Here is a 56,819-nt window from a genome sequence, read left to right on the forward strand (position 1 = left end):
CACGGACCCGGAGATCGTGGGCGCCAAGTCCGGCGACGAGGGCATGGTCGACCTGAAGGCCGCGCCCGAGGCAGGACCCGTGCTCGGCGTCTTCTCGACCGGTCCGGAGATCCGGAACGTCGCCCAGAACCTCGTCACCGAGATCATCGCCACGACCGTGCTCGTCCTGGCGATCCTCACGCAGGGCCTCAACGACGGCGGCAACGGCCTCGGCGTCCTCGGCGCCCTGATCACCGCGCTCGTCGTGGTCGGCATCGGCCTCTCGCTCGGCGGGCCCACGGGCTACGCCATCAACCCGGTCCGTGACCTCGGCCCGCGCGTCGTGCACGCGCTGCTCCCGCTCCCCAACAAGGGTGGCTCCGACTGGTCGTACGCGTGGATTCCCGTCGTCGGACCGCTGATCGGCGGCGCTCTCGCCGCATACATCTTCAAGCTGTTCTGAGCGACCACGCCGACCACGACCACCCGACGGACTTTCAGGAGCACACCGTGACCGACGCACACACCGCCGGCCCCTTCATCGCGGCCATCGACCAGGGCACCACGTCCAGCCGCTGCATCGTCTTCGACCGCGACGGGCGCATCGTCTCCGTCGACCAGAAGGAGCACGAGCAGATCTTCCCGAAGCCGGGCTGGGTGGAGCACAACGCCACCGAGATCTGGACCAACGTCGAGGAAGTCGTCGCCGGGGCCATCTCCAAGGCCGGTATCACCAGCGCCGACATCAAAGCCATCGGCATCACCAACCAGCGCGAGACCACGCTGCTGTGGGACAAGAACACCGGCGAGCCGGTGTACAACGCCATCGTCTGGCAGGACACCCGCACCGACGCCCTCTGCAAGGAGCTCGGCCGCAACGTCGGCCAGGACCGCTTCCGCCGCGAGACGGGCCTGCCGCTGGCCTCCTACTTCGCCGGGCCCAAGGCCCGCTGGCTGCTCGACAACGTCGACGGCCTGCGCGAGCGCGCCGAGGCGGGCGACATCCTCTTCGGCACCATGGACTCCTGGGTCATCTGGAACCTGACGGGCGGGGTGAACGGCGGCAAGCACGTCACCGACGTCACCAACGCCTCGCGCACCATGCTGATGAACCTGCACACCATGGAGTGGGACGAGCGCATCGCCGAGTCCATCGGCGTGCCGACCCAGATCCTCCCCGAGATCCGCTCCTCCGCCGAGGTCTACGGCGAGGTCACCGGCGGCAAGCTCGGCGACATCCTGGGCGGCGTCCCGGTCGCCTCCGCGCTCGGCGACCAGCAGGCGGCCCTGTTCGGCCAGACCTGTTTCGAGGAGGGCGAGGCCAAGTCCACGTACGGCACCGGCACGTTCATGCTGATGAACACCGGTGAGAAGGCCATCAACTCGTACTCCGGACTGCTCACCACCGTGGGCTACCAGATCGGCGAGCAGAAGCCGGTCTACGCCCTCGAGGGCTCCATCGCCGTCACCGGCTCGCTCGTGCAGTGGATGCGCGACCAGATGGGCCTGATCAACTCCGCCGCCGAGATCGAGACCCTCGCGTCCTCGGTCGACGACAACGGCGGCGCGTACTTCGTACCGGCCTTCTCGGGCCTGTTCGCCCCGTACTGGCGTTCCGACGCCCGCGGTGTGATCGCCGGTCTGACCCGGTACGTCACCAAGGCGCACATCGCGCGCGCCGTTCTGGAGGCCACCGCCTGGCAGACCCGCGAGATCACCGACGCCATGACGAAGGACTCCGGCGTCGAACTCGCGGCCCTCAAGGTCGACGGCGGCATGACCTCCAACAACCTGCTGATGCAGACCCTCTCGGACTTCCTGGACGCGCCGGTGGTGCGCCCCATGGTCGCCGAGACGACCTGCCTCGGCGCCGCCTATGCCGCCGGTCTCGCCGTCGGCTTCTGGTCCTCCACCGACGACCTGCGCGCCAACTGGCGCCGGGCCGCGGAGTGGACCCCCCGCATGGACGCGGACATCCGCGACCGTGAGTACAAGAACTGGCTCAAGGCCGTCGAGCGGACCATGGGCTGGCTCGAAGACGAGAGCTGACGAGAGCTGAGCTGAACCGCACTCAGCTCGGCTGATGAGGAGTTAAGCAACCATGACCACCCTGCAGAGCGGCCCCGCCTTTCCGGCTCTCGGCACGCCTCCGGCCGCGGGCAGCGCGCCGAGCCGCGCCGAGACCCGGGAACGTCTGTCCAAGGCGTCCTACGACCTCCTGGTGATCGGCGGCGGAATCCTGGGCATCTCCACCGCCTGGCATGCCGCGCAGTCGGGTCTCAGGGTGGCCCTGGTGGACGCCGGCGACTTCGCCGGCGCCACCTCCTCCGCCTCCTCCAAGCTTCTCCACGGCGGTCTGCGCTACCTGCAGACCGGCGCGGTGAAGCTGGTCGCGGAGAACCACTTCGAGCGGCGTGCGGTGTCACGCCAGGTGGCACCGCACCTCGCCAACCCGCTCACCTTCTACCTGCCGGTCTACAAGGGCGGCCCGCACGGCGCCGCCAAGCTCGGCGCGGGCGTCTTCGCCTACTCGGCGCTGTCCGCGTTCGGTGACGGCGTCGGCCACCTGCTCTCCCCCGCCAAGGCGGCGCAGGACGTGCCGGAGCTGCGCACGGACAACCTGAAGGCCGTGGCCGTGTACGGCGACGACCAGATGAACGACGCGCGCATGGCCCTGATGACGGTCCGCGCCGCCGCCGAGGCCGGCGCCGCCGTCCTCAACCACGCCGAGGTCACCGGCCTGCGCTTCACCGGCGGCCGGGTCACCGGCGCCGACCTCAAGGACCGGATGGACGGCACCGAGTTCGGTGTGAACGCCCGCCTGGTCCTGAACGCGACCGGCCCCTGGGTCGACCACCTGCGCAAGATGGAGAACCCGGACGCGGCCCCCTCCATCCGCCTGTCCAAGGGCGCGCACCTGGTCCTCAAGCGCACCGCCCCCTGGAAGGCCGCGCTCGCCACGCCGATCGACAAGTACCGCATCACGTTCGCCCTGCCCTGGGAGGACATGCTGCTGCTCGGCACCACCGACGAGGAGTTCGAGGGCGACCCGGCGGACGTGCGCGTCACCGAGTCCGACACCGCGCAGATCCTGGACGAGGCCGCGTTCTCCATCCGCGACCAGCAGCTGTCCCGGGACCTGATCACGTACTCCTTCGCGGGTCTGCGGGTGCTTCCGGGCGGTCCCGGCGACACCTCGAAGGCCAAGCGCGAGACGGTCGTCACCGAGGGCCGCGGCGGCATGCTGTCGGTCGCGGGCGGCAAGTGGACGACGTTCCGCCACATCGGCCGTACGGTCATGAAGAAGCTGGAGGCGCTGCCGGGCCACCCGCTCGGTGACGACTACGAGCCGATCTCCGAGCTGCCGAAGAAGCTGCCGCTGCCCGGTATCGCCAACCCGCGCGCGGTCGCCCACCGCCTCCTGGTCGACGGCCCGGCACCCGGCCCGCGCATGGCGCCCGACACCGCGCGGCACCTGGCGACGCACTACGGCTCCCTGTCCTTCGACATCGCCCGCCTGGCGAACGAGAACCCGGAGCTGGCCGAGCGCGTGCACCCCGACGCCCCGGAGATCTGGGCGCAGGTCGTGTACGCCCGTGACAACGAGTGGGCCGAGACGGCCGACGACGTGCTGCGTCGCCGTACGACCCTGACGATCCGGGGCCTGGCGACGGACGAGATCCGTGGCAAGGTCGAGGACCTGCTGGGCAAGAAGAGCTGACCCAAGGGCAGTCGGTAAGGGGCGGTCGCCATGGCGACCGCCCCTTACTCATGCCTCGCTCATGCCTCACTCCTGCCTCTACGGGGGGTGCCATGCCGCCGCCACACCGCCGCAACGTTCGACGCGCACATTTGAAGCATGAAGTTTCAGGTCCTTTCCCTCATCTCCCACTCGCCCCACCCCCTGACCGGTGAACTCCCCTCCGCCGCCGAGCGGTTCGAGGACGTCGTCGAGGTCGGTGTCGAGGCGGAACGGCTCGGATACGACGCGTACGCGGTGGGCGAGCGGCACGCGGGCGCGTTCCTGTCGTCGAGCCCGACGGTGGTGCTCGGCGCGCTCGCGGCGCGCACGTCCCGCATCCGGCTCCTGACCGGCGTGACGGTGGTCGCGATCCTCGACCCGGTGCGGGTCGCCGAGGACTACGCGACGCTCGACCAGCTCTCGCACGGGCGCGTGGAGCTGGTGATCGGCAAGGGCGCCGAGGCGGGCCACTTCGACCTGTTCGGGCTCGACGAGGCCCGGCAGTGGGACCTCCAGAAGGAGAAGTACGAACTCCTGCGGCGGCTGTGGCGGGAGGAGAACGTCGACTGGGCGGGCGAGTTCCGGCCCGCCCTGAAGGACGTGACGACCGTGCCGCGCCCGTACGCCGGCCCGCCGCGCGTCTGGCACGGCTCCGCGACCTCCCACAACTCCCCCGAACTCGCCGCCCTGCACGGCGATCCGCTCTTCACCGCCAACGCCATCCAGCCGCGCGCCGCGTACGCCAAGCTCATCGCGCACTACCGGGAGCGGTTCGAGGCGCACGGCCACGATCCGGCGCGGGCCCATGTGGCGGCGGGCTCGGGCGGGTTGCTCATCGCGGACAGCGCGGAGCGGGCGGTGAGCCGCTACCGGGACCTGTACGAGGCGAAGGTGCGCCAGACGTTCAAGCCGCACCTCGAAGGGAAGGCGGGCTACAACACCCCTTTCCGCACCATCGAGGACGCCATCGCCGACGGGCCGCAGCTCATCGGCTCCCCGCAGCAGATCATCGACAAGATCCTCGGCTACCACGAGGTGTACCGGCACGATCTGCAGTCGATCTCCGTGGACGGGTTCGGCCTGTCGCGCGACGAACAGGTCGAAACCCTCCAGCGGTTCGCGGAGGAGATCGCTCCGGTGGTGCGGCGCGAGGCGCCGTCGACGCTCTGGTCCGACGCCTGACCGCCCCCACTCCCTCCCCCCGATTACCTTCTGCCTAACCCCGCAACAGGGTTACCGGCCTTCGGAATTGGCGTGACGACCAGCCTTTCCCCAGGTGGTGAGGCTCTTCGTAATGTCGATGTGGCGATCAGTGCCGTGGCGGGGCCGGGTGAACAGCGCCGAAGGACGCACGACGTGGTCGACATCAGTGACATCGACGTCTTCCTCGGCCTGGACGTCGGCAAAGGCGAACACCACGCCACCGCCGTCGCTGTCGCCGTCAGCGCCCTGTTCCTCGCCCGGCACCCGTGAGGGCTGCGGCTGCGCGGTGTCGGGGAGGCTCCCGAGGCGGCCTCGACGCTGGGGGTGAGCCCGGGGAAGTACCGTTACGCCGCGGTGCTCGCGTCGGGCGTCCCGTGCGGGCTCGCGGGGGCCCGACTGGCTCTCGGCAACGTGACGTTGTTCTCGGAGAGCATGGCGGCGGGGGGCGGCTGGATCGCCGTGGTGGCCGTCATGCTGGGCCGGGCGGCGCCACTCGGCGTGCTGCTCGCCGCGCTGCTCTTCGGGGGCGCGGAGGCCGTGGGCTTCCGGTTTCGGGGGGGGCGGGCTGCTGCAGCAGGCCACGGACGCGGCGCCGTACGTCGTGACCCTCGTCGCCCTCTTCCTGTCCACCGCACGCCGACGCCACCGCGCCGCACCCGCACGTCCGCCCGAACCACCGCGGCGGCCGAAGTCACCCAAGCCGTCCGATCCCCTGGTAGGAGCACCCTGATGACGACATCCGCCGACACCCTGCCCATCTCCGGAGTGCCGCGTTCCGGCCTGCCCCCGTACGCCGTCGTCGTCGGCGACCCCGCGCGCGCCGCGGCCGTCGCCGAGCTGCTCGACGACGCCAAGGAGGTCTCGTACCACCGCGAGTACCGCACCTTCACCGGAAGCTGGCAGGGCCTGCCCGTCGTCGTGTCCTCGCACGGGGTGGGCGCGCCCGGTGCCCTGTGCCTGTTCCAGGAGCTGGCCGAGGCGGGTGTGACGCACTTCATCCGCCTGGGGACGGCGGGTGCGATCCGGCCCGGCATCGGGGACGGGGACCTGGTCGTCGCGGACGCGGCGGTGCGCGACGACGGCGTGACGCAGCAGCTGATCCCGGCCGAGTACCCGGCGTTCGCCGCACCGGAGGCGGTGCTCGCGCTGCAGCGAGCGGCCCGGGCGGCACAAGCCCCGTACCACCGGGGCGTGGTGTGGACCCGGGCCGCCTTCCAGCCGGGCTTCCTGCCGCTGCCCGCCGAGGCCTACGAGCGGGCCGGGATCGCCGCGATCGAGATGGAGCTCTCGGCGCTGTACGTGTTCGCCTCGACGCGCGGCCTGACGGCGGGCGGCGCGCTCGTGGTCGACGGCGCCAACGCCGACGAACTGGTCGACGAGGAGGCCACCGGGGGCTACAACCCGCACCGCTCGGTGGTCGCCGACGGCGTCACCCGCGGCGCCCGGATAACCTTGGACGCACTGCGCCTGCTGGCCGCCGACGATGCCGGGCTGCCCGCGCGGCCGACGCGGGCGGTACCGCCCGCGCGGACAACCTGACCAGACCTGAACAGAGCCGACGGCTCCGCCCGCCGCGCCGGTGCCGTCCCCGCGTCGGGCCCGGGCGGCCTCCCGCACCCCGTCCTCACCGCGGCCGTCCCCCGGCCCCGCCCACCTGCCCCTGCCCCTGCCCCTGCCCCTGCCACAGAACGGAACTCATGATTCCCATCGATCTCCTCGTCCACGGCGGCGACGTCCTCACCGTCGACGCCTCCGGCACGGTCGTGCCCGACGGCGCGGTCGCCGTGCGCGGCGGCGAGATCGTCGAGGTCGGCCCGGCCGCGCGGCTGCGCGCCGCGTACGCGGCGGCCGAGGAGATCGACGCGCGCGACTGTCTGGTGCTGCCGGGGCTCATCAACACCCATACGCACCTGGCGATGACGCTGCTGCGCGGCACCGCCGACGACGTGACCCTCCAGGGCTTCCTGGAGCGCGTCATTCCGCGTGAGGCGGCGCTGCTGTCGCCGGGAACGGTCGCGGCGGGCATCGGGGCTGCCGTCGCGGAGTCGGTACGCGGCGGGGTGACGGCCGCCCTCGACATGTACTGGTTCCACGAGGCGGCCGAGGAGGTGGCGCGCGCGGCCGGGTGGCGGCTGCTCACCGGGCCGACGTTCATGGACGTGCCGGAGCCGCCGGACGGCCGCCCGTACGCCGACCGGCTCGGCTGGGCCGAGGCCCATCTGGCCACCCGCACCCCGACGCCGGGCACCCGGCCCGTGCTGTTCGCGCACTCCGCGTACACGCTGGTGCCCGAGCAGCTCACCGCGATCGCCGAGCTGGCCCGCGCCCACGGCGCGCTCCTGCACCTTCACGCCGCCGAGAACGCCACCGAAGTGGCGACGGTCACCGAACTGCACGGGATGCGGCCCGTGGAACTGCTCGACTCGCTCGGCGTGCTCGGCCCGGACACGCTCCTCGCGCACGCCGTCGACCTGACCGACGCCGAGATCGCGGCCCTCGCCCGCACCGGCACGGCCGTCGCGCACTGCCCGGTGTCCAACCTGAAGCTGGGCTGCGGCATCGCGCGGGTGCCGGACCTGACGGCGGCGGGCGTCACCGTGGGCCTGGGCACGGACGGCGCGGTGAGCTCCAACACCCTCGACATGCTCGGTACGGTGCGGGCGGCGGCGCTCGTGCACAAGGCGGGCGGCGACCCCACGGCGGTGGGCGCCGAGCAGGCCGTGCGGATGGCGACCATCGAGTCCGCGCGGGCCCTCGGCCTCGACGGGCAGCTGGGGTCCCTGGAGCCCGGCAAGCGCGCCGACCTGATCGTCATCGGCCTGGACCGCCCCCACCTCGCGCCCCGGCACGACCCGTACTCGACCCTCGCGTACGCCGCCGGACCCGCCGACGTGCGCGACACCGTCGTCGACGGCCGCGTCCTGATGCGGGACCGGACGCTCCTGACCGTCGACGAGCGCCGGGCCGTCGACGCCCTGCGCGAGGCCGCCGCCTCCGTCCCCCTCCCCCACCCCCGCACGACCACCGAGCACCACACCGCCGGGGTCCCCACATGACCGCCGACACCGACGTGCGCACCGGAGCCGACGTGAGCACCACAGCACCCGAGCACCTGGCCGACCCCGTGCCCGAAGATCCCGTGCCCGGAGGTCCCGAGCCCGAAGATCCCGTGCCCGGAGGTCCCGAGCCCGAAGGTCCCGAGCCCGAAGGTCCCGAGCCCATGGACCCCGCGTCCTTGGATCCTCCGCCCGCCGCGCCGACCCGCGGCTTCACCGGCCGCGCCCGCGCCGCCGACCGCGACCCGCGCCTGCCCCCGGGGCAGTACGACGCCCGCGACGGCTGGCCCGTCCTGTCCGCCGAGGTGACCCCGCGCCTCGCGGCCGCCGACTGGACGTTCCGCGTCGACGGCCTGGTCGCGCGGCCGCGCACCTGGACCTGGGACGAGGCGCACGCGCTGCCCGCGTCCGAGTACCGGGGCGACATCCACTGCGTGACGAGCTGGTCCAAGTTCGGCGTGCGCTTCGGCGGCGTGAGCCTGGACGCGTTCCTCGCCGTCACGGACCCGGCACCGACGGCCACCCACGTCGTCGCGTACTCCCACACCGGCTACACCACCAACCTGCCGCTCGCCGACGTGACCGGCGGGCGGGCGTGGATCGTCTGGGAGTACGACGGGGAGCCGCTGGCCCCGGAGCACGGCGGGCCCGCCCGCCTGATCGTCCCGCACCTGTACTTCTGGAAGAGCGCCAAGTGGATCGCGGGCCTCACGCTCCTCGACCACGACGAGCCTGGCTTCTGGGAGCAGAACGGCTACCACCACCGGGGCGACCCGTGGCGCGAGCAAAGGTACGCCGGTGACTGACGAAGCCCTCCCTCCCGGCCCCCTCGGCCCCCTCGGCACGGCCCCGGGCTTCGTGCCGCCGACCGCGTTCGCCGTGCCCGGCCGCATCGCCGTGAGCAACCGTTCGGCCGCCGTGTGGCAGCAGGCCCTGATCACGGACGTCCGCCGGGAGACGCCCGCAGCGTCGACGTTCCGGCTGAAGGTGCCCGACTGGCAGGGCCATCTGCCGGGCCAGCACCTGATGCTGCGGCTCACCGCGCCGGACGGCTACGTCGCCCAGCGCCACTACTCCCTGGCGTCCGCGCCCGACGACAGCGGCGAGATCGAGCTGACCCTGGACCACGCGCCGGGCGGCGAGGTGTCCGGGCATCTGCACACCGTGGCCCGGGTGGGCGACACCGTGGAGGTGCGCGGCCCGCTGTCCGGCTTCTTCGCCTGGCCCGGCGACCGGCCCGCGCTGCTGCTCGGCGCGGGCTCCGGCGTCGTACCGCTGATGTCGATGATCCGCCATCACCGCCGCGCGGGCCTGACCGTGCCGCTGCGTCTGATCGTCTCCGCGCGCACCCGCGAGGACCTGATCTACGCGGACGAGTACGGCGACGAGACCACGGCCGTCCTCACCCGCACCGAAGGCCGTCTGAACGCCGGGCACTTGGCGCCGCATCTCGGCGCCGGACAGCCCGACGGCGGCTGGGAGGCGTACATCTGCGGTTCCAACGGCTTCGCCGAGCACGCCTCGCGGCTCCTGGTGGACGGCGGCCAGCCGGTGGACCGGATCAGGATCGAACGCTTCGGCTGAACCCCCTGCTCAGCGGGGGCCGCAGGGGACATAATGAGCCGATACATCGGATGTCTATTTGTGGCTGTTCCCCCCTAGTCCCCGCTAGTCCCCACCGGTCCGCACTGGTCCGCACCGGTCCGCACACTGAGGCGAGGTCCCCATGGCTGTCACGGACGAGGCCATCGAAAAGATCAAGGGCATGATCGTCTCCGGCGCGCTGCGCCCCGGCGACCGGCTGCCCAAGGAGAGCGAACTGGCCGCGGAGCTCGGGCTCTCCCGCAACTCGCTGCGCGAGGCGGTGCGGGCGCTCTCCCTGATCCGCATCCTGGACGTGCGCCAGGGCGACGGGACGTACGTCACCAGCCTGGACCCGCAACTGCTCCTCGAGGCCCTGAGCTTCGTCGTGGACTTCCACCGCGACGACACCGTCCTGGAGTTCCTCGCGGTGCGCCGAATCCTGGAGCCCGCCGCCACGGCCATGGCGGCCACCCGCATCAGCGAGGCCGAACTGGACACGCTCACCGCCCAGTTGGACGCGCTCGGCGCCGCGCCGAGCGTGGAGGAGCTGGTGGCCTGCGACCTGGAGTTCCACCGCGGCATCGTGCAGTCGTCCGGGAACTCGGTGCTGTGCTCCCTCCTTGACGGCCTGTCCGGGCCGACCACACGGGCCCGCGTCTGGCGCGGGCTCACCCAGGAGGACGCGGTCAGCCGCACCCTGCACGAGCACCGGGCGATCCTCGCGGCGCTGCGCGACCGGGACGCGGAGGCGGCCCGGTCCTGGGCGACGGTGCACATCGCGAGCGTGGAGCAGTGGCTGCGCTCGACCCTGTGAGTCGCTCGGCTCCACCGCGTGAGTCATGCGTGAGGGGCGATTGACCTGGGCAGTGATCCGGCACTCGGCCCCGTCGGGGGGCTGCGGAGGGCCCCGCGGGACGCCGTAAGGTTGGGGCGTACTTAGAGGAGAACGTCGGAAGGAGGCCTGGGTGATCGAGCTCGAGGGGGTACCCGAGCTGATCGACCCGGTCATGGTGGCCGCGTTCGAGGGCTGGAACGACGCCGGCGACGCCGCCTCCACCGCGGTCGCGCATCTCGACAAGGAGTGGAAGGGCGAGGTGTTCGCGGCGCTGGACGCCGAGGACTACTACGACTTCCAGGTCAACAGGCCCACGGTGTGGCTGGACGGCGGCGTGCGCAAGATCACGTGGCCGACCACGCGGCTCTCGGTGGTCCGCGTCGGCGGCGACAAGCCGCGCGACCTCGTCCTGGTGCGGGGCATCGAGCCGTCCATGCGCTGGCGTTCGTTCTGCAACGAGTTGCTCGGCTTCGCCCATGAGCTGGGCGTGGAGCTGGTCGTGATCATGGGTGCGCTGCTCGGCGACACCCCGCACACCCGCCCGGTCCCGGTCAGCGGCGTGACGTCCGACCCGGACCTCGCGCGCACCATGGACCTGGAGGAGACCAAGTACGAGGGTCCGACGGGCATCGTCGGCATCCTCCAGGAGGCCTGCACCCACGCGGGCGTCCCGGCGGTCAGTCTGTGGGCGGCCGTCCCGCACTACGTCTCGCAGCCGCCGAACCCGAAGGCGACGCTCGCGCTCCTCAACCGCCTGGAGGACCTGATCGACCTCAGGATCCCCCTCGGCGAGCTGACGGAGGACGCGCGCGCCTGGCAGCTGGGCGTCGACCAGCTCGCCGCCGAGGACAGCGAGGTCGCCGAGTACGTCCAGTCCTTGGAAGAGGCACGGGACACGGCGGAACTGCCCGAGGCGTCCGGCGAGGCCATCGCGCGGGAGTTCGAGCGGTATCTGCGGCGGCGTGACGGCGGCGGCCCCGGTCCCGTCGCCGGGACCGGGCAGGTCAGCGGGCCCGGGCAGGTCGGCGGGCCCGGCCAGCCGGGCGGGCACGCCACGGACGGCGGCGACGGGGCGGCGTATCTGCGGGACACGCCGAGCGAGCGCACCCGGCCGCCGAAGCCGCAGCCACGCCCGGGGCCGGAGCCCGCATCCACGGGGTCGGCGTCCAGTGACTCGCCCTCGGACTCGGACTCGGCGGACGACGCCAAGGGCGACCCGGCCGAGTCAAGCCAGGAGTCCGGCACCGCCGAATCCGCGAAATCCCCGGGCTCCGGCGGTGGCGCGGCCCACGGCGACGGAAACGACGGCCGTGACCACAAGCCGGACGGCACGAAGGAAGACGATTCCTCGTCAGAGGATTCCTCCGAGGACTGAGCCGGTCGACGGCACGTTCCAGGGGCGGCACCCGCGAGGGCGCCGCCCCTTCTCGTTGCCCACGACCCAGGAGGCCACAGTCATCACGCCCGTATATGGCCGGTATCAGGCGTGACACGAGTTTGTTGATGAAATGCACACGGTTCCCAACTCAACTTCCATTCAAACGCTGTTGGGCGAAAGTGGTCTGGACGGCCGGGCCCGGCGGTAGCAGGGTGTGCAACGACCGGAAGGCAGGCGGGGCGCGGTAACCGAAGGGAGCGGTGAAGCGATGACCGACCAGGTGCAGCGGGGCAGCGACCCCGGGGGCAGTGGCCCCGGACCCGATGGCGCGGGGTTCACGTATCGGGCCGCCGAGCAGGAACTGATCGTCGTCGCCCGGCCGGAGGCCCGGCTGCGCGCCCAGGAGCAGGGTGTCCGCTCGGCGTCGGGCTCCGACGTGTCGGCCCTGAACATGTTCCTCAGCGATGAACAACTGACCCTGGAGCCGCTGTTCGGCAGCGAGGACCGGCTCCGGGCGGCGGCGCCGGACATCCAGGGCGAGGTGCCCGACCTGGCGCTCTTCTACCGGGTACGCGGGGGCGGGGACCGCGCCCAGGAACTGCGGGCGCGGATGGCGGCGCTGCCCGGCGTCGACACGGCGTACGTGAAGCCGGGCGCCGTACCGGCCGCGCTCGGGCCCGTCGGGCCGCAGGGCGGCGCGGGCGAGCCGGAAGACTCGCGCCGCCGCAAGGAAGGGATGCCGGCGACGGCGGACTTCAGCGGCCGCCAGGGCTATCTGCGGCCGGCGCCCGAGGGCGTCGACGCGTACTGGGCCTGGCAGCGCCTGGGCGGCGGCGGTGACGGGGTGACCGTCATCGACATCGAGGGCGCCTGGCAGCTGAGCCACGAGGACCTGGCGGCGAAGCTCGCGGGCGTGGTGATCGGCACCCCCATCCAGGACCTGGCGTGGCGCAACCACGGCACCGCCGTGATCGGTGTCATCGGCGCCGACCGCAACGCCATGGGCGTCACCGGCATCGTGCCGGACGCCGTGACCGCGGTCGCGTCCTTCACCCCGGCGGGCACGGCGGCGACGATCCACGCCGCGGCGGACCGGCTCGCTCCGGGCGACGTCATCCTCATCGAACTGCACCGCCCGGGGCCGAAGTTCGACTTCGAGACGCGCGACGACCAGAAGGGCTACATCGCCATCGAGTGGTGGCCGGACGACTTCGCCGCGGTCCGGTACGCGACGGCCAAGGGGATCATCGTCGTGGGCGCGGCGGGCAACGGCGCGGAGTCCCTGGACGACGCGGTGTACGAGCGGCGTCCCGACGAGTTCCCGTCCTGGTGGCGCAACCCCTTCAACCCGTCCAACCCCTCCTCCGAAGCCGTCCTGGTCGGCGCGGGCGCGCCGCCGCCCGGCACGCACGGCCGCGACCACGGTCCGGACCGCTCTCGCCTCGCGTTCTCCAACTACGGCGCGCGCCTGGACGCGCAGGGCTGGGGCCGCGAGACCACGACGACCGGCGGCTTCTGGAACCAGCCGGGCGACCTGCAGGGCGGCGTGGACGAGATCGCCTGGTACACGGACACGTTCTCCGGCACCTCGTCGGCGTCCCCGATCGTCGTCGGCGCCGTCGCCGCGCTCCAGGGCGTCCTCAAGGCAGCGGGCCAACAGCCGATGACGTCGTCCCGCGCGCGTGCCGTGCTGCGGGCCACCGGGTCGCCGCAGCAGGACGGCCCCGGCCGCCCGGCGTCCCAGCGGATCGGCAACCGCCCCGACATCAGGGCGGCGGTCACCAAGCTGCTGCCCGCGGCGGTGGGCTCGGGCCTCGCCGAGCGCTACTGGGACGAGCTGATCCCGTATCCCCCCGAACTCCCGCCGCGCCTCAGGCTCTTCGTGGCCGGGCAGTGGCGCAACCTGAACAACCCCTCCCCCGAGACCCGTCAGGCGGTGCACTCCGCCTTCGCCGGGGGATCACCGGACGTGCGTGTCTGGTTCTCGGACGACGAGGTCGTCGGCCTGGTCGTCACGGGCTGAACCGCGGCACGCGACGAGAAGCACCACCGCACCACATCAACGGACCGACCATTGACGGAAGGTGGCACCCGCATGAGCACCACCCCGCAAATGAGTCAACTGGGCCAGCACCAGGGCCAGCAGTACAACCCGCAGCAGCAGTACGGGCAGCAGAGTTACGGCCCCGAACAGTTCGGCCAGCAGCAGCCGTTCGGCCAACAGGGCCAGCAGCAGCCGTTCGGCCAACAGGGCCAGCAGCAGCCGTTCGGTCAGCAGGGCCAGCCCGGCCAGAGCTACGGCCAGCAGTTCGGGCAGCAGCAGGGCCCGAGCACCGCGCCGCCGCAGCCCGGCCAGATCGGTCAGCAGGGCCAGGGCCAGCAGGGCCAGATCGGTCAGATCGGCCAGCAGCGCCAGCAGATGCCCGGCCAGCAGTTCCCCGGCCAGCAGCAGATGCAGCAGCAGATCCCGCAGCACCTGCGCCAGCAGATGCAGCAGCTCGGCCAGCAGCAGCCGTTCCAGCAACTGCTGCAGCAGCTCGGCCAGGAGCAGGTCCCGCAGGCGCAGGCGCCCGCGATCTCGACACAGGCCCTCGCGGGTGCCGTCGCCCAGAGCTTCTGGGACGTCGTCCAACCGCTGCCGGGCCAGGCCTCCCTGCTGTATCTGCACGTGGACGGCGAATGGCGCGTCTACGTGAACCCCAACGACCGCACCCGCGACCAGGTCCAGGAAGCCTTCGCGTACGGGCAGCCGGTGATCGGCTACTACGACACGAACAACCCCGGGCTGCTGCTCGCGATCGTGATCACCAGGTGACCCACACCCGGTGATGGCCCCCTCGGTGGCGCGCGCGACCAGCTGACGCGTCCTGGGAGAGGCCGAGGGAACCACGGCGCCGGACGGATGCTCCCGTCCGGCGCCGCTTCCGTGCGTCCGTGCGTCCCTACAGCGCGACGCCGAGCAGTGCGTCCACGGCGCGGGACACGACGCCGGGGGCGCCCTCGTCCGTGCCGCCCTCGGTGTTCTGGCGGGCGGCCCAGCGGTCGACGGCGGCGAGCGCGGTGGGCGCGTCCAGGTCGTTGGCCAGGGCCTCGCGGACCTCCTCGACCAGGGCCTCGGCGGGCGGTCCGTCGGGGCGGGACACCGCGGCGCGCCAGCGGGCGAGCCGTTCGACGGCGTCCTGGAGGACCTGGTCGGTCCACTCCCAGTCGGCGCGGTAGTGGTGGGCGAGCAGGGCGAGCCGGATGGCGGCGGGGTCGACGCCGTCGCGCCGCAGCTTCGACACGAACACCAGGTTGCCCTTGGACTTGGACATCTTGGCGCCGTCGAGGGCGACCATGCCGGCGTGCACGTACGCCTTGGCGAAGGGGTGCTCGCCGGTCAGCGCCTGCGCGTGCGACGCGCCCATCTCGTGGTGCGGGAAGGTCAGGTCGGAGCCGCCGCCCTGGATGTCGAAGCCCATGCCGAGGTGGTCGAGGGCGATGGCGACGCACTCGATGTGCCAGCCGGGGCGGCCGGGGCCGAGGGAGCCGCCGTCCCAGCTCGGCTCGCCCTCGCGGGCGGCCATCCAGAGCATCGGGTCGAGCGGGTTCTTCTTGCCCGGGCGGTCCGGGTCGCCGCCGCGCTCGGCGGAGAGCAGGCGCATGGCGGCGGCGTCGAGCCCCGACACCTCGCCGAAGTGCGGGTCGGACTCGACGGAGAAGTAGATGTCGCCCTCGAGGTCGTAGGCGGCGCCCAGGTCCCGCAGCCGCTCGACGAGCGGCACGATGCCCGGTATCGACTCGACGGCTCCGATGTAGTGCCGCGGCGGCAGCAGCCGCAGGGCGGTCATGTCCTCGCGGAACAGCGCGGTCTCGCCCTGCGCCAGCTCGACCCAGTCCTTGCCGTCGCGCTTGGCGCGCTCCAGGAGCGGGTCGTCCACGTCGGTCACGTTCTGCACGTAGTGGACCTGCCGCTTGGTGTCGAGCCACACGCGCTGCACGAGGTCGAACGCGTTGTAGGTCGCCGCGTGACCCATGTGGGTCGCGTCGTACGGCGTGATGCCGCAGACGTAGATACGGGCGACGGGACCGGGGGCGAGGCTGACGAGGCCACCGGTCGCGGTGTCGTGGATCCGGAGGTCGCGGCCCTCACCAGGCAGGGCGGGAACCTCAGAAGCGGGCCAGGCATACATGTCTTGAGCCTAACCGGACGCCCCTTCCGCATACGACCCAGGGCAACGAGATCTTCAACAGGTTTCCCCAGCCCCTACCAGGGGAAGCCCCATGGCGCCCCTTACGCCAGGAGCGGGTGACTCACACCGGCGGCCACGGAATGGCCGGCCACTCCCCCGACGGCCCCGGATGCCGCCCCGCGGCAAGCAGCGCGGCGACCCGCTCCCGAACGGCGTCGACCTCCGCGGGGGTCAGCAGCTCCCCGAGCCGCCCGGCAAGCGGCTCCCCCGCCGCCAGGCCGTCCCGCAGGGAGCCCAGCGCGTCCACCGCCTCCTCGGGCAGCTTCTCCCCGGCCCAGCCCCACAGCAGCGTCCGCAGCTTGTCCTCGACGTTGAACGTGACCCCGTGGTCGATCCCGAAGAGCCGCCCGCCGTCACCGAGCACCAGATGCCCGCCCTTGCGGTCAGCGTTGTTGATCACGGCGTCGAGGACGGCGAGCCGCCGCAGCCGGGCGTCGTCCGCGTGCACGAGCAGCGCCGTACGCCCCTCGCCCACCTCGGCGAACCCGACGGCCTTCCAGCCGTCCCCGGGCTCGTCACCCTCGACAAGGGCAAGCAGCCCGGCCCCGTCGGCGCCCTCGCCGTCGGCGGAGGCGTCATCGGCCTCGGCCTCGGCATCGGCATCGGCATCGGCGGAGGCGTCCTCCCCGGAGGCCTCCGCCCCGACCCACAGCTGGACCATGCCCTCCCCGTAGGGCCCGTCCCGCAGCACGGTGGGCGGCACGAGCCCCCATCCGAGCGCTTCGGAGACCTCGTACGCGGCGACCTCCCGCTGCGCGAGCGTGCCGTCGGGGAAGTCCCACAGGGGCCGCTCCCCGGCGACGGGCTTGTAGACGCAGGCGGCTTTCTGCTCCTCGTACACGACCGTGCAGTAGAGCACCGCGTTGGATGCCTCCCGGATCTGCCCGCGCACGGTCAGCTCACCGCGGGTGAGCAGCTGGGCGGCGCTCACGCGTCCCGCCGGTATCCGTTCTGGCGCGGGCATACGTGTCCTTCCGGGTCGAGCGGCAGGCTGCACAGCGGGCACGGCGGACGTCCCGCGTTCACTACGTCGAGGGCACGCTTGGTGAAGGCCCGTGCCTGGGCGCCGGTGAGGCGCACCCGGAGCATCGGGGGGCCGTTCTCCTCGTCCTGCAGGAGCCTTTCCTCGGCCTCCGCCAGGTCCTCCTCGGAGTCCGCGTCCAGCTCGACGAGGGCCTGCGCCTCCACGATCATGCGCTCCTCCTCGCCGTCCCAGGCGAGCGCCATCGTGCCGACCCGGAACTCCTCCTCGACGGGCGAGTCGAGCGGCGCGCTGTCGGTGACCTCGGCGGGTGCCACGGCGGGCACCGCGGCGCTGCCGCCGCTGCGCCGCACGACCTCGTCGAGCAGCTCCTCCATACGCTCGGCGAGCGCGGCCACCTGGGTCTTCTCCAGGGCGACGCTGGTCACGCGGACCCCCGCGGAGGCCTGGAGGAAGAAGGTACGCCGACCGGGGAGCCCGACGGTTCCGGCGACGAAGCGTTCCGGCGGGTCATAGAGGAACACCTGACGGGACACGTCCTGTCTCCATTGAAATCGACTGCATGTACTTGGCGCGACCACTGCACCCTACTGCGGGCGACGATCACGGTGCGCCCGCGTCGCCGCCCACCTGTGCGTCGTCGCTCGCGGGTGCCTCGCGCGGGGCGAGCGACCCGAAGTCGCCGGTGTCCCCGAGGCGTACGAGGAAGGGCCGCAGCCGGGTGAAGCGGATCGCCGTGACGGAACAGGGCTCTACGGAGATGCGCTGGAACAGGTCAAGGTGCAGCCCGATGGCGTCGGCGACAAGGGACTTGATGATGTCGCCGTGGGAGCACATCAGATAGACGGCGTCGGGGCCGTGGTCGCGCTCCACGCGCGCGTTCCACTCGCGTACGGCCTCCGCGGCCCGCGTCTGCATGGCCCGCAGGGACTCGCCGCCGGGGAAGGCGGCCGCGGACGGGTGCTGCTGGACGACCTCCATCAGGGGCTCGTCCGCGAGCTCGGCGAGCTTGCGGCCCGACCAGTCGCCGTAGTGGCACTCGCCGATGCGTTCGTCCGTGTGGACGGGCACCCCGGGGCGGGCGGCGAGCAGCGGCGCGAGGGTCTCCTGGCAGCGCTGCAGCGGGCTGGTGACGACCTCGGCGAGCGGCAGCGCGGCGAGCCGCCCGGGCAGCGCGGCGGCCTGCTCGGCGCCGCGCTCGTCGAGGCCGACACCGGGCGTCCATCCGGCGAGCAGGCCCGCGGTGTTGGCGGTCGAGCGTCCGTGACGGACGAGGATCAGCGTGGGCATGCGGGTCAGCCTAAGCCGCCGAGGGGGTGCGGCAGGGGCCGAGCCCCGGAAGAATGCACAACGTGATCGTGGACTGCGCCACCTATCGGCACGGCCGCCGCGTCCAGGGCCCGGCGGACTTCTCCGACGCCCTGGACTCGGCGCGGGCGGCCGGGGACGCGTTCGTCTGGATCGGCCTGTACGAGCCGACGGAGGACGAGTTCGACCTGGTCGCCAAGGAGTTCTCGCTGCACCCGCTGGCGGTGGAGGACGCCTTGAAGGCCCATCAGCGGCCGAAGCTCGAGGTGTACGACGACTCGGCGTTCCTGGTCCTGAAGCCGGTGGTGTACGAGCCGGAGAGCGACACCGTGTCGTCCGGGGAGCTCATGATCTTCATGGGCGACTGCTTCGTGGTGACCGTCCGGCATGGCGAGGGCGCGCCGCTCAGCGCCGTGCGCCACCGGCTGGAGGCCGAGCACGAGGTGCTCGAACACGGGCCGACGGCGGTGCTGTACTCCATCACCGACGCCGTGGTCGACCACTATCTGGAGGTCGCGGGCGAGTTGCAGACGGACCTGGAGGTCCTGGAGGCGGAGGTCTTCTCGCCGGACAGGGGCGGCTCCCGGAACACCGCGTCCCGCGTCTACCGGTTCAAGCGGCAGATCCTGGAGTTCCGGCGCGCCACGGGCCCGCTGGCGATGCCGCTGGCGCGCCTCGCGGGCGTGGGTCCATTCGGCCGCGCGGTGCCGTTCGTGGACGAATCCGCGCAGCCGTACCTGCGGGACGTCAATGACCACCTGCTGCGCGTGAACGAGTCCGTGGAGGGCCTCGACCGCCTGGTGACGGACATCCTGTCGGCGCATCTGGCGCAGATGAGCGTGCGGCAGAACGACGACATGCGGAAGATCTCCTCGTGGGCGGCCATGGCGGCGGTGCCCACGATGATCGCGGGCATCTACGGCATGAACTTCGACCACATGCCGGAGCTGCACTGGTGGTGGGCGTACCCGGCGGTGATCCTGCTGATGGTCGTGCTCGAGGTGAGCCTGTTCCGGCTGTTCAAGCGGCGCGGGTGGCTCTAGCGCTCCGCCCCCCGGGGCCCGGGGGTTCGTGTGGTCAGGCGAACTCCGCCGCGGAGGTGGCCGGTCCGCCCAGCGCGTCGCGCCGCTCCGGCATCTTCAGGGACACCATCCGCCGCCAGCCGCCCGCGCGTTCGTACGCGTACATGGCGTGGATGCCCGCCATGAGCGTTCTGGACTTGACCGGGGACCAGCGCAGGATGCGGCCCATGTGCTCCATGACGGCGAGGCTGACGTCGCGGTAGACGCCGATCTCGGCGAGTGCGCACTCGCGCAGGGTGTTCTGGATGGCGCGGCCGTGCCCGGCGTGGGCGAAGCGCAGCAGTTCCTCGTGGCAGTACGCCAGGTGGTTGTCCTCGTCGTTCGAGATCATCTTCACGGCCTTGCCGACCTCGGGGTCGTCCCCGAAGTACTTGCGGAGCATGACCATCTGGTCGGCGGCGCGCTGCTCGGTGACGCGGCTGTGCGAGAGGTACGTGACGATGTCCTGCTCGGTGAGCGGCTGATCGGCGCGGAGCTTCTCGTGCGCGAGGCCGATGCCGCGGCGCTCCAGGAGCATCGTGTAGTCGGTGGCGGCGGGGACGTCGACGGGGTCGAGGCCGCGCTTGCGCAGCAGCGCGTTGAAGATCCGTCCGTGCTTGTCCTCGTCGGCGCCGTGCCGGGCGATCTTGGGCGCGAGCTCGCGCTGGCTGTCGGGGACCAGCGCGGCGATGCGCCCGTTCTCCCAGCCCCCCTGGGACTCTCCGCTCGCCGCGATGGAGCAGAACAGCCGGAACGACTCGTCGTTGTCGAGGATCTCCTGGAAGAGACTCCGGGCCGAAAGCATCGCAGGCACCTCCATGCCGTCACTGACCACAGACTTCCGCAAAGAACGAGTCAAAGGCGCAGCACGCTCTCAGGCAACAGGTGTATGCGACAGCTCAGCCAAATGAAGGACACACAGGGCTGAAAGGGGCGGATGGACACGCCGGACGAGGCGGCCGGACAGGTCGTCGGAGAGGCGGCCGGAGAGACGGCCGGGGAGACCGCGGGGGAGCCGGTCGAAGAGACGGCCTGCCAGTCGGCGACGGGAAGCCTCCGGGGCCGTAACCGGAGGGCTCGTCGCGGCGTTGTGCTCCGTGACGGCCGTGGCGGGGAAGACCCCCGAGCCCCCACCACGGCCGCGGAAACCTCCCGCTACGCGAGCCCGGCGCGCTCCAGGGCCTCGGTGCCCGCGCGCAGCGAGGCCAGCCGCTCCTCCACCGTGAAGCCCGCGGGCGCCAGCGTGAGCGTGGTGACACCGGCCTCCGCGTAGGCCCGCATCCGGTCGGCGATGCGGTCCACGGAGCCGAGCAGGGTGGTGGAGTCGATCAGGGAGCGCGGTACGGCGGCGGCCGCGCCCTCCTTGTCACCGGACAGGTACTTGTCCTGGATCTCGGCGGCCTCCTTCTCGTATCCCATGCGCCGCGCGAGCTGGTTGTAGAAGTTCTGCTTGCGGCTGCCCATGCCGCCGACATACAGCGCCGTGTAGGGCCGGAACATGTCGGCAAGGGCGTCGACATCCGCGTCCTTGCCGATCGCGAGCGGCACCGTCGGCACCACGTCGAAGCCCTCCATGGTCTTGCCCGCCTTCTCGCGCCCGGCCCGCAGATGGCGCAGCGCGGTCTCCTCCAGGTGCTCGGCGGCCGGGAAGATCAGCAGCGCGCCGTCGGCGATCTCACCGGTCTGCTCCAGGTTCTTCGGCCCGATCGCGGCGATGTACAGCGGGATGTGCTCGCGCTGCGGGTGCACGGTCAGCTTGATCGGCTTGCCCGGGCCGCCCGGCAGCGGCAGCGTCCAGTGCTCGCCCTCGTAGCTGAGGCGCTCGCGGGTCATGGCCTTGCGCACGATCTCGACGTACTCCCGGGTGCGGGCCAGCGGCTTGTCGAACTTGACGCCGTACCAGCCCTCGGAGACCTGCGGCCCGGACACGCCGAGCCCGAGCCGGAACCGGCCACCGGACAGCGAGTCGAGGGTGGCCGCCGTCATCGCGGTCATCGCGGGCTGGCGCGCCGGGATCTGGAAGATCGCCGAGCCGACGTCGATCCGCTCGGTCTGCGCCGCCACCCAGGAGAGCACGGTGGCCGCGTCCGAACCATAGGCCTCGGCCGCCCAGCAGACCGCGTAGCCCAGCTTGTCGGCCTCCTTCGCGACGACGAGATTGTCCGCGTCCATCCCGGCACCCCAGTAGCCGAGGTTGATCCCGAGCTGCATGGCCGAATCCCCTTACCCGTGAGTAACGTTCCTGTTCCGGGACTGTAGCGCGCGGGCGGGCGATCCGGCAGGGGCGGGCGGCGGTCCCGCCGGGGCCCGCGTACGGGACGGCCGGGCCTGCCGGGAGCTGTTCCCCGAAGGGGTTCATGAGTTGTCCACAGGCACGGCTTTGTCCACACGCACACCCAGCGCTGAGGCATGGCCAGTAATCTCGCCGCCATGGAGCAGAGGCATCTCGGCCGAACAGGTCTGCGCGTGTCCCGGATCGGACTCGGCACCCTCACGTGGGGGCACTCCGACGAGATCGGGGAGAACGACGCCGCGGACCTGCTGAAGGCCTTCTGGGAGGCGGGCGGCACCCTCGTGGACACGGCCGATGTGTACGGCGACGGGGAGGCCGAATACCTCCTCGGACGACTCGTCGAACGCCTGGTGCCGCGGCGCGATCTGGTCATCGCGACGAAGGCGGGCAGCGTGCCCGACCCCGACCGCCGCTTCGACGGCTCACGCGGCCATCTGCTGTCCGCGCTCGACGCCTCCCTGGCCCGCCTCGGCACGGACTATGTGGACCTGTGGCAGATCCACGCCTTCGACAGCGACACCCCTCTGGAGGAGACGCTCCAGGCCCTGGACATCGCGGTCAGTAGCGGCCGCGCGCGCTACGCGGGCGTCTCCAACTTCAGCGGCTGGCAGCTCGCCAAGGCCGCCACCTGGCAGCTCGCGGCGGCCGGCACCCGCACCCGCGTCGCCAGCACGCAGATGGAGTACTCCCTGCTCCAGCGCGGCGTCGAGCGCGAAGTGCTGCCCGCCGCCCTCGACCTCGGCGTCGGCCTGCTGCCCTCGTCACCGCTCGGCCGCGGCGTCCTCACCGGCAAGTACCGCAACGCGACCCCCGCCGACTCGCGCGGCGCCTCCGAGCAGTTCGCCCCGTTCGTGGCGCCGTATCTGGACGAGGCGGCCGGGCGGGTCGTGGACGCCGTCGCGATAGCGGCCGACGGCCTCGCCGTCACCCCCCTGCAGGTCGCGCTCGCCTGGGTGCGCGACCGCCCCGGAGTGACCGCCCCGATCGTCGGCGCGCGCAACGCGCAGCAGCTCACGGCCGCATTGTCAGTGGAGACCCTTAGTCTTCCTGACGAGATCTGCCAGGCGCTCGACGACGTGTCAGCGCCCGTGCACCGCTACCCAGACCAGGACTGGAGCACGCTGTGAGTACGGAGTCCGCTGCCGCGGAGGTCGCCGAACCCGAGGCCGACGCCGAGGAAGCGCCGGAGGCCGGGGGCACGTCGTCCGGCGGGACCGCGCCGGAGGGGGGCGCCGGGGACGCCGAGGAGGAGTCGGCGGGCCCGGACGATCCGGCCGACCCGGATGGCCCGGAGGACTCGGAGGACTCGGAGGGGGCTGTTTCCGAGGATCCTGGTGGCGCCGGGGACGATGCCGAGGACAGCGGCACCGAGGCCGGTGGCGGCGAGGGCCAGGACGGCAGCGCGGACGGCGGGGACGCCGGTGTGTCCGAGGCCGAGGCCGAGCTCGCGGCACAGCGGGAGCTGCGGGAGCGGATCGAGCAGCGCAAGGCCAACAAGCAGGGGCCCGTGGCGGCGGGCGCGAAGCTTCAGGGCACGGCGGCCGACCTGCTGGCGGCGGTGCGGGCCGTGGAGAGCGGCGAGAAGCCCGTCACGTCCGCGTTCCGCGAGCCCGCGCCGGTCGCGCAGCGGCGCCCCGCCCCCGAGCCCGTGCGGCGGCCGGCGCCCGAGGCCACGGCCGGGACGGCCGGCCCCGCGCCGGAGACCGTCGAGGCGGTGGCGGCGGTGCTGGCCGAGGGCGGTGCGCCCGCGGCGCTCGCGGCCCGGGCGGCGGCCGTGCTCGGCGAGGGCGCGGACGGTGTGCTGCGTGCCGACCCCTGGCAGTTGCTGCGGGTCGCCGGGGTGCGGCCCGAGCAGGCCGACGGCTTCGCGCGGGCGCTGCTCGGCCCGGACTGCGGTCCGGGGGACGAACGCAGGGGCTGCGCGCTGACGGTGTGGCTGCTCGAACAGGCCGCGCTCGCCGGGCACACGGCGCTCGAATCCTCGGCGCTCACCGCGGCGCTCGGGCAGCGCGGGGTGCCGGAGCCGGACGAGGCCGTGCAGTCCGCCCTCGCGGAGGGCGACGTGCTGGTCTTCCAGGACGCGCTGGACGAGGTCCCCGGGGCCGCCCCGGCGCGGCCCGCCCCGACCGGCGACGACACCGAGGACGGCCAGGAGGCGGCGGCTCCGGTCCGCGTCCTGCTCGGCCTGGAGCGGTACGCCCTCGCGGAGGAGAGCCTCGCCGACGGCCTCGCCCGCGTCATGAACTCACTGCCGGAGGGCGGCGGTTCGGGCACCAAGGCCGGTGGCTCTGATGCTGAGGGCAGAAGCTCGGGCCGGGAGAGCGACAGCTCGGGGGCGGAGGACGACGGCTCGGGCCCACAGGGTGACGGCTCGGGTCCGAACGGCGACGGCTCGGGTCCCTCGGCCGCCGACTGGGAGTCCGCGGCGGCCGCCGCCAAGGGGTCCGCGGCCGACCTGATCCGCGCCGTGGCCGCGCACGGCCTGGTGCTGCACACGGGCGGCGAGGCGGCCCGCGCCGAGCCCGCCGCGCTGGTGGCGGCGGCCCGGGCGCTGGGCCTGCGGGTGTGCGCGGCGACGCACAGCGCCGAGGGACAGCGGAGGCTGGCCGAGGGCCTGGGGGGCGGTGCCGGTGAAGCCGGGGCTCGCGGGAGTGCGGGGGCTCGGGCTCGCTTGGGTGCCGACGGAGACGGTGTCCGCGAGGGCGCCGACGGTGCTGGTGTACGGGGGGACGCGTCCGCGTCGGGCGACCGGGGTGCCGGATCTGCCGCCGCCTCGGGAGCCCAGATGGACGGGCACGCGGGCGGGGAGGCCGACGGCGTACCGGCGGCGAGGCGCACCGCCGAAGGTGCCGCCGACGCGGTGACCGGGTCGGCCGGTGCGGATGCCGTCCAGCTCGAGAGCACGCGCGGGGAGGCCGTGGGCGCTCCGGGGGCGGCTGTCCTTGGCGGCGAGTCCGGTGCGGCCGACGGGTCCGCCGCGGCTCATGCGGGCGGTGCGGCTCATGCTGCCGGTGCGGGCACCACGTCCGATGCGTCCCGCGGGGCCGGTGCGGCTGAGACGTCCGTGGCTGCTGGAGCCGCCGATACGCCCAACGCATCCGGAGCCACCGCCGAAGCCACCCCCGCCGTGACCGTCGCCGGTCTCCTCTCCGGGCGCCAGGGGCCGGGCCGGGACGCGGACGGCGCGCTCGCCCTGGACCTCCTCGTGGTCCTGGACGCCCCCCAGTTGGACGTGGAGACGGCCGCGATGCTCGTGGAGTCGCTTCCGGACGGCGCCCGGCTCGTGCTCAGCGGCGACCCGGGAGTGCTGTGGTCCGCTGGCCCCGGCCGGGTGTTCGCGGACCTGCTCGCGGCCCGCTGCTGCCCGCAGGTCGTCTCGCGCACGCCGGACCCCGGTCCCATCGGCGAGCTGGTCTCCGGCATCGGCGTCGGCGAGCTGACCCAGGTCGAGGCGCCCGGCAAGGAGGTCGTGATCGTCCCGGTGCGGGACGCGCCCGACGCGATCCACCGCACGGTGCAGTTGGTCGCGGACTCGGTGCCGCGCGCCATCGGCGTACCGGCGGGACAGACGCAGGTGATCACGCCGGGCCACGGCGGCGCGGCGGGTACCCGCGCGCTGAACGCGGCGCTGAAGGAGCGGCTGAACCCGGGCCCCGGCCGGTTCGGCGGCTTCGACCCCGGTGACCGGGTCGCCTACGCCCCGGTGCCGGGCCGCACTGCGCTCGGCCGGGTGGTCGGAGCCGACGCGCAGGGCCTGCGCCTGGAGTGCGAGGGCACCCCCGTCGCCGTACCGAAGGAGCGGGTGGAGCAGTCCGTGCGCCACGCCTGGGCACTCACCGCGCACCAGGCCACGGGCCGCCGCTGGCCCGCGGCCGTGGTGGTCCTGCCGGGCGACGCGGCGGGCGCCCTGACCCGGCCGTGGGTCTACACGGCCTTCAGCCGCGCCGAGCGCCACCTCTCGGTCGTCCAGGGCGTGGCCCAGTCCCTGCCCCAGGCCGTGGCCGAGCGCCCCGCCAAGGAGCGCACGACCCGCCTGCGCACGCTGCTGCGTCCGCAGGCCCCCGCAGCGGACTAGCCCTGCGGACTAGCCCTTACGCGGAGAGCGGCCCCGACCCCCGTCCAGGGGCCGGGGCCGCTCTCATCCGGCCAGGGCCCCGGAGCCGAGCGAACCCGCCCCCGGACAGCCCCTCCCAGCGACCCGACCAGCGGCACCTCCTAGGCGCCGCCTACGCCCTTCCTCCACTCGACGACCTCCACGTCGTCGGCGTCGTCGGCGTCGTCGGCGTCGTCCGCCTCATCCACGTCGTCCGGGTCGAAGTCGATGCCTGCATCGAGGTCCGTATCGAGGTCGGCGTCCAGGTCCCCCTCGATGCCGGTGTGCGCGTCCCGGCCCCGGCGGGCGCCACCCGCACGGCTCGCCGCGGCGTCCAGGTCGTCGTCGAGATCGTCGTCCGTCTCGTCGTCGAAGACCGCGCTGACGTCGAAGCGGCAGACCACCCGCGGGGAGTCGGGCTGGTCGAACGGGGACTCCAGCCACTCGCCGGGCTCCGCGGGCTCGTCCGCCGCGGTGACCCACAGCGTGGAGTCGCCCTCCTCCAGGCCGAACTCCTTGTGCCTGGAGGCGATCTCGTCCGGCTCGAACTCGCCGAAGAGCAGGCCGAGCGCGCCCGGCACGGTGCCGGCGAGCCGGTCGGACTCGGCGGTGACGTCGTCGTCCGCGGCCTCGACCCGCGCGGCCTGGGCCAGGAGTCGCTGCGGCTCCGCCACGGCGTAGTCACGCCGGATCAGCACGCTCAGGGCGTTCGGCTCCGCGGGCCCCTGGTACGGCGGCAGGGTGTCCTCCGCGCCGGGGATCTCGAAGGGGGTGACCTCGTCGTAACGGTCGTAGAGCAGCTCGTCGTACGCCTCGGCCGCGGCGGCCAGCTCGTTGAACGCTTCATAGACGTCGGGATCGTCCTCGCCCGACCTGCGTTCGACCGCCGCAAGGTGGCGGTCGAGCGCGGTCTTGACCGCCTCGGCGGCGGCGCGTACCTCGGCAGCGGTGGGCTGCGCAGCATCAGACATAGTGCAGACGCTATCCGTACCGGGCCCGTGCCCGCACAATAGATGCGATGCCGGAATACGAATTTGTCGACGTGTACGTTCCGCGCGGGGTCTCCCGCAAAGAAGCCACGCGTCTGCTGACCGACCACGCAGAGTACGGACACTGGGAGTTGGACCGCCTCAGCCTGCACGCCGACGGCAGTCGGCGGGTACGGCTCAGACGGCGCATCATCCGCCAGATAAGGGCCACTTGGTGAGCCGGCCACGGCCACCCGGTGTCCGGCGGAGGGTGTGGAAACGGAGCGGGCCCCGCGATCGCGGGGCCCGCTCCGTTTTCACTGATGGCGCCTGACGCATACGCCCGGCATCCACACCGGGGCCGTTCGCCCGGTGGTGCGCCGGTCCCGTTCACGGGGCAGTGGTGCGCCCGGACGGCCCGGTCACCGAGTCGTCTCAGGCGCGTGCCCTGCGGTACAGGACGGTGCCCGCGAGCAGCATGCCCGCGCCGACCGGCAGCGCGACGCCGACCGGCAGGGAGCTGCCCGTCTGCGCGAGCTGGTCCTTGCCCTTGGGCGGCGTGATCATGTGCGCCTCGGGCACGTTCGGCCCGGTCGCCGGACGCTCCGGCTTGCTGTGCTGCGCGGGCGAGACGGGCTGGCCCGGCTTCCCGGGCTGCTGGGGCTTGCCCGGCTGCTCGGGCTTGACGCCGTTGCCGGGCTGCTGCGGCTTGCCCGGCTGCTGCGGCTTGCCGGGCTGCTCGGGCTTGCCCGGGTGGTGGGGCTGCGTGGGCGGCTTGCCACCGGTGTGGCTGCCGGATTCGTTGCCGCACTCGTTGCCCACGGCGGCGTTGCCCGCGCCGCCGAGGTTGACGCTGTTGCCGCAGACGTTGACCGGGACGTCGACCGGCAGTTGCACGCTGTTGCCGGAGCCCACCCCGGGCGAGTTGCTCGTGCCGCCGTCGCTCGTGGCGCCGCCGCCCGAGGGCTTGCCGCCATGGTCGTCGCCGTAGCCACCGCCGCCGTGCGGGGCGTCGGAGGTGTTGGCGCACTTGTTGCCCGCAGCCGGGTTCAGGCCTCCGATGACGTTCACGGTGTTGCCGCAGACATTGACCGGTACGTCCACGGGGAGCTGAACGGAATTGCCCGACAGCACGCCGGGGGATTTCGAACTGCCGCCCTGGGCGTTGGAGTCGGCCTGCGCGTAACCACCAGAGACGGCGAGTACGCCAGTGGCGGCCGCCACGGTGATCAGGCCTTTGCGTGTGACCTGTCGCATAGCTTGTTCCTGCCTTGCCTTCCGGAAATGCGCACGGGCCCAGTGCGCCGTGCGCCCAATGCCTGTCGGCCCCGGAGCGCACGACACGCGCTCCGGGGCCGACAGAATTCAGACCCTCATGGGGTGAGGCCCCTCACGGGGTGAGGCACAGCGGCGTCACTTGTTGACGCAGTAGTTCCCGAAGGCGGGGTTCAGCAGCCCGATCACGGAGATCGTGTTGCCGCACGCGTTCACGGGCACGTGCACGGGGACCTGGACGAGGTTGCCCGACGCGACGCCCGGGGAGCCCACAGCGGCGCCCTGCGCGCCGGAGTCGGCAGCGGCAACGCCCGCACCCGCGAGCACCAGACCGCCGGTGGCCACCGCAGCGGCAACGATCTTCTTGATCATCATTCCTCCTAGTTGGCAAATGCGGTCCCAGCCGCGGACCGCACACCCTGTAACGAAGGAGGAAGTTGAGGGCTACGAGAGCAAGACTGCTTTCACTCTTTTCGGTCAATTGCGCACGCGCTGCCGATTATTGGAGTTTCGTTTCGGCACGCGCCCGCGTACACGGAAGGCCCTACTTGTACCGACATACGCACCGGCACACACGCCGACACGCACACCGGCAGCCCCCTGAACTCAGGAAGCGTCGATGAACCGGTCGAGCACGCGGACCCCGAACTTCAGGCCGTCCACCGGCACCCGCTCGTCCACGCCGTGGAACATGCCCGCGAAGTCCAGCTCCGGCGGCAGCTTGAGCGGCGCGAAACCGAAGCCGCGGATGCCGAGGTCGTCGAAGGACTTGGCGTCGGTGCCGGCCGAGAGCATGTAGGGCACGGCCCGCGCGATCGGGTCCTCCGCCTGCAGCGCCATCTGCATGGCGTCGACAAGGGCACCGTCGAAGGTGGTCTCCAGGGCCTTGTCCGCGTGCACGTCCTCACGCTTGACGTTCGGGCCGAGGATGCGGTCGAGGTCGGCCAGGAACTCCTCCTCGTACCCCGGCAGGAAACGGCCGTCGACGTGCGCGGTGGCCTGTCCGGGGATCACGTTCACCTTGTAGCCGGCGCCGAGCTGGGTCGGGTTGGCGGTGTTCTGCAGCGAGGCGCCGATCAGCTTGGCGATGCCGCCGAGCTTGGCCAGCGTGTCGTCCATGTTCTCCGGGTCGAGCTCGGTGCCGAGGGCGTCGCCCAGCTCGTCGAGGAAGTGCCGCAGGGTCTTGGTGACCCGCACCGGGAACTTGTGCCGCCCGAGCCGCCCCACGGCCTCGGACAGCTCCGTGATGGCGTTGTCCTTGTGGATCATCGACCCGTGTCCGGCGCTGCCGTCCACGGTCAGCTTCATCCAGTGCATGCCCTTCTGCGCCGTCTCGACCAGATACAGGCGAAGCTTTTCGTTGACGGTGAAGGAGAACCCGCCGACCTCGCTGATCGCCTCGGTCACGCCCTCGAAGAGGTCCGGGTGGTTGTCGACGAGATACCGCGCCCCGTACGTACCCCCCGCCTCCTCGTCCGCGAGGAAGGCCAGCACGATGTCCCGCGGCGGCTTGCGGCCGCTGCGCAGCCGGTCGCGTACGACCGCGAGGGTCATCGCGTCCATGTCCTTCATGTCGACGGCGCCCCGGCCCCACAGGCAGCCGTCCGCGACCTCACCGGAGAAGGGGTGGTGCGTCCAGTCCTGGGCATTGGCGGGTACGACGTCGGTGTGCCCGTGGATGAGCAGCGCGGGCCGCGACGGGTCCTCGCCCTCGATGCGCGCCACGGTGGAGGCACGCCCCGGGTGCGACTCGAAGATCTGTGGCTCGAGCCCCACCTCCGCGAGCTTCTCCGCGACGTACTCGGCCGCCTTGCGCTCCCCCGGGCCCGAGTGATCGCCGTAGTTGCTGGTGTCCATCCGGATCAGGTCCCGGCACAGGTCGACGACCTCGTCCTCGCCGGAAACGGCACGCGCCCCGTCCGCCCTGCCGCCCGTGGTCGGCTCGCTCACGCTGTTCCTCCCGCTGTCGCACTCTGGGTCCCTCCCATCCTCCCGCGCCGACCGCCCGGACCCAAGGGCGGGCGCCCCTCGTCATACGCCGTTCACCCCCGGGACCAGCGTGATCAGGAGCCTCCGAATGTTTGCTATGGTTTTCCACGTCGCCGCGGGAAACCGCGACAGACCACCGGTCCGGGTGGCGGAATGGCAGACGCGCTAGCTTGAGGTGCTAGTGCCCTTTATCGGGCGTGGGGGTTCAAGTCCCCCCTCGGACACCAGCAAGAACAGCCCCTCCCCAGGGGCTTTCTTCCTGTCCGGCCCCGTTCCGGACCGTGGCGTGCCGACCACGTGACCAACCGGCCGAGCGGGATTCTGCACCAGCGTGCCCCCGCTCCTCCTCCCCCGCCTGCGGATTCCAGGTCCGCTCAAGGTGTGTTGTACATCGGTCGTGCACGGCGGCTGTCTCGCCAAGGTGCCCGACAGCCGCCAGACGGGCGCCGACACCGTCGCCTTCGCCGGGGGCCACGTCACCGCGGGCGTCCCGGGCGAGCGGCACGCCCGGGACCTCCGCAGCACGCTCCGGCCGGTCGCCGGGGACGGCGACTGCCGGTTCGCGGTCTGCGGCTGGGAGAACTCGGATCGCAGCACGGTGTACGTCTGGGAGGACTGCCGGAACCACGACGTCCGCCACATCAACGGCCCGGGGGTCTGGTGGAAGAGCCAGCGCGGCCAGATGCGCGCCCACACGTACGGAGCCGCGGGGGGCCGGATCTACACCATGCCCAACGCCTACTCCGAGGATCTGACCGCGAACTGGTCGCCCGTGTACTGGCTCAAGCCGTGCGTGGCGCCCAGACGAGTGGCAGGGCCGGGCAGCGAGGTGTGGGCTACGTCCCGCCGTTGTTGGTCGGCGGGACCTGGCGCCACGGGGCGAACGCGCTCGCCTTGCGGGGGAGCAGGGCGGCCAGGTCGGGGCAGTGGCGGAGGATGACGGAGTTCATGCCGCCCTTCTGGACCCAGTCGATGCCGAGGGGGGTGTAGATCTCGGGGCGGAAGTCGACGGTGAGGAAGCGGTCGCTCTGGATGCGGCGGGTGGCCATCAGGATGAAGATGCGGAACGCCGTGTCGCTGAAGCCGAAGCCGGTGGGTGGGTTCTCGGCGAACAGGCCGACCATGGTGTCGATTTCGTCGACGGAGCTGTAGACGTCCTTCAGGCGGGCGAGGGTCTCCGGGTTCTCGGTGAGGTCCTCGAAGCTGCGGATGCGCTGTTTGTGCAGGCCCGCGCGGAAGTCGTTGTAGCGGGGCACGCCCCGGCGGCGGGTGCGGGCGAGGTCGACGACGGCGAGGTCGATGAGCTCGCCCTCGCGCTCGAACTTCTGGAGGGCGCGCGGGAAGTTGTGGAGGGTGATCGCGCCGGGGTGGGCGATGCCGAAGGAGTACAGGGTGTTGGCAAGGCCGGTCTTGCGGATGGCGCCCTCGGCCGCGACGCCGTTGATGTCGGAGAAGCCGACCGTCTCCAGGCGGCGGCCGAAGTGGTGCTCGCGCAGCTCGTAGTCGTCGGGGATGAGGGGGTGCATGCGGTAGACGGTGACGAAGTCCTCGGTGAGGGAGTAGGGGGCGGCGTGGTGGTCGGGGAGGGTCTTCGGGATGCCGGTGAGGGAATGGGCTTCCAGGAGCCACAGGCCCAGCTTGTTGAGCCAGTTGTCGGGCGGGCCTTCCCAGTTGGTGTGCAGGCCGAGGTCGATGGCCTCGGTGGCGAGGATCGCCGGGGTCCACTCCACCGTGTGGATCTTCGCGATGAGGGCGGAGACCACGAGCCGGGCCGTGTGGTAGACGGAGTCCTCGCTCATGGAGGGGTACGTCTGCCGCAGCGCCGCGCAGACGGCGTTGTGCTCGCGGGCGAACAGGGTGTGCATCACGCTGAGGCCGAGCCACCAGTTGTCGGTGAAGCCGGACAGCGGGACGCCGTTCTGGCCGAGGGGCAGATGCCCCTCCTCCAGGCGCAGATCGGCGCCGCCGTCGGGGGCGCGCAGGAACTTCGCGGTGGCCTCGTCGGCGCCGTACACCTCGGAGCCGTCCCACCAGTGGGACGCGGTGTTGGCGAAGAGGACGGGCGGGCGGCCGTCGGACACGTGGATGCCCTCGTTCTCGGCGAAGCGCATGACGCTCTCGGCGGGCCCGCCGGGGGTGTTCTGCCAGGACGAGCCGGGCGGCAGGGGCACCTCGACGGTCTTCGTGCCCGCGGGGTGGCGGCGGTGGTTGACCCAGTCGTGGACCTGGAACTGGATCCAGGCGGCGGCCAGGACGTTGAGGGTCGTCGCGGGCAGGAAGTTCTCGCGGTACAGGAGCTGGCGGCTGACCGTGACCGGGTTCGGGGTGTCGAAGAGGTCGGGGCGGTAGTCGGGGGCCATGTTGCGCCCGAAGGCCGCGCCGACGGCGCCCATGGCGGGGGCGGACAGGTCGTTGTACGTGCCGTCGTAGGACCGGGCCGTACGCAGCCGCTCGTCCGGGGGCAGCGGCACCGGCACGGCTTTGGGGGGCGCCTCGTGCACGTCGGTGTCGATGAGGTTGAAGCGGCGCAGGACCTTCCGGAGGAAGACGAGGTTCAGCAGGCTCAGCTGGAGGGGCAGGCGGTGCCAGGGCACGGCCCGGTTCAGGAGCCGGAAGGCGGCGCCCACGGGGACGCCGAGGACCCGGTTGCGCAGCGGCTCCTCGGTGCTGAAGCGCAGGCCCTGGCGGTACGCGGCGCTCGCCTCGTAGGCGGCCTTGCGGGCGCGGTTGAGGTTGCCGAGGGGGCGGAACTCGTCGGTGGTGTACCAGGGGTTGAACGCCCGTTCCTCCACGCGCCGCGCGGCCGAGCGGGCCTGCGCGGTGTCCAGGTCCTGGCTGGGGATGGTGAGGCGGGCGACGGGCACGGCGGGGCTGACGGCCTCGCGCCACTCCACGGCGCCGTCCTCGACGGGCGTGCGGGTCTCGTCGACGTACCGCTGCAGGCACAGCTCGAAGGCCACGTCGGCAGTGGCGAGGAGGTGGGCGAGCTCGCGGTGCAGATAGTTGGGGTCGCGGTGGTCCGGGCGCGGGGCGGGGGTGGCGCTGCCCGCCGGGCGCAGCAGGTAACGCACGGGGCCCGCGGTGCCCCAGAGGGTGGCACCGCGGCTCCAGTACGTCTCGCCCGCGAGGCTGTTGACGGTGTGGCGGGTGGCGGCCTGGATGTTGCGGCGCATGCGGGTCGCGGTCGAGAGACCGACGGCGAGCGGCAGCTTGACGAGCAGGCCGAAGGCTTTCTGCAACGGGCTGCGGGCACCGGCGAGGGCCTTGGCGAAGGCGACGAACTCGCGGGCGTCCTTGGCGTGCGACACCGGCCAGTTGGTGGCGAGCAGGTCGTGGCTCTCGTCCGCGGACACCTCCACGCGCACGGCGACGCCCCGCAGGTCCGGCGCCCCGTCCGCCTGCCCGATGCCGCTCGCGCCGGAGAGGCGGACCGTCGCGGGGTACTCGGCGCCGGGCTGGGCGTAGCCGCAGCGCAGTTCCTCCGGCAGGTCGTCGTGGAAGCGCAGGCGTGCGTTCTCCACGCCGAGCGCGGACTTGGCGTGCTGGACGCGGGCCGGTGAACCGGCGTTCGCGGCCCGCATGTTGGTCCGCTGCACCTTCATCAGCTCGCGGGCGAGCCGTTCGAAGAGGACGCGCTCCGCTTCGGGGCTGCCGCCCTGGTAGCGCTCGTAACTCTGCTCGTACTGCCCTGAGGGCTGTCCTTGCGACATCATCGGGCGCTTCCTTCGTACGGACGAGGCAACGGAGGAACGGGACGGAGATCGGGTCGGGCGACCGAGCGGGGAACGGAACACCGCGTGAACGCAAGGTGCGGGCGTACACCGCAGGGGCGTCGACGCTAGTGGCGGGCCCGCACGGACCGCAGCGGGCGATCCCGCCTATGTGCGCGGGCCCGCCCCGGCCTCGAACTGGCACGCGGGCGGCGGCGTTTGGGCCCGTCAGGGCCGCGGCCGGGGGCCGGGCGACCGGCGGCGGCACGTCCCGTGCGCGTCTCCTTCTCCAGCAACCCCACGCGCGGGGCGTCGCGGTGGCCGGGTCCCGACGGGTCGCGGGAGCGTGCGCGCGCTCGCGTTGACGCTGTGCGCGCTCCGGTGGTGTGCTCACAAGTCCGGCACCGCCACCGCCTGTTACGGGGGACGCCATGCGGGACGAGTACGTCGTGGGTCCGGACTTCGCTGCCCTGCGGCCGTTCAAGCGGTCCGTGAACAAGGGGGACAAGGGGGACAAGGGCCCTGAGTCCGCCGGTTTCCCGGTCTATCCGGACCTTGTGGAGCGCTTGGTCGACGGCGCGGAGCAGCCCGATCCGGACGGCGTGATCCCGCACGCGCTCGCGACCTGCTCGGCGTACGCCTACGCGGGGTTCGCGCAGCGCGGCGCGCCGGACACCGTCGCCACGATGATGGCTCGGCTCGGCCTGGAGCGGAACCGCTGCCGGGTGTTCGAGCTGCGGGTGGACGCGCTGTACATCGCGTCGGCCGCGTATCTCGTGCAGGACGAGGACCGGCGGGTGGTGATCCTCTGCTACCGCGGCACCCAGCCCGAGGACATCATCAGCATCCTCACCGACGCCGACGTGCGGCCCGAGACGCTGTCGGTGGAGCTCGACGGCCGCAGGCACGAGGTGCACGCGGGCTTCTACCGCACGATGCGCGCGACCCGGCACCTGGTCATGGGAGCCCTGGAACGGGCGCTGCGCGGCGAGTCGGTCAACCCGGACGAGCACGGCGTACGCGGGGACGGCATGCAGGCGCTGTACATCACCGGGCACAGCCTGGGCGGCGCGACGGCCGCGCTGATGGCCGTGGTCCTGGCCCACGAGCCGCGCTACCGCGCCGTCGCGGAGAAGCTGTGCGCCGTCTACACCTTCGGCCAGCCGATGCTCGGCGGCCCCGACCTGGCGCGGGCCTGCCGTACGGCCGTGGACGGGCGCGGGGTGCATGTGCTGCGGGACCGGCTGCTGCGGTACATCTACGACCGCGACGTGGTGCCCGCGCTGCCGCCGCGCCCGGTCGGCCCGTACGCGCCGTTCGGCCGGGAGTTCCACTACCGCAAGGCCCGCTCCCCCGTCGACGGCGTGCTCGCCGCCCTCGGGAACGCGGGCGTGGAGGCGGCGGCGCTGCCGGGGCTGCTGCTGCGCGCGCCGCTCTGGAGGCTGCCGGAGCACACGGTGCGGGCGGCGGAACGGGTGCTCGCGCCGCTGCGCCACGGCCCGGAGTCCGGCTGGAACGAGGTCCACGAACCGGGTCGGCACTATCCGCAGATGGACACCCTCGCCGGGCTCGCGGTCGTCGCGCCCCTCGCCTTCTTCGCCGCGCGCCTCGCGCTGACGCGCACGGTCCCGTTCGCGTACTCCTTCGACGACCACGGCCCTGGGCACTACGTCAACGCGCTGGCTCCGCCGGGCGTCCTGAGCGAGTACGGGGACGTGTGCTGAGGCAGGCGGGTCCTGGCGCTCCGGGCCGAGCGGCGCCGGTCAGTCGATGAAGTCGCCGTCCACGTACACCCACGCCCCGTCCACCCGCTCGAAGCGGCTGCGCTCGTGCAGGGAGTCCGGGCGGCCGCCGTCGGTGTAGCGGGCGCGGAAGGTGACGGTGCCCGTGGAGTGGAACGCCGTGCCGTCGGTCGTCTCCTCGATGGCGAGCCCCGTCCAGCGCATCGCCGGGTCGAACTCGACGCGCGGCGGCCGGGTCCGGGGGTGCCAGGTGCGCAGCAGATACGCCTCGTCGCGCCGGGCGAAGGCGCTGTAGCGGGATCGCATCAGCTCCTCGGGGTGCGCGGCGGCGGCCTCGCCCCGGTGCAGTCGGCCGCAGCACTTCTCGTACGGCAGGGGGTGCCCGCAGGGGCAGGGCTCGGGGCGCGTGGGGGTGCGTCGGGACATGGCGCCCATTGTCCCCTCGGCCGTCGCGGGGGCGCTCACCCGGTGTCGGTGCGCGCCACCGGCGCCTTCGGCCGGGCGAGCCACAGGCCGGCGGCCACCGAGCAGGCCGTCATCAGGGCGGCGAGGGGCACGGCCCCGTGTCCGGCGAAGCTCGCGGCGAGGACGAGCAGGGCGGTGGCGGGCAGGACCAGTTGCTGGGCGATGCCCGTCTTGAAGTGCCGGGAGTGCACGGCCCACGTACTGATCAGGAACAGCGCGGTGGGCACGGTGACGGCGCAGGAGGCCGCGAGCGTGGAGATGTGCGCGTGGTGCGTCGCCTGCTCCACGGCGACCTCGATGCCCGCGCCGATCGCCGCGGCGGAGCCGAGGATCACGTAGTGACCGAGCCCCCAGGCGAAGGCCTGCCGGGACGAGACGAGGTATTCGTGGATGGGGACCGCGAAGTAGATCCAGAACGCCGCGAAGACGATGACGAGGCCGCCCGCGGCGATCGGCAGGAGCTCGTCGAGGGCCGCCGAGTCGTCGAGGGCGGAGCGCACGGCCACGGTGGCGGCGGCGACCGACTCGCCGAGCATGATGATCGTGAACAGGCCGTAGCGCTCGGCGATGTGGTGCGGGTGCCAGGGGCTGCGGCGGCTGTGCTCGGCGAAGGCGGGCACGGCGATCTCGGCGACGATCAGCGGCCCGACGCCCCAGGCCCAGGCCGCGTCCGGGAGCAGCAGGAGCACCACCCAGCAGATCTGCACGAGCACGAGCCCGATCGCGTACCGCAGCGCGGCCGTGCGCCCCGCCCCGCTCTCGCCGCGGGCCGCCCGCAGCCACTGCGCGGCGAGCGCCACCCGCATGATCACGTAACCGGTGATCGCGACCCCGTAGTCCCCGTCGTCGAAGGCCCGCGGGATCCCCGCCGCGAGGACGAGCACGCCCGCCATCTGCACGAGGGTGGCGAGCCGGTACGGCACGTCGTCGGTGTCGTACGCGGAGGCGAACCAGGTGAAGTTCACCCACGCCCACCAGATCGCGAAGAACACGAGCAGGTAGCCGGTGACGCCGTGCCCGGTGTCGCCCTCGGCGAGGGCGTGCACGAGGCGGGCCCCGGCCTGCGCGGCGGCCACCACGAAGCACAGGTCGAACAGCAGCTCCAGCGGGGTGGCGGCGCGGTGCTTCTCGTCGGGGCGGCGCGCCCGCATCCGCACGAGCGGCTTGACGGTTCTGCCGTGGCCTGTGCCCGCGGGGGTGTCGTCGCTCATCTCGGCGCGCCCTTCTCCGGCCCCCCTGCGGTACTCCGGTCAGGATCGCCCAGTGGGCGGCGGGGCGCAGGTCGGACGGGGTACGGCGCAGGCCGGGGGCGGCCGGGGGTCAGCGCCCGGAGGGCGGCGGCGCCAGGATGTCCAGCTCCTTGAGGGCGCCCTCGGCGATCTCGCGGGTCAGGGCCTCGGCGCGGTCCGCGTCGCCCTCCCGCACCGCCTCGGCCACGCGCACGTGCAGGGTGACGGCCGCCGGGTCGGGGTCCTCGAACATCACGTCGTGGTGGGTGCGGCCCGCGAGGATCTCGGCGACCACGTCACCGAGCCGGGCGAACATCTCGTTGCCGGAGGCGTCCAGGACGACGCGGTGGAAGGCGATGTCGTGCACGAGGTACTCCTCGAGCCGACGGCCGCGGGAGGTGGCGACCATGCCGAGGGCGCACTCGGTGAGGGCCGCGCACTGCTCGGCGGTGGCGTTCCGCGCGGCCAGGCCCGCGGCGACCGGCTCGATGGCCGAGCGCAGGACGGTCAGGGAGCGCAGTTGGCGCGGGCGGTCGGCGCCCGCGAGGCGCCAGCGGATGACCTGCGGGTCGTAGACGTTCCACTCCTCGGTGGGCCGCACGGTCACGCCGACGCGGCGCCGGGAGGCGACCAGATGCATGGACTCCAGGACGCGCACCACCTCGCGCATCACCGAACGTGACACCTCGAAGCGCTGTGCGAGTTCGTCCGTGCGCAGGACGCTGCCGGGTGGGTACTCGCCCGCGGTGATGGCGGGCCCGAGGCTGTCCAGTACGCGAGCGTGCAGCCCCCGGGCCTGTGCGGTCATGACGTCAGCGTACGAGGGGACTCGCGCACTCAAAAAGTCAGACTTTTGCATCACAGCCTCTTGAATTCATCTGACCTAATGGGTTTCAGTGGCGTGAACCGATCGATGTCGACGAGGACAGCGAGGCAGCAGCAGCGATGAGCACCACCCACGTCGTCGTGGTCATGGGCGTAGCGGGCACCGGCAAGACCACGGTCGGGCCCCTGCTCGCGGCCCGGCTCGGCGTCCCCTACGCCGAGGGCGACGACTTCCACCCCGAGGCGAACATCGCCAAGATGTCGGCCGGCACCCCGCTGACCGACGACGACCGCTGGCCGTGGCTGGATGCCATCGGCGAGTGGGCCCACGGCCGCGCCGGACTCGGCGGCGTGGTCAGCAGCTCGGCGCTGAAGCGGTCCTACCGCGACCGGCTGCGGGCCGCCGCGCCCGGCCTCGTTTTCGTACACCTCACCGGCGACCGCGCCCTCATCGAGGAGCGGATGACACAGCGCAAGGGCCACTTCATGCCGACCGCGCTGCTCGACTCGCAGTTCGCCACGCTTCAGCCTCTCGGGGCGGACGAGGCGGGCGTCGACGTCGATGTGGCGGGGACTCCGGCGGAGATCGCCGAGCGGGCCGTGGCGGCGCTGGCCGCGCGCGACCGCTGACCGGCTTCCCCCTCCAGCTCCCTCCCCCTTCCCCCCCCCGTACGCCCCCTTCCTCACGTCCACGTACAAGGAACCCACCGTGACCAGTCTCAGCGTCGAGATGCTGGCAGCGGACCCCGTCGAACCGATCACCTCGGCGGGCCACGCCCAGCTCGGGATCGCCGTTCTCGCGGGCATCGCCGTCATCGTTCTGCTCATCACGAAGTTCAAGGTCCACGCCTTCCTGGCGCTGACCATCGGCTCGCTGGCGCTCGGCGCCTTCGCGGGCGCGCCGCTCGACAAGGCGATCGCCAGCTTCACCACCGGGCTCGGGTCCACCGTCGCGGGCGTCGGCGTCCTCATCGCGCTCGGCGCGATCCTCGGCAAGCTGCTCGCCGACTCCGGCGGCGCGGACCAGATCGTCGACACGATCCTCGCCAAGGCCGGGAAGTCCGGCGGGCGTGCCATGCCGTGGGCGATGGTGCTCATCGCCTCCGTCATCGGGCTTCCGCTGTTCTTCGAGGTCGGCATCGTGCTGCTGATCCCCGTCGTCCTGATGGTCGCCAAGCGCGGCAACTACTCCCTGATGCGCATCGGCATCCCCGCGCTCGCCGGGCTCTCCGTCATGCACGGGCTCATCCCGCCGCACCCCGGGCCGCTCGTCGCCATCGACGCCGTCAAGGCCAACCTCGGTGTGACGCTCGCGCTCGGCGTCCTCGTCGCCATTCCCACCGTTGTCATCGCGGGGCCGCTGTTCTCCAAGGTCGCCGCTCGGTGGGTGGATGTGGCGCCGCCCGAGAAGATGATTCCGCAGCGGCCCTCCGAGGACCTGGAGAAGCGGCCCGGCTTCGGCGTCACCGTCGCCACCGTGCTGCTGCCCGTCGTCATGATGCTGGCCAAGGCCCTCGTCGACATCGTCGTCGACAATCCCGACGCCACCGTCCAGCGCGTCTTCGACGTCGTCGGGTCGCCCTTGATCGCGCTGCTCGCCGCGGTGCTCGTCGGGATGTTCACCCTCGGGCGGGCCGCGGGCTTCACCAAGGAACGGCTCTCCACGACCGTCGAGAAGTCCCTCGCTCCCATCGCCGGTGTGCTGATGATCGTCGGGGCCGGTGGTGGGTTCAAGCAGACCCTCATCGACGTGGGGGTCGGGCAGATGATCCTCGACTTCTCCGAGGACTGGTCCATTCCCGCGCTGCTGCTCGCCTGGCTCATCGCTGTCGCGATTCGGCTCGCCACGGGGTCGGCGACCGTCGCCACCATCTCGGCCGCCGGGCTTGTGGCTCCGCTCGCCGCGGACATGTCGACCTCGCATGCCGCGTTGCTGGTGCTTGCCATCGGGGCGGGGTCGTTGTTCTTCAGCCACGTCAACGATGCCGGGTTCTGGCTGGTGAAGGAGTACTTCGGGCTTGATGTGGGGCAGACCATCAAGACGTGGTCGGTGATGGAGACGATCATTTCTGTGGTGGCGTTGGGGTTTGTGTTGCTGCTGTCGGTGGTGTTGTAGCGGGGGGGTGGGCCCTGCGGGGCTTTCCAGGCCGGTTCGCAGCCGTCGGCGGGAGCACACCCGGCGGCCGGTTCGCAGCCGTCGGCGGGAGCACACCCGGCGGCCGGTTCGCGCCCGTGGGCCGGGGCTCGCTCTTCGTCGACGTCCGGATGTTCGGTGGTCACCCTCGATTCGGGCACCCGCGGGCACGGGAGGCCAGGCCCGCGGGTGTCCGTCAGCGGTTCGTCATATCCACCTCGTCACGTCCGCCGGGGACGCCCTCAGCCCTCGCGCCCCGCGTCCCCCGCCGCCTTCTCCAGTTGGAACGCCTCGTTGCCGAGGCCGATGCGCGCGTGCGCCGCCGGGCGGGCCTTCTTCAGGTACGCCCCGTACGCGAGGCCGACGACCGCCGCGACGACGATGATGCCCGGCAGCGCCCAGCTCAGCGAGGAGTCGGGGCCCGCGCCGACGAGGACGTCGAAGTCCTTGACCGTGTAGCCCGCGATGGCGAGCAGCGCGATCGCGGCGAGCGCGGACGCCGTGATCCGCCAGGCCTGGGCACGCGCGGCGCCGCGGCGGACGAAGAAGACGATGACGGCCACGGACGCGGTGGCCATCAGGAGCAGCACGCCGAGGGCGCCGACGTTGCCGCCCCAGGTGAACAGGCGCAGGACGGGCGCGGTCGGGTCGCCCGCCGGGCCGTCGTCGGTGAGGGCGAAGGCGATCACGACGATGACGGAGATCACGGTCTGGAGCAGCGAGCCGGTGCCCGGCGCGCCACTCGTGCTGTTGGTGCGGGCGAAGGCCGCGGGCAGCAGGCCTTCGCGGCCCATGGCGAAGGCGTAGCGGGCGACGACGTTGTGGAAGCTCAGTATGGCCGCGAAGATGCCGGTCACGAACAGGACGTGCAGGACGTCGGTGAAGGTGCCGCCGAGACGTGGCTCGGTGAGTCCGAACAGCAGCCCCGCGCTCTGCTGCTGCGCGGCGGGCACGATGCCGGAGGGTCCGGCGGCGACGGTGAGGGCCCAGGAGCTGAGGGCGAAGAAGACGGCGACGAAGCCGACGGCGAAGAACATCACCCGCGCGACCACGACTTGGGGGCGGCTGGTCTCCTCGGCGTACACGGGTGCCTGCTCGAAGCCGGTGAAGGCCGCTATGCAGAAGCAGAGCGAGGTGGCGACGCCCGCGCCGGTGAGGGTGTCGGGGTTGAACGCGTGCAGCGAAAGGCCCTCCTTCGCCGGGTCGGCGACGGCGGCGATGTCGAAGATGACGACGAGCGCGACCTCGATGAGCAGCAGCACGCCCAGCACCCGCGCGTTGAGGTCGATCTTCAGCCAGCCGAGCGCGCCGACGATCAGGACGGTGACGAGCGCGGGGACCCACCAGCCGACGGTGACGTCGGCGTACTTGTCGAGCAGACCGGACACCTCGAAGCCGAGGATGCCGAACAGGCCCACCTGGAGCACGCTGTAGGCCACGAGCGCGACGACGGAGGCCGCCGCGCCCGCGGTGCCGCCGAGGCCGCGCGAGATGTAGGCGTAGAAGGCACCGGCGTTGTGGACGTGCCGGCTCATCTCCGCGTAGCCGAAGCTGAACAGGGCGAGGACGACGCCGAGTATCAGGAACAGCAGGGGCTGGCCCACCACGCCCATCACGCCGTACGTCGTCGGCATGACCCCCGCGACGACCATGAGCGGCCCGGTGGCGGCGAGCACGGACAGGAGCAGGCCCGCGGTGCCGAGGCGGCCCGCCCGCAGGGCCCGCTCCTGGCCCATGTAGGTGCTGATGCCGCCCTGCCGCGGGACGGACCTGCCGCGGGATCCCGTGCCGCCGCGCCCCCCGGCGGCGCCGCCGGTGCTGCTTGCACTGGTGCTCGAACTGCCCGTCGCCATGGCTCGGTCGTCCTCTCCGCCCGTAGAGGGCCGTTGGTCGTGCGTCTCGTGTGACCGGTGGTGCGTGTCCTGTGCCGGGTGGTGCGGAGTCGCGATGCCGCGGTGCCAGGGAGTCGCGGTGGTGCGGGGTCAGGCCGTGCCGAGTGCCGCGCCGCGGGCGGCGAAGTAGGCCTGGTACGGGTCGCGGTCCGGGTAGGACCAGGGGACCTCGGTCGCGTACCGGCCGATGCGGTGGAACAGCGCCGCCGACTCGGCCGCCCGGCCCTCGCAGAACCTCGCGTGGGCGAGGAAGTTGAGGTCGACGAAGGCGCGGGGGTGCACCGACTCGTGCGGCATCTCCCACTCCAGCCACCAGTCGAAGGACGCCTTCATCACCTGCCGGGCGCGGCGGCTCGTCCAGTGCCCGGAGGCGATCGGGTCCTTGTTCTCGCTGCCCGCGGTGGCGAGCACGCGGTAGCGCTCGGCGTGCGCGATCACCGGGAGCACGGACAGCGGCGAGTGGTCGGGGGCCTGTTCGGCGGCCCAGGACGCGAAGTCGTACACCTCGTGCAGCGGGTCCTGGCCCGCCCCGGGCCGCCGCTCGGCGAGCCGCGCGACCATCAGGTGGTGGGCGTGGTGGTGCTCGGGGTGCCGGTGGCGGACCTCGTCGAAGAGGCGTACGACGTCCTCCTCGAGGCCGAGGCTGCGCTCGAGGAGCAGCAGCGCGAGCCACGGGGTGGGGTCGGCGGGGACGAGCGCGGCGGCCTCGCGGCAGGCGGCGCGGGCCCTCTCGGAGCGCTCCTTGCCGCGCAGCGCCCGGTGCACGCAGGCGAAGGCGAGCAGGGCGACGGCGTCGACGCTCTCCGGTTCGGCGAGCCGCCAGTCGCGGGCCCAGGCCGCGGTGGCGGACTCGCGCCCGAGCACGTCGAAGCGGTGGCCCCTGCGGTCCCAGTCGTCGCCGGTGGCCGCGAGCAGCGCGCGCGCCTCGGTCCAACGGCCCTGGGCCAACGCGGCGCGGGCGGTCACGAGTTCGGCGTCGTCGAGGGCGGCGTCGAAGGTGTGCGCGGCCTTCTTGCGGGAGCGGCCGAGCGGCGGGGGCGGAGGTGGAGACACCGCGGGACGTCCTCCCCGACGCGTTGGGCGAGCGTGCGATCACGCACAGCAAACCGGTACGCGACACTCCGCGTCAAGGCCTCGTTACCGCCGCAGCCATGCGCGGCCCCTTACCCAACCCCGGTACCGGCCGACCGACTTGCCCCCTCCCCGCCGACTCGCCCCGCGCGCCCGACCTGCCCGATGCCTCGGACCGGTCTCAGCCGACCGCCTTCCCCGCCGCCCGCCCCGCCGCGCGCCCCGAGAACAGGCAGCCGCCGAGGAACGTCCCCTCCAAGGAGCGGTAGCCGTGCACTCCCCCGCCGCCGAATCCGGCGGCCTCCCCGGCGGCGTACACGCCCGGCAGCGGGTCGCCGCCCTCCTGGAGCACCCGCGACGCCAGGTCGGTCTCCAGGCCGCCCAGGGTCTTGCGGGTGAGGATGTTCAGGCGCACGGCGACGAGCGGGCCCGCCTTCGGGTCGAGGATCGGGTGCGGCGCGACGGTCCTGATGAGCCGGTCGCCGACGAACTTGCGGGCACCACGAATGGCGTTGACCTGCAAGTCCTTGGTGAACGGGTTGACGATCTCGCGGTCGCGCGCGGCGAGGGTGCGGTGCAGCGCGGCCTCGTCGATGAGGGGTTCCTTCGTCAGGGCGTTCATGCCCCGCACCAGCGCGCCCAGGTCGCGCTCCACGACGAAGTCCGCGCCGTGGTCCATGAACGCCTTGACCGGGCCCGGCACGTCGGCCCGCGCCCGGTCGATGACGCCGCGCACGGACTTGCCCGTCAGGTCGGGGTTCTGCTCGGACCCCGAGAGCGTGAACTCCTTGCCGATGATGCGCTGGTTGAGCACGAACCACGTGTAGTCGTACCCGGTGTGCATGATGTGGTCCAGCGTGCCGAGCGTGTCGAAGCCCGGGAACAGCGGTACGGGCAGGCGGTTGCCGCGGGCGTCCAGCCACAGCGAGGACGGTCCCGGCAGGATGCGGATGCCGTGCTTGTCCCAGATCGGGGCCCAGTTCTCGATGCCCTCCGTGTAGTGCCACATGCGGTCGCGGTTGATCAGGTGCGCGCCCGCGCCCTCGGCGATGCCGAGCATCAGGCCGTCCACGTGCGCGGGCACGCCCGCGATCATCTTCTCCGGCGGGTTGCCGAGGCGCTTGGGCCAGTTGGCGCGTACGAGGTCGTGGTTGCCGCCGATGCCGCCGGACGTGACGATCACCGCCTGGGCGCGGAACTCGAAGGAGCCGGTCACCTCTCGGCTGCTGGCCTTGCCCCGCTCGGCGCCCGAGGGCTCCAGGATCTCGCCGCTCACCGTGTCGACGACGCCTCCCGTGCGCGCCAGGCCCGTCACCCGGTGGCGGAACTTGAACTGCACCAGGCCGCGGGCCGCGCCCTCGTGGACGCGGCGCACGAACGGGGCGAGGAGGCCCGGGCCCGTGCCCCACGTGATGTGGAAGCGGGGTACGGAGTTGCCGTGGCCCTGGGCGTCGTAGCCGCCGCGTTCGGCCCAGCCGACCACCGGGAAGAAGCGGACGCCCTGGGCGTGCAGCCAGGGGCGCTTCTCGCCTGCGGCGAAGTCCACGTACGCCTCCGCCCACTTGCGTGGCCAGTGGTCCTCCTCGCGGTCGAAGGCCGCGGTGCCCAGCCAGTCCTGCAGGGCGAGTTCCCTGTGGTCCTTGATGCGCATGCGGCGCTGTTCCGGGGAGTTCACGAAGAACAGGCCGCCGAAGGACCAGTGGGCCTGGCCGCCGAGGCTCTGTTCCGGTTCCTGGTCGATGAGGATCACCCTGCGGCCGGCGTCGACGAGTTCGGCGGTCGCCGTGAGGCCGGCGAGGCCCGCGCCGATCACGATGACGTCTGCGTCGTAGGCCATGAGGGCTCCCTTGGGGTGAAGTGTTCGGTCGGCGGGGGTTACCGGTGGGTCAGATCCTGGGTTGGGCGGGGGGTGCAGTCAACCGTTCGGGGTGGGTTGTGGCCCCGCGGGGCTCCCCGATCCCGCCCCTTCACCGATCCCAGGGCTCCGCCCCTGGACCCCGGGGTGGGCGTTCCCCTCGGGTGGGACGGGGCGCCGCCGATCGCGCTGCGCGCTCGTCCTCAAGCGCCGGACGGGCTGGGATCGGGTGGGTGTCCCGTTGCCGTGGGACGGGGGCACCGCCGAATCGGCGCTTCGCGCCTCGTCCTCAAGCGCCGAACGGGCTGAGGACTTCGCCGGGCGAGCCCTAGATGTGCCGCGGGGCGGACTGCTGGTTGCAGGACTGGGTGGGGCGGGTGGGTGGGGGATAGCCGCTCCGGCGTTTGGAGGAGCGGGGGCCGGGGGCTGAGCCCCCAGGGGGTGAGGTTGGATGGGGGGATGGGTATGCGTGGGCCCGCCGATCCGGCGGACGAGGTGCTGGTCGTCGTCGACGAGAACGACAACGTGACGGGGTCGGCCCGCCGGGGCGAGGTGTACGCCCGCGGCCTGCGGCACCGCTGCGTGTTCATCGAGGTCCGCGACGCCGAGGGCCGCGTCTTCGTGCACCGCCGCACCCCCGACAAGCTGGTCTTCCCCTCCCGCTACGACATGTTCGTCGGCGGCGTCGTCGCGGCGGGCGAGTCGTACGACGACGCGGCGCTGCGCGAGGCCCAGGAGGAGCTCGGCGTCAGCGGACTCCCCCGCCCCGTACCCCTGTTCAAGTTCCTTTTCGACGACGGCGCCGGGCGCACCTGGTGGTCGGCCGTGTACGAGGTCCGCTGCACGACCCCGGTCGACCCGCAGCGCGAGGAGGTGGCCTGGCACGACTTCCTCACCGACGAGGAACTGGCCCGGCGCGCCACCGAGTGGGAGTGGGTGCCGGACGGCCTCGACGCGTACGAGCGGCTGCGGGCGCTCCGGGCCGCCGAATAGCCCGGCGCGACCCGCGGCGCCCGGCGGGCGACGGCCGCGCCGGGCGACCTATCGTGCAACGGTGAGCACCTTCGTACAGAGCCTGAGGCTGTGGTTCGCCCCCGAGCGCGTCCGGCAGGAGGGCGAAACGCCCGACTACCGCTTCTCCCTCGCCAACGAACGCACCTTCCTCGCCTGGCTGCGCACCGCGCTCGCGCTGATCGGCGGTGGCTTCGCCGTGGACCAGTTCCTGCCCGACCTGCGCTGGGGCGTGCGCGTCGGCCTCGCCCTGGCGCTGCTCGCCGCCGGGGTGCTGTGCGCGCTGCGCGCCGTCAACCACTGGGTGCGCTGCGAGCAGGCCATGCGGCGCGGCGAGGACCTGCCCGCGTCCCGGTTCCCCGCGCTCCTCGGCGTGGTGGTGGCGGTGGTCGCGGTGGCCATGGTGGTGGTCGTGGTGTTCGGGTGGGAGGGGTGACCGAGGCCGCGGGCCCCGGGGCTGGTGGCGCCGGACGGGCCGGGGGGACCAGCGGGTCCGGGGGTACGGGCGGGGCCGGGGGTGCCGACCTCCGGGACCCCGCGCCACGGGACCCCGGCCTCCAGCCCGAGCGGACCCGCCTCGCGTGGCGGCGTACGACACTCACCTGCACGGTCGCCGCGGTGCTCGGCGCCCGCGCGGCGCTGCGCGACGGGGCGTCCGTGGTGGCCGCCGTCGCGTGCGCGCTGTGTCTGCTGCTGTGGCTGGGTTTCCTGGCGGTCGCACACCGCAGGATGACCGCCCTGACGGCGGCCCGCCCGCACCCGCTCGGCCGCCGCGCCGCGGCAGCGGCGGCCGTGTGCACGGGGGCGCTCGCGGTGTGCGCGGCCGCACTGATCCTCTAGCCGGACCTCCGGCCGCGTATCCGGGCATCCGCATATCCGGGCATCCCGGCACCCGGGCCTCCGGGCCTCCGGGCCTCCGGGCCTCCGGGCCTCCGGGCCTCCGGGCCTCCGGGCCTCCGGGCCTCCGGGCCTCCGGGGGGAACGTCCACCCCGGTCGCTCAGAACCGGTCCCCCTACTGCCCGCCCTCCTCCGCCCAGTCCACCCGTACCACGATCTTCCCCCGCGTCCGCCCCTCCTCGAGGAGCCGGAACGCGTCCGCCGCTCGTTCCAAGGGGAACGTCTCCTGGACGTGGGCGGTGAGGACGTCCTGTTCGACGAGTTCGGTGAGGCGGGTCAGGTCGGCGGCGTCGGGGCGGACGAAGCAGTACCGGCCGCCGAGGGCGATGACGGAGCCGTCGGCGATGGAGGCGAGGCGGCCGCCGGGGGCGAGGAGGTCCGCGGAGAGTTTCAGGGTGTCGCCGCCGATGGTGTCGAAGGCCGCGTCGACACCCTGGGGGGCGAGGGCGCGTACCCGCTCGGCGAGGCCGTCGCCGTACACGACCGGTTCCGCGCCAAGCCCGCGCAGGTAGTCGTGGTTGCGTTCGCTCGCGGTGCCGATCACGCGGGCGCCCGCGTGCCGGGCGAGCTGCACGGCGAAGGTGCCGACGCCGCCCGCGGCCGCGTGCACGAGCACGACGTCGCCGTCGGTGACGGACAGGGCCTTGTTGATCACCTGGTAGGCGGTGAGCCCGGCCAGGGGCAGGCCCGCGGCTTCCTCGAAGGTGAGGTTGCGCGGCTTGCGCGCGAGGGTGCGCACGGGGGCCGCCACGTACTCGGCGAGGGTGCCGCGCGAGAGGAAGTCCTCGCGTACGTAACCGATGACCTCGTCGCCGACGGCGAACTCCGGGGCGGCGACCCCCGGCTGGACCACCACACCCGCCACGTCCCAGGCGGGGATCACCGGGAAGACGGTGTCCAGGGCGGCGTCCAGGTACCCCTCGCGGCACTTGTAGTCGACGGGGTTCAAGGCCGCGGCCCGCACCTTGACCAGCACGGTGTCGGGGCCGACCTTCGGGTCGCGCACATCGCCGTACTCGAGGACGTCGGGCCCGCCGTACGCGCGGTAGCTGATCGCTTTCATCGGGTCGCCTCACGAAGTCGTGGAAGTAGTGAAAAGGTTTCACAACGGGATCAAACAGGCATCGAGGACTAGCCTGAGAGAGTCACCCGGCACCGCCGACAGGGACACCTCCCGCACGGAAGGCGTACGTCATGACCACGCTCCACCAGGAACACGCGGCCCACGACCACACCCACGGCCCGGACTGCGGACACCAGGCGGTGCCGCACGGCGACCACGTCGACTACGCCCACAACGGCCATCTGCACACCGCGCACGACGGCCACTACGACGAGTGCGAGCCGAGCGCGCACGTCACCCACGAGGGCCACGACCACCAGCACGGCGAGGGCTGCGGGCACGAGGCGGTGCTGCACGGCGACCACGTCGACTACGTCCACGACGGGCACCGGCACGCCGCGCACAGCGGCCACTGGGACGACCACTGAACGCCCCGCCAGGCCACTGACCCCCTCTTCAGCCTCTTCAACCTCTTCAGCCCCCTCAATGCCACTGAGCCCTCCTCCCAGGGCGCCCGGTCACCCCTTCCCCGACCGGGCGCCCGCCCCTTGGCACCCGCGATCCTGATCACGTTCGGGCCGGACCCCCTGGACGACATACCGACTGGTCGGCATCATGAACGGCAGCGTGTTGGCACCACCGACCACCGTCCGCCGCCCGTCGTATCTGATCAGGAGCGATTCGCCCATGAGCCCAGACCGTCCCCTCGGCCCGCCCGGCCTCGACCTCGACCGGCTGCGCGGCCACCTCGACCGCGCACGACCGGGCCTGCTCGCCGCGGGCCCGCTCACGGCCCGGCTGATCGAGGGCGGCCGGTCGAACCTCACGTACGCCGTGACGGACGGGACGACGCGCTGGGTGGTGCGGCGCCCGCCGCTCGGCCACGTCCTCGCCACCGCGCACGACATGCGGCGCGAGCACCGGGTGATCAGCGCCCTGCACACCACGGACGTGCCGGTGCCGCGGCCGGTGCTGCTGTGCGAGGACGAGGAGGTGCTCGGCGCCCCGTTCTACGTGATGGAGTTCGTGGCGGGCACGCCCTACCGCACGGCGGAGCAGCTCGCGCCGCTCGGCCCGGAGCGCACCCGCGCCGCCGTGCTCGGCCTCGTCGACACCCTGGTGGACCTGCACGCCGTGGACCCCGAGGCGGTCGGGCTCGGGGACTTCGGGCGGCCCGAGGGCTTCCTGGACCGGCAACTGCGGCGCTGGGGCAAGCAGTTGGACGCCTCCCGCGGGCGTGAGCTGCCCGGCGTCGAGGAACTCCACGCGGCCCTCGGCCGGTCGCTGCCCACCTCCCCCGCGCCCGCCGTGGTGCACGGCGACTACCGCCTGGACAACGTCCTCCTCGACACCTCGGGCGACACCGACCGGATCGCCGCCGTCCTCGACTGGGAGATGTCCACCCTCGGTGACCCGCTCACCGACCTCGGCCTGCTCGTGATGTACAGCGTGCGCCTCGAAGTGCCCGAATCCCCCGTCAGCACCACGGCGGGCGCCCCCGGCCATCCCGACCCGGCCGAGCTGATCGAGCGCTACGCCGCCCGCTCCGGCCGGGACGTCTCCGCCGTCGCCTGGTACACGGCGTTCGCCTGGTTCAAGCTCGCCGTGATCCTGGAGGGCATCCACTACCGCTACACCCTCGGCCAGACGGTCGGCGCGGGCTTCGACCGCATCGGCGACCTCGTGCCCGTCTTCATCGAACACGGCCTGACCACCCTGTCGGAGAACACGGCCTGACCCCCTGTCGGAAGCCTGACCCGTCGGAAGCCTGAGAGGACCCGGACACCACCATGCACTTCGCATACGACGCCCGCACCGAGGAGCTCCGCGGCCGCCTGCTCGCCTTCATGGACGAGCACGTCCTGCCCGCCGAGCCGGTGGCCGAGGAGCAGCGCGCCGCCCTCGCCTCGCCGTGGGACACGCCCGCCGTCGTCGGGGAGCTGAAGGCCGAGGCGCGCCGCCAGGGACTGTGGAACCTCTTCCTGCCCGATGCCGAGTACGGGGCGGGCCTGACCAACCTCCAGTACGCGCCGCTCGCCGAGATCACCGGCCGCAGCCCACACCTGGCGCCGACCGCCCTCAACTGCGCGGCGCCGGACACCGGCAACATGGAGGTGCTCGCCCAGTTCGGCTCGGACGAACAGAGGAAGCAGTGGCTGGAGCCGCTGCTCGCGGGCGAGATCCGCTCGGCGTTCGCCATGACGGAGCCCGAGGTGGCCTCGTCGGACGCCACGAACATCACCACGCACATCCGGCGGGACGAGGGGGGCACCTCCCGCTCGAGCGGAGCCGAGTACGTCATCACCGGCCGCAAGTGGTACATCTCCGGGGCGATGAACCCCGACTGCAAGGTCTTCATCGTCATGGGCAAGACCGACCCGGACGGCGCGGACATCCGCCGCCAGCAGTCGATGGTGCTCGTACCCCGTGACACCCCCGGTGTCGAAGTGCGCCGCGCCATGCGGGTGTACGGCTACGAGGACCACTCCCACGGCGGCCACGCGGAGGTGGTCTTCGACGGGGCCCGGGTGCCCGTGGCCAACCTCGTCGGGGAGGAGGGCGGCGGCTTCGCCATCGCCCAGGCGCGGCTCGGGCCCGGCCGCATCCACCACTGCATGCGCCTGATCGGCATGGCCGAGCGCGCCATCGAGCTGATGTGCCGCCGGGCCGTGGACCGCACCGCGTTCGGCAAGCCGCTGGCCCAGCAGGGTGTGGTCCAGGAGTGGATCGCGGACGCGCGGGTCGCCGTGGAGCAGGTGCGGCTGCTTGTCCTGAAGACGGCCTGGCTGATGGACACGGTGGGCAACAAGGGCGCGCACACCGAGATCCAGGCCATCAAGATCGCCACGCCCCGGACCGTCGTGGACATCCTCGACCGGGCCGTCCAGCTGCACGGCGCGGGCGGCGTGAGCCAGGACTTCCCGCTGGCGGAGCTGTGGGCGGCGGCGCGCACGCTGCGCCTCGCCGACGGGCCGGACGAGGTGCACCAGCGGTCGTTGGCGCGGCGGGAGTTGAAGCGGTACCTCTGACTCCGGCGCGCGGAGCGGTACGTCTGGCTCCGGCGCGCGGAGCGGCGCCTCTGCTTCCGGTGCGGGGTGGCGGGCCGACCGCCCGCCGCCCCGCACCCGGCCCGCCCTCGGGCCCTACGGCCGCAGCGCCCGCAGCAGCAGGTCCGCCAAGTGGTCCGCGACCTGCTGCGGGGTCAGGGGTCCGTCCGGGCGGTACCACGTCGACAGGTGGTGGACGGAGCCGAAGTGGTAGTCCACGACCAGGTCGGCGGGGGTCGCCGTGGAGAAGACCCCGGACTCCTGGCCCTCCTCGATCAGCGCCCGGAACCGCTCGTGGTAGCGGCGCCGCTCCGCCCGTACCTGTTTGTGCTTCTCGGGGCTGAGGTGGTGCATCGACCGGAAGAAGATCGAGGCGTCGTCGAGGTGGGCGATGGTGGTGACGACGACGTCGGCCGCCGCGTCCCGCAGCCGCCGCTCCACCGGCTCGTCCGCGTCGGCGAACGCGTCGAGCCGCTCCTGCTGCACCCGCAGCATCCGCGCGTACACCTCGTGCAGCAGGTCGTCCTTGGACCCGAAGTAGTGGTAGAGGGCGCCCTTGGTGACGCCCGCCGCCTCGACGATCTCCTGCACGGACGTACGGTCGTAGCCGCGGTCGGCGAAGAGCCGGGTGGCGGCGGCGAGCAGCCTCTGCGGGACGGGCGTACCGTCACCGTCCGTCGTTCTGGCCACTGCCGCCACCTGCCTTCCGTTGCATGCTGTTCTGGTCTTCCAGGCGTCCCGCCGCGATCCACCGCGGGTCTTCATGGACGGGAACGCGGTTCCCGCCGGAGGATCTTCCCATTCGCGGTGTTCGGCGGCTTCTCCAGGACCTCCACCGCACGGGGGTACTTCTCCGCAAAGGCGGCCCTGGGGTCCGCTCAGCGCTCGGACGCCTCCCACTTCTGCTGGATGTGGTTCATGCTCGTCAGCCACTTGTCGGGGGTCGCGGCCCGCGCCTGGTAGTACCCGGCGACCTCGGGGTGCGGCAGGATCAGGAAGCGGTCCTCGGCCATGCCGGTGAACAGCGCGTCGGCGACGTCGTCGGGCTCGATCGCGGTGGGCGCGAGGACGAGTTCACCGGCGGAGCCCGCGGCGGTGAGCATGTCCGTGCGCACGCCCTGCGGGCAGATCGCGTGGACCTTGACGCCGCGGTGACGGTAGGTCAGGGACAGCCATTCGGCGAAGGCGTACGCGCCGTGCTTGGTGACGCTGTACGGCGCGGCGCCCACCATCGTGAGCAGCCCGGCCGCCGACACCGTCGACACGAACCGTCCCTCGCCCCGCTCCAGCCAGCCGGGGATCAGCGCGTGCGCGGCCCGGACGTGCGCCATCACGTTCACGTCCCAGGCGTCGGCCCACACCCGCTCGGCCGCGGCCTCGGTGCCGCCGGAGGCCAGTCCCGCGTTGGCGCAGTACACGTCGACGGTGCCGTCGAGCGCGGCGAGGGCGTCGGCGACGACCGCGGAGGCGTCGCCGGGCAGCGCGACGCCGCCCACCTCGGCGGCCACCTCCGCCGCCCTGCCCGCGTCCAGGTCGTTGACGACGACGCGGGCCCCGGCGGCGGCGAAGCGGCGGGCCAGCGCGGCCCCGATCCCGCCGCCCGCGCCGGTGACGACGACTCCCTTGCCCTGCAGGCTCTCCACGGGTGGTCTCCTTCGGCCTCGGTCACCCTCGTGTCGACCGCGTGCGGGTCGATCACGTGGTGCTGGTCGATCACGTTCTCCCTCGCAGACTAACCAGTCGGTATGTTGTGCCGAAAGGGGGTCTTCGGTGCCGGCGTCTCCCCGGCTCCTGGTGGAGCAGACCCCACCACCGGACGGGGTGCCTCCAGGATGGTCGCGCGGGCCTGCGCACGGGATCGTGATCTTCGTACGGAACACGATTCCCAGGAGGAAGAACATGGCACGGACCGCCTCATCGCGGGCCTCTCTGATGCTGGTCACGGCGGTCGGGACCGGGGCCCTGCTCGCCCCCGTCGCCGCCTCGGCGGCCCCGCGCCCGGACAGCCCGGTGCGGGCCATCGAGAGCGCCGCGCACCCCCTGCGCGCCACGGGGCCCGGCGGCTCGACGAAGGACCTGCGGCCGCTCGGCCGGATGGTGGGCGACGCCAAGGTGGTGGGCCTCGGCGAAGCCACCCACGGCACGCACGAGTTCTTCACCATGAAGGACCGGATGTTCCGCTATCTCGTCCAGGAGAAGGGCTTTCGGACCTTCGCCCTGGAAGGCAGCTGGACCACGGGGCTGCGCTTCGACGCCTATGTGCGCGGCGGCCCGGGCGACGTGCGCGAGCTGGTCCGCCAGGAGCTGTCGAAGGGCCCCTGGTACAACGAGGAGTACATCGAGCTGCTCACCTGGATGCGCCAGTACAACAAAAAGCACCCGGACCGTCAGGTGCGCTTCATGGGCAACGACCTCAACAACCCCGAGATGGGCGTCGAGCTGTACGACGCCGTGACCGACTACGTGCGCCGCCACGCCCCCGACCGGCTCGACCGGATCAAGACCCTGTACGCGCCGCTGCGCGAGGTCACGGACGGGGACGCCCACCTGGCCCTGCCCCAGGCCGAGCGCGCCCGGCTCGCGAAGCAGGCGCGGGCGGCGTACAAGCTGGTCAAGGGCATCCGGCCGGAGCACGGGGGCACGAAGTTCACGTGGACCCTGCAGCACGCCCGCTCCATCGCGCAGACCTCGGACATCTACGCCTTCGACACCGACACACCCGCCGGGATCCGCGGGGCGATGCGGTACCGCGACCGGATCATGGCGGAGAACACGGTGTGGTGGCAGCGGCAGACCGGGGGCAAGGTGCTCGTGTCGGCGCACAACGCCCACGTCGGGTACGAGTCACGCGACGCCAACTACCCGAAGATGCAGGGCGCCTTCCTGCGGGACGCGCTCGGCTCGAAGTACCGCAGCGTCGGCTTCACCTTCGACCGGGGCTCTTTCATGGCGACCGGCACCCAGGACACGAAGTGGAAGCCGCGGACCGTGGGCCCCGCCGGGCCCGGCATGAACGAACACACCCTCGACAAGGTGTCGTACGACGACTACTACGTGGACATGCGGAACGCGCCCGCCGCCGCGCGCAAGTGGCTGGACAAGCCCCGCCCGACCCGCAGCATCGGCACCGCCTACCCCGACGGTCCCCACGAGATCAGGCTCGGCGCGAACCACGACATCCTCATCCACCTGCACCGGACCACGGCCGCCCACCGGCCGCAGTAGCCCCGCCGGCGGCGCGAGCGGCGGCCCGGCCGGTCAACTGCTGAGCCACCAGCGTCCGTTGTCCTTCGCCAGGGCGTCCCAGAGCAGGTTCAGCGGATGGTTCGCGTCGTACGACGCGCGGTCGCCGCGCCGGGTGAAGACGCCGACGAGGACCTCGGTGCGCGGCCCGACGTCACCGATGACATCGAGGCGACGCAGGCCCCCGGCCTCGGGGAGGCTGCCGGACTCGGCGGCCTCCGCGATGCCGCGGGTGACGAGCATCGCCCCGCTGACCACGCCGGACCGCAGCAGTTCGAAGCCGTAGTGGGCGGCCTCGATCTCGGCGGCGATGGACATCTCCTTGCGGAAGTCGGCGCCGTACCAGGCGGTCAGGAAGCGGGCGATGAGGCCGCCCGCGGAGACCACCAGGGGCAGGCCCGGCAGTTCGCTCGCGTCGACCGAGCCGCCGGGCAGCTTCTCCGGCGGCAGGTTCGTGAGGATCGACAGGCCGCTGCGCCGCCACTCCACGATCTCGTACGGCTCCAGCTCGGCCTCCTGGCCCTCCGTGACGACGATGCTGCCGCAGACCAGGTCGAGTTCCTTGGACCGCAGCCGGGCGAAGAGGTCGCCGGTGCGGACGTGGGTGACCTTCAGGTCGACGCCGCGGCGTTCGTAGGCGTCGCTGACGCGCTCCACGGCGTCCAGGAGGAAGCCGAGGGTGTAGCGGGTCGAGCCGACCGAGAGAGTGCGGCCGAGGCGGCGGCGCGCGTCGTGGATGCCGTCCGACCACGCGGACAGCGTGGAGCGCGCGAGCGCGACCAGATGCTCGCCGGTGGCGGTGAACAGGACGTCCTTCCCGCGACCCCGCTTGAGCACGAGCGCCTCACCGCACAGCGCGCCGAACGTGCGGTTCATCGTGTCCAGTTGCTTCTGCACGCTGGACTGCTCCCGGCCGAGCTGGCGCGCCGCGGCGAGCGCCGTGCCGGTCTCGTGCACGGCGAGCAGCGTCCGAAGCTGATCCATCGTGGTGTCCAGCAGTTCCGCGGGGTACTGCGTGGGACCGTTTAAGGCCATGCGAACTTACTCTCTCCAACTCCCTTTGAGTTTTACGGCATTGCAGCATAACCGCCGCGGAAACTGATCCCTCGATCACCCCAGATTATCTGGGGATTTCTTCCAGAAAATGCTGGCTGTGTTCGTGGTGCCCATGGAATGGTCGAGCCAATCCCACTCGAACCTTCATCTCCCCGAGGAGAGTCGCACCCGTGAGTCAATACCAGGTCGCGCCCGCGCCGGTCGGTCCCCGCCGCGCGGCCCGGCGGCCCGGCACCCTGACCACTCTGGTCTGGACCTCTGCCATATCCGCGGTGTCCGCAATCGTCGGCGCGGTGCTCGTCTTCGCCGGCGGCAATGACATGGCCGACGAGAACATCAGGGACGTCATCGACGACCATCCGGACGTCGTGGGACTGCCGTCGAATACGACAGCGGCCGACATCAAGTCGCTCTCGGGGCCCATCTGGGACGAGCTCGTCAGTGACCGTGCGGGGGCGCTCGCAGCCCGCGCCGGATTCGCCATTTTCACCGCTGCGTGCCTGCTGGTATTCACGCTCTGTGTCCGCAAGAAGGCGGCCACTTGGGCGCGTGTATTCATTACCATTTCGGGCGTCGTGGCCTTGTTCCCCCATGTCCTCATCTTGGGTGACTACGAACCCGAATCCGTCATGGCGTTCAGCTTCGTGGCGCTGCTCACGGTGCTCGTGGCCGTCGTGTGCTGCTGGCTCCCGGCCACCAACCGCTACGCCCGCGACCAGAAGACGCCGCCGCCCGCCGCCGTGCCCTACGGCGCACCCGCCCACCCCGGCGAGCGCGTGCCGTACTGACCAGAGCCCCGCGGACCCACGTGGGAGCCGGTGCCGCCGCCCGGGGGACGGCACCGGCTCCCGCGTGTTCGCGCGTGTTCCCGCGCGACATCTGGCCATGAGCGCCGACCGGCAGGACCATGCGGTCGTGGAGCCCTACTGGGAATTGACCTTCGACGCCGACGGAGACGTCGACGCAGCGCAGCGCGACCGGCTCCTGTCGGGCGCGGAACGCGAACGCCTCACCGACCTGCTGGTGTTCGCGCACGGCTGGAACAACGACCGGCGGCTGGCCCGGCGGCTGTACCAGCGCTTCTTCGCCCCGTTCGAGCAGCTCGCCGCGGCCGGGGTGCGCCTCGGCTACGCCGGTGTCCTGTGGCCCTCGATCCGCTTCCCCGACGAGCCGATCCCGGACTTCGAGCCGTCCGCGGGGCAGGCCGCGGCCGCACCCGGGCCGCCGTCCGCCACCCCCGCCGCGCCCGGCGACCCGGCCCTCGACCGGGCCACCCGCGACCTCCTGTCCCGCACCTTCCCGGGGCCCGAGCAGGAGGCCCGGCTGAACCGGCTCGCGGGGCTGCTCCAGGAGCGCGCCGAAGTCCGCTCCCGCCTGGACGAGTTCGCGCGACTCGTCCGCGATCTGGTCGCGGTGCGCGACACCAGTCCGGCGCACGAGTTCGCCGACGACCTCGGCACGGGCGAGCCCGCGATGCTCACCGACGACGCCGTCGAGGTCTGCGAGATCTTCCTGGCCATGCTGGAGGACGCCCGCGGCGCGCCGTTCCTCGACGGGGTGCGCAAGCGACTGTGGCGCGGTGCGAAGGAACTGCTGCGGC

General features: G+C 72.5%; 49 protein-coding genes, 1 tRNA gene and 1 pseudogene (2 of these 51 only partly in view). 30 read left to right on the plus strand and 21 right to left on the minus strand.

Going from position 1 to position 56,819, the window contains the following annotated elements; translation table 11 throughout:
• The 13 genes and pseudogenes from ACZ6BG_RS26610 to ACZ6BG_RS26670 all read left to right on the plus strand — a co-directional run.
• Window positions 1-442, plus strand: the 3' portion of a protein-coding gene (locus ACZ6BG_RS26610; protein WP_469005833.1) for an MIP/aquaporin family protein. 344 nt of this gene lie to the left of the window's left edge; only the last 442 of its 786 coding nucleotides appear in the window; its start codon lies off the left edge, out of view; it ends in the stop codon at window positions 440-442.
• A gap of 47 nt (window positions 443-489) precedes the next feature.
• A complete protein-coding gene (gene glpK / locus ACZ6BG_RS26615) occupies window positions 490-2,028 on the plus strand; it encodes a glycerol kinase GlpK (protein WP_468452994.1) in 1,539 nt (512 codons plus the stop codon).
• Between the two features lie 52 nt (window positions 2,029-2,080).
• A complete protein-coding gene (locus tag ACZ6BG_RS26620) occupies window positions 2,081-3,700 on the plus strand; it encodes a glycerol-3-phosphate dehydrogenase/oxidase (RefSeq protein WP_469005835.1) in 1,620 nt (539 codons plus the stop codon).
• 138 nt (window positions 3,701-3,838) lie between these two features.
• Window positions 3,839-4,903, plus strand: coding sequence for an LLM class flavin-dependent oxidoreductase (locus ACZ6BG_RS26625; protein ID WP_469005837.1), 1,065 nt, complete (start codon window positions 3,839-3,841; stop codon window positions 4,901-4,903).
• Window positions 4,904-5,152: 249 nt separating this feature from the next.
• Window positions 5,153-5,654, plus strand: a pseudogene (locus tag ACZ6BG_RS26630) (ABC transporter permease subunit); the annotation flags it as partial.
• Window positions 5,654-6,463, plus strand: a complete 810-nt coding sequence (locus ACZ6BG_RS26635) for a nucleoside phosphorylase (RefSeq protein WP_469005839.1) — start codon at window positions 5,654-5,656, stop codon at window positions 6,461-6,463. The pseudogene ACZ6BG_RS26630 and the gene ACZ6BG_RS26635, both read left to right, overlap by 1 nt.
• Window positions 6,464-6,621: 158 nt before the next feature.
• A complete protein-coding gene (locus tag ACZ6BG_RS26640; protein ID WP_469005841.1) occupies window positions 6,622-7,980 on the plus strand; it encodes an amidohydrolase in 1,359 nt (452 codons plus the stop codon).
• A gap of 164 nt (window positions 7,981-8,144) precedes the next feature.
• Entirely contained in the window at window positions 8,145-8,786 is a 642-nt protein-coding gene (locus tag ACZ6BG_RS26645) for a sulfite oxidase-like oxidoreductase (protein ID WP_469006213.1), read from the plus strand.
• Window positions 8,779-9,564, plus strand: coding sequence for a ferredoxin reductase (locus ACZ6BG_RS26650; protein WP_469005846.1), 786 nt, complete (start codon window positions 8,779-8,781; stop codon window positions 9,562-9,564). Before ACZ6BG_RS26645 ends, ACZ6BG_RS26650 begins: the two co-directional genes overlap by 8 nt.
• Window positions 9,565-9,706: 142 nt before the next feature.
• A complete protein-coding gene (locus ACZ6BG_RS26655; RefSeq protein ID WP_469005848.1) occupies window positions 9,707-10,378 on the plus strand; it encodes a FadR/GntR family transcriptional regulator in 672 nt (223 codons plus the stop codon).
• A 151-nt stretch (window positions 10,379-10,529) separates the two neighbouring features.
• On the plus strand, window positions 10,530-11,774 hold the full coding sequence (locus tag ACZ6BG_RS26660) for a PAC2 family protein (RefSeq protein ID WP_469005850.1): 1,245 nt from the start codon (window positions 10,530-10,532) through the stop codon (window positions 11,772-11,774).
• A 271-nt stretch (window positions 11,775-12,045) separates the two neighbouring features.
• Window positions 12,046-13,800: a S8 family peptidase gene (locus ACZ6BG_RS26665; protein ID WP_469005854.1), complete on the plus strand. Its 1,755-nt coding sequence runs from the start codon at window positions 12,046-12,048 to the stop codon at window positions 13,798-13,800.
• A gap of 72 nt (window positions 13,801-13,872) precedes the next feature.
• Window positions 13,873-14,592: a hypothetical protein gene (locus tag ACZ6BG_RS26670; protein ID WP_469005856.1), complete on the plus strand. Its 720-nt coding sequence runs from the start codon at window positions 13,873-13,875 to the stop codon at window positions 14,590-14,592.
• A gap of 127 nt (window positions 14,593-14,719) precedes the next feature.
• Here ACZ6BG_RS26670 and mshC read toward each other — a convergent pair whose 3' ends face one another.
• The 4 genes from mshC to ACZ6BG_RS26690 all read right to left on the minus strand — a co-directional run bounded on the left by mshC (window position 14,720) and on the right by ACZ6BG_RS26690 (window position 18,281).
• Entirely contained in the window at window positions 14,720-15,949 is a 1,230-nt protein-coding gene (gene mshC / locus ACZ6BG_RS26675; RefSeq protein WP_469005858.1) for a cysteine--1-D-myo-inosityl 2-amino-2-deoxy-alpha-D-glucopyranoside ligase, read from the minus strand.
• Window positions 15,950-16,070: 121 nt separating this feature from the next.
• Entirely contained in the window at window positions 16,071-16,973 is a 903-nt protein-coding gene (locus ACZ6BG_RS26680; protein ID WP_469005861.1) for an SCO1664 family protein, read from the minus strand.
• Window positions 16,937-17,527 carry a DUF3090 domain-containing protein gene (locus ACZ6BG_RS26685; RefSeq protein WP_405654919.1) on the minus strand — a complete coding sequence of 197 codons (591 nt, stop codon included), beginning with the start codon at window positions 17,525-17,527 and terminating at the stop codon, window positions 16,937-16,939. Before ACZ6BG_RS26685 ends, ACZ6BG_RS26680 begins: the two co-directional genes overlap by 37 nt.
• Window positions 17,528-17,594: 67 nt before the next feature.
• Window positions 17,595-18,281 (minus strand): histidine phosphatase family protein, encoded by a 687-nt coding sequence (locus tag ACZ6BG_RS26690; RefSeq protein WP_469005864.1) that lies wholly within the window; start codon window positions 18,279-18,281, stop codon window positions 17,595-17,597.
• Between the two features lie 62 nt (window positions 18,282-18,343).
• Here ACZ6BG_RS26690 and corA point away from each other — a divergent pair, with 62 nt between their 5' ends.
• Complete coding sequence (gene corA, locus ACZ6BG_RS26695; RefSeq protein ID WP_469006215.1) at window positions 18,344-19,342, plus strand: magnesium/cobalt transporter CorA; 999 nt, start codon at window positions 18,344-18,346, stop codon at window positions 19,340-19,342.
• A gap of 34 nt (window positions 19,343-19,376) precedes the next feature.
• On the opposite strand, the gene ACZ6BG_RS26700 is transcribed toward corA, so the two are convergent.
• Window positions 19,377-20,165 carry a ferritin-like domain-containing protein gene (locus tag ACZ6BG_RS26700; protein ID WP_469005868.1) on the minus strand — a complete coding sequence of 263 codons (789 nt, stop codon included), beginning with the start codon at window positions 20,163-20,165 and terminating at the stop codon, window positions 19,377-19,379.
• A 350-nt stretch (window positions 20,166-20,515) separates the two neighbouring features.
• Entirely contained in the window at window positions 20,516-21,571 is a 1,056-nt protein-coding gene (locus ACZ6BG_RS26705; protein WP_469005870.1) for an LLM class F420-dependent oxidoreductase, read from the minus strand.
• Between the two features lie 219 nt (window positions 21,572-21,790).
• Between ACZ6BG_RS26705 and ACZ6BG_RS26710 the strand changes: the two genes are divergently transcribed.
• The gene (locus tag ACZ6BG_RS26710; protein ID WP_468452950.1) at window positions 21,791-22,780 is read left to right on the plus strand and encodes an aldo/keto reductase; all 990 of its coding nucleotides are present in this window, start codon (window positions 21,791-21,793) and stop codon (window positions 22,778-22,780) included.
• Window positions 22,777-25,728 (plus strand): helix-hairpin-helix domain-containing protein, encoded by a 2,952-nt coding sequence (locus ACZ6BG_RS26715; protein WP_469005872.1) that lies wholly within the window; start codon window positions 22,777-22,779, stop codon window positions 25,726-25,728. The genes ACZ6BG_RS26710 and ACZ6BG_RS26715 overlap by 4 nt, the downstream gene beginning before the upstream one ends.
• Window positions 25,729-25,868: 140 nt before the next feature.
• On the opposite strand, the gene ACZ6BG_RS26720 is transcribed toward ACZ6BG_RS26715, so the two are convergent.
• A complete protein-coding gene (locus tag ACZ6BG_RS26720) occupies window positions 25,869-26,717 on the minus strand; it encodes a hypothetical protein (protein ID WP_469005875.1) in 849 nt (282 codons plus the stop codon).
• Between the two features lie 47 nt (window positions 26,718-26,764).
• On the opposite strand from ACZ6BG_RS26720, the gene ACZ6BG_RS26725 reads away from it, so the two are divergent.
• Entirely contained in the window at window positions 26,765-26,953 is a 189-nt protein-coding gene (locus ACZ6BG_RS26725; protein WP_385725237.1) for a DUF5703 family protein, read from the plus strand.
• Between the two features lie 196 nt (window positions 26,954-27,149).
• Here the strand turns inward: ACZ6BG_RS26725 and ACZ6BG_RS26730 are convergent, their stop codons facing one another.
• The 3 genes from ACZ6BG_RS26730 to ACZ6BG_RS26740 form a co-directional block, all read right to left on the minus strand.
• Window positions 27,150-27,971 carry a chaplin gene (locus ACZ6BG_RS26730; protein WP_469005878.1) on the minus strand — a complete coding sequence of 274 codons (822 nt, stop codon included), beginning with the start codon at window positions 27,969-27,971 and terminating at the stop codon, window positions 27,150-27,152.
• A 156-nt stretch (window positions 27,972-28,127) separates the two neighbouring features.
• Complete coding sequence (gene chpH / locus ACZ6BG_RS26735; protein WP_469006217.1) at window positions 28,128-28,361, minus strand: chaplin ChpH; 234 nt, start codon at window positions 28,359-28,361, stop codon at window positions 28,128-28,130.
• Window positions 28,362-28,595: 234 nt separating this feature from the next.
• A complete protein-coding gene (locus ACZ6BG_RS26740) occupies window positions 28,596-29,939 on the minus strand; it encodes a M20/M25/M40 family metallo-hydrolase (protein ID WP_469005881.1) in 1,344 nt (447 codons plus the stop codon).
• Window positions 29,940-30,117: 178 nt separating this feature from the next.
• Between ACZ6BG_RS26740 and ACZ6BG_RS26745 the strand changes: the two genes are divergently transcribed.
• Window positions 30,118-30,205: transfer RNA gene (locus tag ACZ6BG_RS26745), tRNA-Leu, on the plus strand.
• Window positions 30,206-30,814: 609 nt separating this feature from the next.
• Here ACZ6BG_RS26745 and ACZ6BG_RS26750 read toward each other — a convergent pair.
• Window positions 30,815-33,691, minus strand: coding sequence for a peroxidase family protein (locus ACZ6BG_RS26750; protein ID WP_469005883.1), 2,877 nt, complete (start codon window positions 33,689-33,691; stop codon window positions 30,815-30,817).
• A 428-nt stretch (window positions 33,692-34,119) separates the two neighbouring features.
• Here ACZ6BG_RS26750 and ACZ6BG_RS26755 point away from each other — a divergent pair, with 428 nt between their 5' ends.
• The gene (locus ACZ6BG_RS26755; protein WP_469005886.1) at window positions 34,120-35,412 is read left to right on the plus strand and encodes a lipase family protein; all 1,293 of its coding nucleotides are present in this window, start codon (window positions 34,120-34,122) and stop codon (window positions 35,410-35,412) included.
• Window positions 35,413-35,451: 39 nt separating this feature from the next.
• On the opposite strand, the gene ACZ6BG_RS26760 is transcribed toward ACZ6BG_RS26755, so the two are convergent.
• From ACZ6BG_RS26760 to ACZ6BG_RS26770, 3 genes are all read right to left on the minus strand, one after another.
• Entirely contained in the window at window positions 35,452-35,856 is a 405-nt protein-coding gene (locus ACZ6BG_RS26760) for a YchJ family protein (protein WP_469005890.1), read from the minus strand.
• 35 nt (window positions 35,857-35,891) lie between these two features.
• Window positions 35,892-37,106: a low temperature requirement protein A gene (locus ACZ6BG_RS26765; protein ID WP_469005892.1), complete on the minus strand. Its 1,215-nt coding sequence runs from the start codon at window positions 37,104-37,106 to the stop codon at window positions 35,892-35,894.
• Between the two features lie 109 nt (window positions 37,107-37,215).
• Window positions 37,216-37,932, minus strand: a complete 717-nt coding sequence (locus ACZ6BG_RS26770; RefSeq protein ID WP_468452935.1) for a FadR/GntR family transcriptional regulator — start codon at window positions 37,930-37,932, stop codon at window positions 37,216-37,218.
• Window positions 37,933-38,069: 137 nt separating this feature from the next.
• On the opposite strand from ACZ6BG_RS26770, the gene ACZ6BG_RS26775 reads away from it, so the two are divergent.
• Window positions 38,070-38,579 (plus strand): gluconokinase, encoded by a 510-nt coding sequence (locus ACZ6BG_RS26775; protein WP_468480653.1) that lies wholly within the window; start codon window positions 38,070-38,072, stop codon window positions 38,577-38,579.
• Between the two features lie 79 nt (window positions 38,580-38,658).
• Window positions 38,659-40,065: a GntT/GntP/DsdX family permease gene (locus tag ACZ6BG_RS26780; RefSeq protein WP_469005894.1), complete on the plus strand. Its 1,407-nt coding sequence runs from the start codon at window positions 38,659-38,661 to the stop codon at window positions 40,063-40,065.
• 260 nt (window positions 40,066-40,325) lie between these two features.
• Here ACZ6BG_RS26780 and ACZ6BG_RS26785 read toward each other — a convergent pair whose 3' ends face one another.
• From ACZ6BG_RS26785 to ACZ6BG_RS26795, 3 genes are all read right to left on the minus strand, one after another.
• Entirely contained in the window at window positions 40,326-41,936 is a 1,611-nt protein-coding gene (locus ACZ6BG_RS26785) for an APC family permease (RefSeq protein WP_469005897.1), read from the minus strand.
• A 129-nt stretch (window positions 41,937-42,065) separates the two neighbouring features.
• Window positions 42,066-43,028 carry a hypothetical protein gene (locus tag ACZ6BG_RS26790; RefSeq protein ID WP_469005899.1) on the minus strand — a complete coding sequence of 321 codons (963 nt, stop codon included), beginning with the start codon at window positions 43,026-43,028 and terminating at the stop codon, window positions 42,066-42,068.
• Window positions 43,029-43,227: 199 nt separating this feature from the next.
• A complete protein-coding gene (locus ACZ6BG_RS26795; protein WP_469005902.1) occupies window positions 43,228-44,883 on the minus strand; it encodes an FAD-binding dehydrogenase in 1,656 nt (551 codons plus the stop codon).
• Between the two features lie 477 nt (window positions 44,884-45,360).
• Here ACZ6BG_RS26795 and ACZ6BG_RS26800 point away from each other — a divergent pair, with 477 nt between their 5' ends.
• From ACZ6BG_RS26800 to ACZ6BG_RS26810, 3 genes are all read left to right on the plus strand, one after another.
• Complete coding sequence (locus ACZ6BG_RS26800) at window positions 45,361-45,894, plus strand: NUDIX hydrolase (protein WP_469005905.1); 534 nt, start codon at window positions 45,361-45,363, stop codon at window positions 45,892-45,894.
• A 61-nt stretch (window positions 45,895-45,955) separates the two neighbouring features.
• The gene (locus tag ACZ6BG_RS26805) at window positions 45,956-46,348 is read left to right on the plus strand and encodes a YidH family protein (protein ID WP_469005907.1); all 393 of its coding nucleotides are present in this window, start codon (window positions 45,956-45,958) and stop codon (window positions 46,346-46,348) included.
• Window positions 46,345-46,752, plus strand: coding sequence for a DUF202 domain-containing protein (locus ACZ6BG_RS26810; protein ID WP_469005909.1), 408 nt, complete (start codon window positions 46,345-46,347; stop codon window positions 46,750-46,752). The genes ACZ6BG_RS26805 and ACZ6BG_RS26810 overlap by 4 nt, the downstream gene beginning before the upstream one ends.
• Window positions 46,753-46,925: 173 nt before the next feature.
• On the opposite strand, the gene ACZ6BG_RS26815 is transcribed toward ACZ6BG_RS26810, so the two are convergent.
• The gene (locus ACZ6BG_RS26815) at window positions 46,926-47,873 is read right to left on the minus strand and encodes an NADP-dependent oxidoreductase (RefSeq protein ID WP_469005911.1); all 948 of its coding nucleotides are present in this window, start codon (window positions 47,871-47,873) and stop codon (window positions 46,926-46,928) included.
• A gap of 131 nt (window positions 47,874-48,004) precedes the next feature.
• Here ACZ6BG_RS26815 and ACZ6BG_RS26820 point away from each other — a divergent pair, with 131 nt between their 5' ends.
• From ACZ6BG_RS26820 to ACZ6BG_RS26830, 3 genes are all read left to right on the plus strand, one after another.
• Window positions 48,005-48,301, plus strand: coding sequence for a hypothetical protein (locus tag ACZ6BG_RS26820; RefSeq protein ID WP_469005913.1), 297 nt, complete (start codon window positions 48,005-48,007; stop codon window positions 48,299-48,301).
• Between the two features lie 259 nt (window positions 48,302-48,560).
• Entirely contained in the window at window positions 48,561-49,610 is a 1,050-nt protein-coding gene (locus ACZ6BG_RS26825) for a phosphotransferase family protein (RefSeq protein ID WP_469005915.1), read from the plus strand.
• Between the two features lie 53 nt (window positions 49,611-49,663).
• A complete protein-coding gene (locus ACZ6BG_RS26830; RefSeq protein ID WP_469005917.1) occupies window positions 49,664-50,902 on the plus strand; it encodes an acyl-CoA dehydrogenase family protein in 1,239 nt (412 codons plus the stop codon).
• Window positions 50,903-51,016: 114 nt separating this feature from the next.
• On the opposite strand, the gene ACZ6BG_RS26835 is transcribed toward ACZ6BG_RS26830, so the two are convergent.
• Window positions 51,017-51,610: a TetR/AcrR family transcriptional regulator gene (locus ACZ6BG_RS26835; protein ID WP_469005919.1), complete on the minus strand. Its 594-nt coding sequence runs from the start codon at window positions 51,608-51,610 to the stop codon at window positions 51,017-51,019.
• Between the two features lie 188 nt (window positions 51,611-51,798).
• Window positions 51,799-52,563 (minus strand): SDR family oxidoreductase, encoded by a 765-nt coding sequence (locus ACZ6BG_RS26840; protein ID WP_469005922.1) that lies wholly within the window; start codon window positions 52,561-52,563, stop codon window positions 51,799-51,801.
• Between the two features lie 256 nt (window positions 52,564-52,819).
• Between ACZ6BG_RS26840 and ACZ6BG_RS26845 the strand changes: the two genes are divergently transcribed.
• Window positions 52,820-54,145, plus strand: a complete 1,326-nt coding sequence (locus tag ACZ6BG_RS26845) for an erythromycin esterase family protein (protein WP_469005924.1) — start codon at window positions 52,820-52,822, stop codon at window positions 54,143-54,145.
• Between the two features lie 33 nt (window positions 54,146-54,178).
• On the opposite strand, the gene ACZ6BG_RS26850 is transcribed toward ACZ6BG_RS26845, so the two are convergent.
• The gene (locus ACZ6BG_RS26850) at window positions 54,179-55,198 is read right to left on the minus strand and encodes a LysR family transcriptional regulator (protein WP_469005926.1); all 1,020 of its coding nucleotides are present in this window, start codon (window positions 55,196-55,198) and stop codon (window positions 54,179-54,181) included.
• Window positions 55,199-55,389: 191 nt separating this feature from the next.
• Between ACZ6BG_RS26850 and ACZ6BG_RS26855 the strand changes: the two genes are divergently transcribed.
• Both ACZ6BG_RS26855 and ACZ6BG_RS26860 read left to right on the plus strand, forming a co-directional pair.
• Entirely contained in the window at window positions 55,390-56,007 is a 618-nt protein-coding gene (locus ACZ6BG_RS26855) for a hypothetical protein (RefSeq protein WP_469005928.1), read from the plus strand.
• 97 nt (window positions 56,008-56,104) lie between these two features.
• Window positions 56,105-56,819, plus strand: the 5' portion of a protein-coding gene (locus ACZ6BG_RS26860) for a serine-threonine protein kinase (protein ID WP_469005931.1). The gene runs 614 nt beyond the window's last position; the window shows 715 of its 1,329 coding nt (coding positions 1-715); the start codon lies at window positions 56,105-56,107; its stop codon lies off the right edge, out of view.

Source organism: Streptomyces sp. NPDC041205 (assembly GCF_055591765.1).

Coding starts and splice junctions, on each gene's coding strand:
- ACZ6BG_RS26620 (WP_469005835.1), top strand. CDS start 2,081: ATGACCACCCTGCAGAGCGGCCCCGCCTTTCCGGCTCTCGGCACGCCT.
- ACZ6BG_RS26625 (WP_469005837.1), top strand. CDS start 3,839: ATGAAGTTTCAGGTCCTTTCCCTCATCTCCCACTCGCCCCACCCCCTG.
- ACZ6BG_RS26635 (WP_469005839.1), top strand. CDS start 5,654: ATGACGACATCCGCCGACACCCTGCCCATCTCCGGAGTGCCGCGTTCC.
- ACZ6BG_RS26640 (WP_469005841.1), top strand. CDS start 6,622: ATGATTCCCATCGATCTCCTCGTCCACGGCGGCGACGTCCTCACCGTC.
- ACZ6BG_RS26645 (WP_469006213.1), top strand. CDS start 8,145: ATGGACCCCGCGTCCTTGGATCCTCCGCCCGCCGCGCCGACCCGCGGC.
- ACZ6BG_RS26655 (WP_469005848.1), top strand. CDS start 9,707: ATGGCTGTCACGGACGAGGCCATCGAAAAGATCAAGGGCATGATCGTC.
- ACZ6BG_RS26665 (WP_469005854.1), top strand. CDS start 12,046: ATGACCGACCAGGTGCAGCGGGGCAGCGACCCCGGGGGCAGTGGCCCC.
- ACZ6BG_RS26670 (WP_469005856.1), top strand. CDS start 13,873: ATGAGCACCACCCCGCAAATGAGTCAACTGGGCCAGCACCAGGGCCAG.
- mshC (WP_469005858.1), bottom strand. CDS start 15,949: ATGTATGCCTGGCCCGCTTCTGAGGTTCCCGCCCTGCCTGGTGAGGGC.
- ACZ6BG_RS26680 (WP_469005861.1), bottom strand. CDS start 16,973: ATGCCCGCGCCAGAACGGATACCGGCGGGACGCGTGAGCGCCGCCCAG.
- ACZ6BG_RS26690 (WP_469005864.1), bottom strand. CDS start 18,281: ATGCCCACGCTGATCCTCGTCCGTCACGGACGCTCGACCGCCAACACC.
- ACZ6BG_RS26700 (WP_469005868.1), bottom strand. CDS start 20,165: ATGCTTTCGGCCCGGAGTCTCTTCCAGGAGATCCTCGACAACGACGAG.
- ACZ6BG_RS26705 (WP_469005870.1), bottom strand. CDS start 21,571: ATGCAGCTCGGGATCAACCTCGGCTACTGGGGTGCCGGGATGGACGCG.
- ACZ6BG_RS26710 (WP_468452950.1), top strand. CDS start 21,791: ATGGAGCAGAGGCATCTCGGCCGAACAGGTCTGCGCGTGTCCCGGATC.
- ACZ6BG_RS26720 (WP_469005875.1), bottom strand. CDS start 26,717: ATGTCTGATGCTGCGCAGCCCACCGCTGCCGAGGTACGCGCCGCCGCC.
- ACZ6BG_RS26725 (WP_385725237.1), top strand. CDS start 26,765: ATGCCGGAATACGAATTTGTCGACGTGTACGTTCCGCGCGGGGTCTCC.
- ACZ6BG_RS26730 (WP_469005878.1), bottom strand. CDS start 27,971: ATGCGACAGGTCACACGCAAAGGCCTGATCACCGTGGCGGCCGCCACT.
- chpH (WP_469006217.1), bottom strand. CDS start 28,361: ATGATCAAGAAGATCGTTGCCGCTGCGGTGGCCACCGGCGGTCTGGTG.
- ACZ6BG_RS26750 (WP_469005883.1), bottom strand. CDS start 33,691: ATGATGTCGCAAGGACAGCCCTCAGGGCAGTACGAGCAGAGTTACGAG.
- ACZ6BG_RS26755 (WP_469005886.1), top strand. CDS start 34,120: ATGCGGGACGAGTACGTCGTGGGTCCGGACTTCGCTGCCCTGCGGCCG.
- ACZ6BG_RS26760 (WP_469005890.1), bottom strand. CDS start 35,856: ATGTCCCGACGCACCCCCACGCGCCCCGAGCCCTGCCCCTGCGGGCAC.
- ACZ6BG_RS26765 (WP_469005892.1), bottom strand. CDS start 37,106: ATGAGCGACGACACCCCCGCGGGCACAGGCCACGGCAGAACCGTCAAG.
- ACZ6BG_RS26770 (WP_468452935.1), bottom strand. CDS start 37,932: ATGACCGCACAGGCCCGGGGGCTGCACGCTCGCGTACTGGACAGCCTC.
- ACZ6BG_RS26775 (WP_468480653.1), top strand. CDS start 38,070: ATGAGCACCACCCACGTCGTCGTGGTCATGGGCGTAGCGGGCACCGGC.
- ACZ6BG_RS26785 (WP_469005897.1), bottom strand. CDS start 41,936: ATGGCGACGGGCAGTTCGAGCACCAGTGCAAGCAGCACCGGCGGCGCC.
- ACZ6BG_RS26795 (WP_469005902.1), bottom strand. CDS start 44,883: ATGGCCTACGACGCAGACGTCATCGTGATCGGCGCGGGCCTCGCCGGC.
- ACZ6BG_RS26800 (WP_469005905.1), top strand. CDS start 45,361: ATGGGTATGCGTGGGCCCGCCGATCCGGCGGACGAGGTGCTGGTCGTC.
- ACZ6BG_RS26815 (WP_469005911.1), bottom strand. CDS start 47,873: ATGAAAGCGATCAGCTACCGCGCGTACGGCGGGCCCGACGTCCTCGAG.
- ACZ6BG_RS26820 (WP_469005913.1), top strand. CDS start 48,005: ATGACCACGCTCCACCAGGAACACGCGGCCCACGACCACACCCACGGC.
- ACZ6BG_RS26825 (WP_469005915.1), top strand. CDS start 48,561: ATGAGCCCAGACCGTCCCCTCGGCCCGCCCGGCCTCGACCTCGACCGG.
- ACZ6BG_RS26830 (WP_469005917.1), top strand. CDS start 49,664: ATGCACTTCGCATACGACGCCCGCACCGAGGAGCTCCGCGGCCGCCTG.
- ACZ6BG_RS26845 (WP_469005924.1), top strand. CDS start 52,820: ATGGCACGGACCGCCTCATCGCGGGCCTCTCTGATGCTGGTCACGGCG.
- ACZ6BG_RS26850 (WP_469005926.1), bottom strand. CDS start 55,198: ATGGCCTTAAACGGTCCCACGCAGTACCCCGCGGAACTGCTGGACACC.